The sequence below is a fragment of the Pseudomonas sp. Irchel s3h14 genome (assembly GCF_900187425.1).
Classification (GTDB): Bacteria; Pseudomonadota; Gammaproteobacteria; order Pseudomonadales; family Pseudomonadaceae; genus Aquipseudomonas.
This window is the reverse complement of record NZ_FYDJ01000028.1, coordinates 1-54517: the sequence shown is the minus strand read 5'-3', so window position 1 is coordinate 54517 and position 54517 is coordinate 1. Positions and strand designations below refer to the sequence as shown.

At 59.8% G+C, this 54517-nt stretch carries 43 protein-coding genes, 1 tRNA gene and 2 pseudogenes; 28 read left to right on the top strand and 18 right to left on the bottom strand.

Going from position 1 to position 54517, the window contains the following annotated elements; genetic code table 11:
* Positions 1-335: 335 nt before the first annotated feature.
* From CKW16_RS29185 to CKW16_RS29175, 3 genes are all read right to left on the bottom strand, one after another.
* Positions 336-812: a hemerythrin domain-containing protein gene (locus CKW16_RS29185; protein ID WP_095132823.1), complete on the bottom strand. Its 477-nt coding sequence runs from the start codon at positions 810-812 to the stop codon at positions 336-338.
* A gap of 201 nt (positions 813-1013) precedes the next feature.
* The gene (locus tag CKW16_RS29180; protein WP_095132821.1) at positions 1014-2357 is read right to left on the bottom strand and encodes a sodium:proton antiporter; all 1344 of its coding nucleotides are present in this window, start codon (positions 2355-2357) and stop codon (positions 1014-1016) included.
* 187 nt (positions 2358-2544) lie between these two features.
* Positions 2545-3699, bottom strand: a complete 1155-nt coding sequence (locus CKW16_RS29175) for a MalY/PatB family protein (RefSeq protein WP_095132819.1) — start codon at positions 3697-3699, stop codon at positions 2545-2547.
* A gap of 242 nt (positions 3700-3941) precedes the next feature.
* On the opposite strand from CKW16_RS29175, the gene fdnG reads away from it, so the two are divergent.
* The 7 genes from fdnG (at position 3942) to CKW16_RS29135 (ending at position 13031) form a co-directional block, all read left to right on the top strand.
* A complete protein-coding gene (fdnG, locus tag CKW16_RS29165) occupies positions 3942-7007 on the top strand; it encodes a formate dehydrogenase-N subunit alpha (RefSeq protein WP_141232788.1) in 3066 nt (1021 codons plus the stop codon).
* A complete protein-coding gene (gene fdxH / locus CKW16_RS29160; RefSeq protein ID WP_095132813.1) occupies positions 7008-7943 on the top strand; it encodes a formate dehydrogenase subunit beta in 936 nt (311 codons plus the stop codon).
* The gene (locus CKW16_RS29155) at positions 7940-8593 is read left to right on the top strand and encodes a formate dehydrogenase subunit gamma (RefSeq protein WP_095132811.1); all 654 of its coding nucleotides are present in this window, start codon (positions 7940-7942) and stop codon (positions 8591-8593) included. The genes fdxH and CKW16_RS29155 overlap by 4 nt, the downstream gene beginning before the upstream one ends.
* Before the next feature lie 4 nt (positions 8594-8597).
* Positions 8598-9524: a formate dehydrogenase accessory protein FdhE gene (gene fdhE, locus CKW16_RS29150; protein WP_095132809.1), complete on the top strand. Its 927-nt coding sequence runs from the start codon at positions 8598-8600 to the stop codon at positions 9522-9524.
* 76 nt (positions 9525-9600) lie between these two features.
* Positions 9601-11025: an L-seryl-tRNA(Sec) selenium transferase gene (gene selA / locus CKW16_RS29145; RefSeq protein WP_095132807.1), complete on the top strand. Its 1425-nt coding sequence runs from the start codon at positions 9601-9603 to the stop codon at positions 11023-11025.
* Complete coding sequence (selB, locus tag CKW16_RS29140) at positions 11022-12929, top strand: selenocysteine-specific translation elongation factor (RefSeq protein WP_095132805.1); 1908 nt, start codon at positions 11022-11024, stop codon at positions 12927-12929. The genes selA and selB overlap by 4 nt, the downstream gene beginning before the upstream one ends.
* Before the next feature lie 6 nt (positions 12930-12935).
* Positions 12936-13031 (top strand) — tRNA-Sec (locus CKW16_RS29135).
* 9 nt (positions 13032-13040) lie between these two features.
* Here the strand turns inward: CKW16_RS29135 and CKW16_RS29130 are convergent.
* The gene (locus tag CKW16_RS29130; protein ID WP_095132803.1) at positions 13041-13529 is read right to left on the bottom strand and encodes an RES family NAD+ phosphorylase; all 489 of its coding nucleotides are present in this window, start codon (positions 13527-13529) and stop codon (positions 13041-13043) included.
* On the bottom strand, positions 13526-14035 hold the full coding sequence (locus CKW16_RS29125) for an antitoxin Xre/MbcA/ParS toxin-binding domain-containing protein (RefSeq protein WP_095132801.1): 510 nt from the start codon (positions 14033-14035) through the stop codon (positions 13526-13528). Before CKW16_RS29125 ends, CKW16_RS29130 begins: the two co-directional genes overlap by 4 nt.
* A gap of 286 nt (positions 14036-14321) precedes the next feature.
* Between CKW16_RS29125 and CKW16_RS32995 the strand changes: the two are divergent.
* Positions 14322-14459: pseudogene (locus CKW16_RS32995) on the top strand (DUF6124 family protein); the annotation flags it as partial.
* Positions 14460-14660: 201 nt separating this feature from the next.
* On the opposite strand, the gene phaC reads toward CKW16_RS32995, so the two are convergent.
* The 3 genes from phaC to phbB all read right to left on the bottom strand — a co-directional run bounded on the left by phaC (position 14661) and on the right by phbB (position 18443).
* Positions 14661-16364, bottom strand: a complete 1704-nt coding sequence (gene phaC, locus CKW16_RS29120; RefSeq protein WP_095132799.1) for a class I poly(R)-hydroxyalkanoic acid synthase — start codon at positions 16362-16364, stop codon at positions 14661-14663.
* Positions 16365-16460: 96 nt separating this feature from the next.
* Positions 16461-17639 carry an acetyl-CoA C-acetyltransferase gene (locus tag CKW16_RS29115; RefSeq protein ID WP_095132797.1) on the bottom strand — a complete coding sequence of 393 codons (1179 nt, stop codon included), beginning with the start codon at positions 17637-17639 and terminating at the stop codon, positions 16461-16463.
* Between the two features lie 57 nt (positions 17640-17696).
* Positions 17697-18443: an acetoacetyl-CoA reductase gene (gene phbB / locus CKW16_RS29110; RefSeq protein WP_095132795.1), complete on the bottom strand. Its 747-nt coding sequence runs from the start codon at positions 18441-18443 to the stop codon at positions 17697-17699.
* Positions 18444-18701: 258 nt separating this feature from the next.
* On the opposite strand from phbB, the gene CKW16_RS29105 reads away from it, so the two are divergent.
* The gene (locus tag CKW16_RS29105; protein ID WP_095132793.1) at positions 18702-19706 is read left to right on the top strand and encodes an AraC family transcriptional regulator; all 1005 of its coding nucleotides are present in this window, start codon (positions 18702-18704) and stop codon (positions 19704-19706) included.
* Positions 19707-19763: 57 nt separating this feature from the next.
* On the opposite strand, the gene CKW16_RS29100 is transcribed toward CKW16_RS29105, so the two are convergent.
* Positions 19764-22193 (bottom strand): DUF3141 domain-containing protein, encoded by a 2430-nt coding sequence (locus CKW16_RS29100; protein ID WP_095132791.1) that lies wholly within the window; start codon positions 22191-22193, stop codon positions 19764-19766.
* 255 nt (positions 22194-22448) lie between these two features.
* Here CKW16_RS29100 and phaP point away from each other — a divergent pair, with 255 nt between their 5' ends.
* The gene (gene phaP, locus CKW16_RS29095) at positions 22449-23018 is read left to right on the top strand and encodes a TIGR01841 family phasin (RefSeq protein WP_095132789.1); all 570 of its coding nucleotides are present in this window, start codon (positions 22449-22451) and stop codon (positions 23016-23018) included.
* Between the two features lie 35 nt (positions 23019-23053).
* On the opposite strand, the gene phaR is transcribed toward phaP, so the two are convergent.
* The 6 genes from phaR to CKW16_RS29065 form a co-directional block, all read right to left on the bottom strand.
* Positions 23054-23602, bottom strand: a complete 549-nt coding sequence (gene phaR / locus CKW16_RS29090; protein ID WP_095132787.1) for a polyhydroxyalkanoate synthesis repressor PhaR — start codon at positions 23600-23602, stop codon at positions 23054-23056.
* 170 nt (positions 23603-23772) lie between these two features.
* Positions 23773-25041 (bottom strand): OprD family porin, encoded by a 1269-nt coding sequence (locus CKW16_RS29085; RefSeq protein WP_095132785.1) that lies wholly within the window; start codon positions 25039-25041, stop codon positions 23773-23775.
* A gap of 129 nt (positions 25042-25170) precedes the next feature.
* The gene (locus CKW16_RS29080; RefSeq protein ID WP_095132783.1) at positions 25171-26943 is read right to left on the bottom strand and encodes an acyl-CoA dehydrogenase C-terminal domain-containing protein; all 1773 of its coding nucleotides are present in this window, start codon (positions 26941-26943) and stop codon (positions 25171-25173) included.
* A gap of 64 nt (positions 26944-27007) precedes the next feature.
* Entirely contained in the window at positions 27008-28678 is a 1671-nt protein-coding gene (locus CKW16_RS29075) for a cation acetate symporter (RefSeq protein ID WP_095132781.1), read from the bottom strand.
* Positions 28678-29004 (bottom strand): DUF485 domain-containing protein, encoded by a 327-nt coding sequence (locus tag CKW16_RS29070; protein ID WP_008146418.1) that lies wholly within the window; start codon positions 29002-29004, stop codon positions 28678-28680. Before CKW16_RS29070 ends, CKW16_RS29075 begins: the two co-directional genes overlap by 1 nt.
* Before the next feature lie 130 nt (positions 29005-29134).
* Positions 29135-30757, bottom strand: coding sequence for an acyl-CoA synthetase (locus CKW16_RS29065; protein WP_095132779.1), 1623 nt, complete (start codon positions 30755-30757; stop codon positions 29135-29137).
* Between the two features lie 231 nt (positions 30758-30988).
* On the opposite strand from CKW16_RS29065, the gene CKW16_RS29060 reads away from it, so the two are divergent.
* From CKW16_RS29060 to CKW16_RS29035, 6 genes are all read left to right on the top strand, one after another.
* Positions 30989-33265, top strand: a complete 2277-nt coding sequence (locus CKW16_RS29060; RefSeq protein WP_095132777.1) for a PAS domain S-box protein — start codon at positions 30989-30991, stop codon at positions 33263-33265.
* A gap of 4 nt (positions 33266-33269) precedes the next feature.
* Positions 33270-33905: a response regulator transcription factor gene (locus CKW16_RS29055; protein ID WP_095132775.1), complete on the top strand. Its 636-nt coding sequence runs from the start codon at positions 33270-33272 to the stop codon at positions 33903-33905.
* A gap of 78 nt (positions 33906-33983) precedes the next feature.
* The gene (locus CKW16_RS29050; protein ID WP_095132773.1) at positions 33984-35084 is read left to right on the top strand and encodes an AI-2E family transporter; all 1101 of its coding nucleotides are present in this window, start codon (positions 33984-33986) and stop codon (positions 35082-35084) included.
* A gap of 66 nt (positions 35085-35150) precedes the next feature.
* Positions 35151-35882 (top strand): hypothetical protein, encoded by a 732-nt coding sequence (locus CKW16_RS29045; RefSeq protein WP_095132832.1) that lies wholly within the window; start codon positions 35151-35153, stop codon positions 35880-35882.
* Positions 35883-35895: 13 nt separating this feature from the next.
* Positions 35896-36360: a MaoC family dehydratase gene (locus CKW16_RS29040; protein ID WP_095132771.1), complete on the top strand. Its 465-nt coding sequence runs from the start codon at positions 35896-35898 to the stop codon at positions 36358-36360.
* Between the two features lie 100 nt (positions 36361-36460).
* On the top strand, positions 36461-37645 hold the full coding sequence (locus CKW16_RS29035) for a patatin-like phospholipase family protein (RefSeq protein ID WP_095132769.1): 1185 nt from the start codon (positions 36461-36463) through the stop codon (positions 37643-37645).
* A 278-nt stretch (positions 37646-37923) separates the two neighbouring features.
* Here the strand turns inward: CKW16_RS29035 and CKW16_RS29030 are convergent, their stop codons facing one another.
* Complete coding sequence (locus tag CKW16_RS29030) at positions 37924-38571, bottom strand: MliC family protein (RefSeq protein ID WP_095132829.1); 648 nt, start codon at positions 38569-38571, stop codon at positions 37924-37926.
* 299 nt (positions 38572-38870) lie between these two features.
* On the opposite strand from CKW16_RS29030, the gene CKW16_RS32370 reads away from it, so the two are divergent.
* The 6 genes from CKW16_RS32370 to otnI all read left to right on the top strand — a co-directional run bounded on the left by CKW16_RS32370 (position 38871) and on the right by otnI (position 44445).
* Positions 38871-39038 (top strand): hypothetical protein, encoded by a 168-nt coding sequence (locus CKW16_RS32370; protein WP_176471616.1) that lies wholly within the window; start codon positions 38871-38873, stop codon positions 39036-39038.
* Positions 39031-39936 (top strand): L-threonate dehydrogenase, encoded by a 906-nt coding sequence (gene ltnD, locus CKW16_RS29025; RefSeq protein ID WP_095132767.1) that lies wholly within the window; start codon positions 39031-39033, stop codon positions 39934-39936. Before CKW16_RS32370 ends, ltnD begins: the two co-directional genes overlap by 8 nt.
* 27 nt (positions 39937-39963) lie before the next feature.
* Positions 39964-41262 (top strand): 3-oxo-tetronate kinase, encoded by a 1299-nt coding sequence (gene otnK / locus CKW16_RS29020; RefSeq protein ID WP_095132765.1) that lies wholly within the window; start codon positions 39964-39966, stop codon positions 41260-41262.
* An 8-nt stretch (positions 41263-41270) separates the two neighbouring features.
* Positions 41271-41909 carry an aldolase gene (locus CKW16_RS29015; protein WP_056742280.1) on the top strand — a complete coding sequence of 213 codons (639 nt, stop codon included), beginning with the start codon at positions 41271-41273 and terminating at the stop codon, positions 41907-41909.
* Positions 41910-42098: 189 nt separating this feature from the next.
* A complete protein-coding gene (locus CKW16_RS29010; protein WP_095132761.1) occupies positions 42099-43559 on the top strand; it encodes an SLC13 family permease in 1461 nt (486 codons plus the stop codon).
* Positions 43560-43662: 103 nt separating this feature from the next.
* Positions 43663-44445 carry a 2-oxo-tetronate isomerase gene (gene otnI / locus CKW16_RS29005; protein WP_095132759.1) on the top strand — a complete coding sequence of 261 codons (783 nt, stop codon included), beginning with the start codon at positions 43663-43665 and terminating at the stop codon, positions 44443-44445.
* Positions 44446-44449: 4 nt separating this feature from the next.
* Here otnI and CKW16_RS29000 read toward each other — a convergent pair whose 3' ends face one another.
* A complete protein-coding gene (locus CKW16_RS29000; RefSeq protein ID WP_095132757.1) occupies positions 44450-45268 on the bottom strand; it encodes a DeoR/GlpR family DNA-binding transcription regulator in 819 nt (272 codons plus the stop codon).
* A 239-nt stretch (positions 45269-45507) separates the two neighbouring features.
* Here CKW16_RS29000 and nspC point away from each other — a divergent pair, with 239 nt between their 5' ends.
* The 6 genes from nspC to CKW16_RS28970 all read left to right on the top strand — a co-directional run bounded on the left by nspC (position 45508) and on the right by CKW16_RS28970 (position 53910).
* Positions 45508-46605: a carboxynorspermidine decarboxylase gene (gene nspC / locus CKW16_RS28995; protein WP_095132755.1), complete on the top strand. Its 1098-nt coding sequence runs from the start codon at positions 45508-45510 to the stop codon at positions 46603-46605.
* 27 nt (positions 46606-46632) lie between these two features.
* On the top strand, positions 46633-47868 hold the full coding sequence (locus tag CKW16_RS28990; RefSeq protein ID WP_095132753.1) for a saccharopine dehydrogenase family protein: 1236 nt from the start codon (positions 46633-46635) through the stop codon (positions 47866-47868).
* Positions 47869-48167: 299 nt separating this feature from the next.
* Entirely contained in the window at positions 48168-49949 is a 1782-nt protein-coding gene (locus CKW16_RS28985; protein ID WP_095132752.1) for a type I secretion system permease/ATPase, read from the top strand.
* Positions 49930-51243, top strand: a complete 1314-nt coding sequence (locus CKW16_RS28980; RefSeq protein WP_095132750.1) for an HlyD family type I secretion periplasmic adaptor subunit — start codon at positions 49930-49932, stop codon at positions 51241-51243. The genes CKW16_RS28985 and CKW16_RS28980 overlap by 20 nt, the downstream gene beginning before the upstream one ends.
* Positions 51244-51281: 38 nt before the next feature.
* Positions 51282-52625 (top strand): TolC family protein, encoded by a 1344-nt coding sequence (locus tag CKW16_RS28975; RefSeq protein ID WP_095132827.1) that lies wholly within the window; start codon positions 51282-51284, stop codon positions 52623-52625.
* Positions 52626-53166: 541 nt separating this feature from the next.
* Positions 53167-53910 carry a response regulator transcription factor gene (locus tag CKW16_RS28970; protein WP_095132748.1) on the top strand — a complete coding sequence of 248 codons (744 nt, stop codon included), beginning with the start codon at positions 53167-53169 and terminating at the stop codon, positions 53908-53910.
* Positions 53911-54015: 105 nt separating this feature from the next.
* On the opposite strand, the pseudogene CKW16_RS28965 reads toward CKW16_RS28970, so the two are convergent.
* Positions 54016-54517, bottom strand: a pseudogene (locus CKW16_RS28965) (hypothetical protein); the annotation flags it as partial.

Here is a 54517-nt window from a genome sequence, read left to right as displayed (position 1 = left end):
TGGCTTTTGATCTTGATCTGCTTGCCCCTTTCCCAGAGGCCGAACGCAGGCGTTGCGCAGGGGGCACCGCGGCAAGGATGCCGCGGTAGCCGCCCCCGGCCATGGATGGCCGATGGCGGCGGGCCCCCGGAGCAATGCCGGAGTGAGGGCATGCCGAGCCTGGGCGAGGCACCGAATGGCGGGGCAAGAGCCCTTGGTTACTTGGGGCTGTTCCAAGTGACTCGCTGTAAAAGCGAAACCGCCAGCAGCCATCACCGCAGAAACGGATATGTACCCAACCTTAAATGAACAGCATTGCGGCATATGCCGGGCCTTTTGTTGTCCCATCACCTGCATCAAGCCGCCAGATTGGCTGCACTCATCTCTTTCTTGTACTGGGCTTTCAAGCTTTCCATTTGCGCCCCCAGCTCTTCCAGTGTGGTTTTGCCCAACAGCTTCTTGGCCTGAGGGAACATCTCGGTTTCCTCTTCTTCGATGTGGTGTTCCAGCAGTTCCTTGACCACTTTCACGCGACCGGCGAATTCCGGGGTGGACGGATCAGTGACTTTCAGGTCTGGCAGCACCAGGGAATCAACGGTGCGATGTTCTTCCTTGGCTTCGTAATACATGACGTCCTGCTCCTTACCCCCGGCTTTCTTGTACGCCGGGTACAAGACTTCTTCTTCGAGACGGGTATGGATGGCGATCTCCATTTCCAGCTTGGCCAGCAACTCGCCGCGCTTTTTAACACCACGCTCGGTGGATTCGCTTAACTGGGTCAGGATGCCTTTTACGCGTTCATGGTCGGCTTTCAACAAGTCTATGGCGTTCATGGTCGAGTCTCTCCAACAAGTCAGGGGTGAGCGCGAACGGTCTAAAGCCGAAAGTCGCTCATTGTCCTGGAGCATTTGTCGTGCCGATTTGCCGGTGCAATAACTTGTTTATAAAACAATAAGTTGAAGTGATTGATGGCGAACTGAGGTCATGCAGCCTGCATGAGTCCGAACATTGACTCATGCAGTTCGCGGTGAGCATCAGCTATCTTTATTCTTGCGTTGTTCATATCGCGCGAGGAGGGGTTGAGTGCTGATCCCGTGGAACAGAATGCTCAATGCGACGACAGACAGCGTGAGGTTGATGCACAGCGTTGCCACCGACTGGTTCAGGCCGTGGTTCAACGAATAAAACAGGTAATACAGACTGCCGATGCCGCGTATGCCGAACCAGCCAATCAGCATTCGCTGGTGCCCGTTGAGCAAACCACCCCAAGGCATGGCGACGACGCTCAGTGGTCTTATCAGACAAAACAAAACGCCGGCGATCGGCAATGCGCGCCAGTCCCAGTGAGCCATCAGCACCACACCGAGCAGCGTCACCAGAAAGACCTCCATGGCGCGTTCCACCAGACTGCCAAAGGCGAGCATGTCGCCCATCATGATGCCCGCGGCGACCTGAGCATCTTCAAGGCTTGCGGTATCACCATGAACCGCATGTTGCGGCTCGACGTTCTGATGTCCCACGACGGGCTGAACCAGATGCTCGGCGGGAAGCGCGTCGTCGCCCGTGGATTTGACTTCTACGTGGCGTAAACCCAGGCCGGCAGCGAACACCGACAGAAAGCCGTAACCGTGAATCGACTCGGCCCCGACATACGCCAGGGCAATCAAGGCGAGGGCGAGGTAATCATTCGGGGAAAGGGTGCTGTCGTCATTTTTGATGCGCATTAACAAGGTCAGGCGACCAATGCCGCGTCCCATCCAGTAGCCGGTGAGCAAACCGGCCGGGACTGCCCACAACAGACTGCGCAGCACCCAGTCGCTCAGCCAGCCGGGGTTGCCGTCGTGTTGCACCAGCAGCAGGCCGAGGATGACAAACGGGAAGGCGATTCCGTCATTGAGCCCGGCCTCACCCGACAGCCCGAAGCGCACGCTGTCGTCATCCCGGGCGTCGTTGACTTGCACCAGGGCGGCGAGCACCGGGTCGGTGGGCGCCAGAATCGAACCGATCAACACGGACGCGCCCCAGGACAACTCGAAACCGTAATGCAGCAACAGGCTGACACCGGCAATGGTCAACACCATGACCGGGCCGGCCAGACCGTAGGCAATGCGCCAGTTTTTGTCTCTGAGCGGCAAGCGCAACTTCAAACCGCAGACAAACAACGAAAACAGCACAGCGACTTCCGTCAGGTGCTCCATCCAGGTGGACGCATCATCGGTGTCCAGTTTCAACAGCCCGAACCCCGCGGGCCCGATGGCTACACCCAGCACCAGGCACACCGCCGACGTAGTCACCGGCATCCATCGCAGGTACGACGAGGTCAGTGCCAGCGTCATCAGCACGGCACCCAGCACCGCCACCCACAAAATGAAACTCATGCTCGGTACTCGTCGGGTGCGTGCCGTGATGTAGAGCCTTTGGCGATCAACCGACGGTCGCGCGCAGGTATTCAGGCGTTAATACGTTGAACCATAGCAGGATCATTGAGGTAGGCGACGACATCCGCGCCTTCACGGGCGAAGGCGATCTCGTTCCCGCGCTCTGCGTGGGAACGATCATCACAGGTCAGGCGTTGCGATTGAGCAAACTGCGCTCCATCCGCGCAATGCCTTCTTCCAGCAACGACCGTGGGCAGCCGAAGTTCAGGCGCACGAACTGTTTGCTGTCATCGCCGAAATCCAGACCCGCGCTCAACCCGACCTTGGCTTGTTCAAGGAAAAACTGCTGAGGGTTATCCAGTCCCAGCGCCGAACAATCGAGCCACGCCAGATACGTGCCTTGCGGAATATTCATGGTTACACCCGGCAGGCGCGTGTTGACCGCTTCCACCAGATAATCCCGATTGCTTTGCAGATACGCCTTCAACCCGGCCAGCCAAGGGCCGCCTTCGCTGTAGGCGACGCGCGTCGCTTCCATGCCCAACGGGTTGACGCTGTCGACCATGCCGCAGCGGGCGTGGTTGACCCGCGCACGCAACACTGAGTCCTGAATGATCATGAACGATGTTTTCAGCCCGGCAATGTTGTAGGCCTTGCTCGCCGACATCAGTGTGATGGTGCGCTTGGCGATTTCCGGGCTCAGGGAAGCCGTCGGAATGTGCACGCGCCCGTCGAAACACAGCTCGGCATGAATCTCGTCAGAGATGATCCAGGCGTCCTGTTCCAGGCAGATGTCGGCAACCGCTTGCAGTTCTTCCCGCGGGAAGACTTTGCCCACCGGGTTGTGCGGGTTGCTCAGCAGCAGCGCACCGCCACCGGTCAGCGCCTGATTCAGGGCATCGAGTGGCGTGGCGTAAGTGCCGTCCGCCAACGCGTCGAATTCGAGTTCAACCTTATTCAAACCCCAGTGACCCGGCGCATGACGCAGCGGCGGGTAGTTCGGGACCTGAACCACGACGTTCTGCTGCGGCTGGACCAGCGCATTCAGCGCCATGTTGAACCCCGACTCCACGCCCGGCAGGAAAATCAGTTCCTCAGGCAATACTCGCCAGGCGTACTTGTTCCACAGATCGGCGACGATGGCATCGCGCAAGTCATCCTGGGCCACGCTGTAGCCGAGCATCGGGTGTTCCAGACGTTTTTGCAGGGCCTGGATGATCACCGGCGGTGCGGAGAAGTCCATGTCGGCCACCCACATAGGCAACACGTCGGCCGGGTAACGGCTCCATTTGGTACTGCCGGTGTTGTGGCGGTCGAACACCTGATCAAAATCGAAAGTCATGCTCAGTCTCATAAAGGGCAGGGTAAATCCGACGGTCATGATAAACGCCAAGCCCCTGTGGGAGCGAGCACCCACAAGGTTGTGTGTGATGCTGGACCCAGGTATTGCCCGATGGTCGGTTTTCACACAGTCAGTTCTAACATTGTCTACAGTTTTAAGTGTCGGCAGCCAGACTGCCGCAACCGTGATTGTCCAGAAAAACCCGGCAAAACTACCGGGTCTCCACCTGACAGGAGTGCACGATGGACCTCAACCGTCGTCAGTTCTTCAAGGTCGCTGGTATCGGCCTTGCGGGCTCGAGCCTCGGCGCGCTGGGCATGGCCCCCGCGACTGCCTTCGCCGAGCAGGTGCGCCACTTCAAGCTTGCCCACACCCATGAAACCCGCAACACCTGCCCGTACTGCTCGGTAGGCTGCGGCTTGATCATGTACAGCCAGGGCGATGCCGCCAAGAATGTCGCGCAAAACATCATCCACATCGAAGGCGATTCCGACCACCCGGTCAATCGCGGCACCCTGTGCCCCAAAGGCGCAGGCCTGCTGGACTTCATTCACAGCCCCGGCCGCCTGCAATACCCACAGGTGCGCAAACCCGGCACCACCGAGTGGACGCGTATCTCCTGGGATGAGGCGCTCGATCGCGTCGCCGACCTGATGAAGGCCGACCGCGACGCCAACTTCATCGAGAAGAATGCCCAGGGCCAAACGGTGAACCGCTGGCTGACCACCGGTTTCCTCGCGGCCTCGGCGGCGTCCAACGAAGCGGGTTACATCACCCATAAGGTGGTTCGCAGTCTCGGCATGCTGGGGTTCGATAACCAGGCGCGTGTCTGACACGGCCCGACGGTGGCAAGTCTTGCCCCGACGTACGGCCGTGGTGCCATGACCAATACCTGGACCGATATCGGTAACGCGAATCTGATCCTGGTAATGGGCGGCAACGCAGCAGAAGCGCACCCGTGCGGCTTCAAATGGGTGACCGAAGCCAAGGCGCACAACAAGGCACGTCTGATCGTGGTCGATCCGCGTTTTACCCGGACCGCCTCGGTGGCCGACTATTACGCGCCGATTCGCACCGGCACCGACATCGCCTTCATGGGCGGGCTGATCAACTACCTGCTGACCGAAGACAAGATCCAGCACGAGTACGTACGCGCTTATACCGACGTGTCGTTCATCGTCAGAGCCGGTTATGGCTTCGAGGACGGGATCTTCAGCGGCTACGACGCGGCCAAACGCAGCTACACGGACAAGTCCGGCTGGGGTTATGAACTCGGTGATGACGGCTTCGTCAAGGTCGACCCGACCCTGCAAGACCCGCGCTGCGTCTATCAATTGATGAAGCAGCATTACAGCCGCTACAACATCGAACTGGCGAGCCAGATTTGCGGCATGCCGGTGGATGCCATGCAAAAAATCTGGGAAGAGATCGCCACCTGCTCGCAACCGGGCAAGACCATGACGATTCTCTACGCGCTGGGCTGGACGCAGCACTCAATCGGTTCGCAGATCATTCGCAGCGCGGCCATGGTGCAATTGCTGCTGGGCAACGTCGGCATGCCGGGCGGGGGCGTCAATGCCTTGCGCGGGCACTCCAATATTCAGGGGCTGACCGACCTCGGCTTGCTGTCCAATTCGCTGCCGGGCTATCTGACCTTGCCGCAGGATGCGGAGCAGGATTACAACGCTTACATCGTCAAACGGACGCAAAAACCGTTGCGTCCGGGGCAGTTATCCTATTGGCAGAACTACGGCAAGTTCCACGTCAGCCTGATGAAAGCCTGGTACGGCGCGAATGCCACGCTCGAAAACCGCTGGGCTTATGACTATCTGCCGAAACTCGACATCCCGAACTACGACATCCTCAAAGTGTTCGACCTGATGGGCCAGGGCAAGGTCAATGGCTACATGTGCCAGGGCTTCAACCCCATTGCCGCGCTACCCGACAAGAACCGAGTGATGGCGGCGCTGGCCAAGCTGAAGTGGCTGGTGGTGATGGACCCGCTGTCCACCGAAACCTCGGAGTTCTGGCGCAATGTCGGGCCGTACAACGATGTCGAAACCGCTGGCATCCAGACCGAAGTGATTCGCCTGCCCACCACCTGTTTCGCCGAAGAAGACGGCTCGCTGGTCAACAGCAGCCGCTGGCTGCAATGGCACTGGAAAGGCGCGGATGGCCCTGGTGAAGCGCGCACCGATGTGCGGATCATGAGCGAGCTGTTTATCCGTCTGCGCCAGCGTTACCAGGCCAACGGCGGCGCTTATGCCGAGCCGATTCTCAAACTGTCCTGGCCGTACAAAGTTGCCGAAGAGCCTTCGCCGGAAGAACTGGCCAAGGAAATCAACGGCTATGCCACCACGGACTTCACCGACGCTACCGGCGTGGCGATCAAGGGCAACGCGCAACTGGCCGGTTTTGGTCTGCTCAAGGACGACGGCAGTACGGCTTCCGGGTGCTGGATTTTCTGTGGCAGCTGGACTGAGGCGGGCAACCAGATGGCCCGGCGCGACAACAGCGATCCATATGGCATGAAGCAACACCAGGGCTGGGCCTGGGCCTGGCCGGCGAACCGGCGGATTCTTTACAACCGCGCTTCGTGCGACCCGCAAGGCAAGCCGTGGGACGAGAAAAAACGCCTGGTGTGGTGGAACGGCAAAGTCTGGGCTGGCACCGATGTGCCGGACTTCAAGGCCGACTCGCCACCGGAAGCCGGGATGAATCCGTTCATCATGAACCCCGAAGGCGTGGCGCGATTCTTTGCCGTCGACAAGATGAACGAAGGGCCTTTCCCTGAGCATTACGAGCCGTTCGAAACGCCGATCGGCATCAATCCGCTGCACCCGGAAAACAAGAAAGCCACCAGCAACCCGGCGGCGCGGATCTTCGATTCGGTATGGGATTCCTTAGGCGTGGCCAAGGACTATCCGTATGCAGCGACCAGCTACCGGCTGACCGAGCATTTCCACTTCTGGAGCAAGCATTGCAAGCTCAACGCGATTTCCCAACCCGAGCAGTTCGTCGAGATCGGTGAAGTGCTGGCCAAGGAGAAAGGCATCGTGGCGGGCGACCGGGTCCGTGTCAGTTGCAAGCGCGGGCATATAGAAGCGGTGGCGGTGGTGACCAAGCGGATTCGACCGCTGCAGGTCAACAATCAGGTGGTGCACCAGATCGGTATCCCGCTGCACTGGGGTTTTACCGGGCTCACGCGCCACGGTTACCTGACCAATACCCTGGTGCCGTTCCTCGGCGATGGCAACACTCAGACCCCGGAATCCAAGTCATTCCTGGTCAATGTGGAGAAAGTCTAAATGGCCAGCCAAGACATCATCGCCCGTTCGGCCACCACGACCGTCCCGTCCTCGGTACGCAATCAAGAGGAAGTGGCCAAGCTGATCGACACCACCAAATGCATTGGCTGCAAGGCTTGTCAGGTCGCCTGCTCGGAATGGAACGAGTTGCGCGACGAGGTCGGCCACAACCTCGGCACCTACGACAACCCTCAAGACCTGAGCGCAGATACCTGGACCTTGATGCGCTTCACCGAGCATGAAACCGACGCCGGCAATCTGGAGTGGCTGATTCGCAAGGACGGCTGCATGCACTGCGCAGAACCCGGTTGCCTGGCGGCCTGCCCGAGTCCGGGAGCGATCATCAAGCACGCCAACGGCATCGTCGATTTCGACCAGGACCATTGCATCGGCTGCGGGTATTGCATCACCGGATGCCCGTTCAATATCCCGCGCATCTCGCAAAAGGATCACAAGGCCTACAAATGCACGTTGTGCTCGGACCGGGTGGCGGTGGGGCTCGAACCGGCCTGCGTCAAAACCTGCCCGACGGGCGCGATTGTGTTCGGCACCAAGGACGATATGAAAGACCATGCGGCCGAAAGGATCGTCGACCTCAAGAGCCGTGGCTTCGAACACGCGGGTCTGTACGACCCGAGTGGCGTCGGCGGTACTCACGTGATGTATGTGCTGCACCATGCCGACACGCCCAGGTTGTATGCCGGGTTGCCGGATCACCCGGCGATCAGTCCGCTGGTCGACCTGTGGAAAGGCGTGAGCAAACCCTTGGGGTTGCTGGCCATGGGCTTGGCGGTGCTGGCCGGGTTCTTCCACTACGTGCGCATCGGGCCGCAGCTGGTCGAGGAGGACGAACACCCGACTATCCCCGATCCCGCCGTGCATGAAATCGATCCATCGGTACATACCTATGATCCGAAGGGGCAGGACAGGCCATGAACGACAAACCGATCCTTCGCTACACATCAAACCAGCGCACTAACCATTGGCTGGTAGCGATTCTGTTTCTGATGGCGGCACTGTCGGGGCTGGCGTTATTCCATCCGGCGCTGTTCTGGCTCAGCAACCTGTTTGGCGGCGGCCCGTGGACGCGCATCCTGCATCCGTTCATGGGCGTGGTGATGTTTGTGCTGTTCCTGGGATTGGTGATTCAATTCTTTCGGGCGAACTTCTTTATCACCAACGATCGGCTATGGCTGAGGCGAGTCGGGCGGGTGATCAAGAATGAGGAGGAGGGCGTGCCGCCCATCGGCAAGTACAACCCCGGGCAAAAGCTGCTGTTCTGGACCTTGCTGATTTGCATGCTGGTGTTGTTGTTCAGCGGGCTGGTGATCTGGCGCGCGTATTTCAGCGAGTACTTCGGCATCACCAGCATTCGTTGGGCCATGCTGCTGCATGCGTTGGCGGGTTTCATCCTGGTGCTGAGCATCATCGTGCACATCTACGCCGGCATCTGGATCAAGGGTTCGGTCAGCGCCATGGTGCATGGCGGGGTGAGCCGCGCCTGGGCGAAAAAACACCATGGACTCTGGTACCGCGAAGTGACCCGCGACGAACACCCCGACCGGCCGATCAGCAAAAAAGGATAGCCCCTTGGCGACGATTCTTGAGCCTGGCGAGATCGAAGCGGCGGCGAGCTCGCCGCCGTTTCTGCACCTGCCACCGAAAAACCTGTTCACCTTGCGCGCCTTGCGCCTGGAGCGTCTGGTCGACGGCCATCCACTGGCCGATTACCTGCGGCTGGTGACCGGCCTGTGCCACGTGCAGCAGTGTGTGATGGACGATCCGCCCGTGGCCACCATGCCCGATGCCGAACGCCTGCGAGTGTGCCAGCAACACGGCTTGCCGCCGTTCGCCGCTGACAGTCTGGTGCGCGAAGACGATTGGCTGCCGTTCCTCGAAGCGCTGTTGCAGCGTTACCAGCCACCGCCGCAACCAGCGGTGGAAAAAGCCGTGGCGACCTTGCGCAACGCCCACGTCGGGCAACTCAAGCCCTGGGCGATTGCGCTGGTCAGCGGCCAGTTCGCCTTGCTGCCCGCCGCCGTGGTGCCGTTTCTCGGCGCAGCGTTGCAGGTGGCCTGGAGTCATTGGTTACTGAGTACAGCGGACCTTGCGCTGAAGCCCGGCGACAGTCTCAGCCAATGCCCGGCCTGCGGTTCGCCGGCCATGGCCGGCGTGATTCGCCATCGCGGCAAGTACAACGGCTTGCGGTATCTGGTGTGTTCGTTGTGTGCCTGCGAATGGCATGTGGTGCGGGTCAAATGCGTGTATTGCGAACAAAGCAAAGGCCTTGAATACGTCAGCCTCGATGACGACCGCCACGCTGCCAATCAGGCACCGACACGCGCGGAAGTCTGTCCTGGCTGCCATAGCTATCTGAAGCTGCTTTACCTGGAAAACGACGCCGAGGCCGAAGCGCTCTCGACGGACCTGACCAGCCTGCTGCTGGACATGCGCCTGGAACAGGAAGGCTACCAGCGTCCGGCGCCTAATCTTCTGCTGGCCCCCGGAGGTGGCTGAGCTATCCCTTTGAGCACTCCCTTTAAACTCAACAGCTACACTCAGGCGCGACGGTCAACGTTTGCGGGAGCGCCTGATGTCTTCCAGATCCGCCAGCCAAACTCTGCGGCTGCCTTCCATCGACAGTTTGCTACGCCATCCCGCCTGCCAGCCATTGGCTGAGCGTTACGGGCGTGATGCGCTGCTGGCGAATTTGCGCCAATTGCTTGATGACTTGCGTGAACCGGTGCTTTCGGGGCAACTCGACGCCATTGAAATCGCACCCGAAGCGTTAGCCGGCAGGGCAGGTGAACGCTTGGCCATTCAGCATCGCAGCAACGTGCGCCGGGTGTTCAATCTCACCGGCACGGTGCTGCACACCAATCTGGGGCGAGCGTTGTTGCCGGAGGAAGCCATCGACGCCGTGCAACTCGCGGCACGCTACCCGCTCAATCTGGAATTCGACCTGCACAGCGGCAAACGCGGCGACCGTGATGATCTGATCGAAGGCCTGATCCGCGAGCTGACCGGCGCCGAGGCGGTGACGGTGGTCAACAACAACGCCGCCGCCGTATTGCTGGCGCTCAACAGCCTGGGCGCGCGTAAGGAAGGCATCATTTCCCGGGGCGAACTGATCGAAATCGGCGGCGCGTTCCGCATTCCCGACATCATGGCCAGAGCCGGGGTCAGGCTCCACGAAGTCGGCACCACCAATCGCACGCATGCCCGCGATTACGAAGCCGCGATCAGCCCACGCAGCGGGTTGGTGATGCGCGTACATGCGAGCAACTACAACATCGAAGGCTTCACCGCACGGGTGCCGACCGCCGAGTTGGCGCAACTCGCGCATAAACACGGCTTGCCGTTGCTTGAAGACCTCGGCAGCGGCAGCCTGCTGGACCTGACGCGCTGGGGCTTGCCCGCCGAACCGACGGTGCGCCAGGCGCTGAGCGATGGCGCCGACATCGTCACCTTCAGCGGCGACAAGTTACTGGGTGGCCCCCAGGCCGGGTTGATCGTCGGCCGCAAAGACCTGATCGCGAAGATCAAGAAGAACCCGCTCAAGCGCGCCTTGCGGGTCGACAAACTGACCCTGGCTGCCCTCGAAGCGGTGTTGGGCCTGTACCGCGATCCTGATCGACTGGCTGAGCGGCTGCCGAGTTTGCGCCTGCTGACCCGGCCCCAGGCGGACATCCTCGCCCAGGCTGAGCGTCTGCAACCCTTGCTGGCCAAAGTCTTGGGCGACGGCTGGAGCGTCAGTGCAGTACCGGCGCTGAGCATGATCGGCAGCGGCAGCCAACCGGTGGCGCGCTTGCCGAGTGCGGCTTTATGCCTGCGACCGCACGCGTCCAAACGTCTTCGTGGACGGCAGCTGCATGGTTTGGAAACGTCCCTGCGAGCGTTGCCGATTCCGGTGCTCGGGCGCATTGATGACGATGCGTTGTGGCTGGATCTGCGGCAACTGGACGATGAGCCGGCGTGGTTGGCGCAACTCGATCAAATTGCAGGAGCCATAGAGTGATCGTCGGCACCGCCGGGCACATCGACCACGGCAAGACTGCCTTGCTCCAGGCCCTGACCGGCCAGGTCGGCGACCGTCGCCGGGAAGAACGTGAACGCGGCATGACCATCGACCTCGGTTACCTTTACGCGGCGCTGGAACCGCAAGCGCCCCTGACCGGTTTTATCGATGTGCCCGGTCATGAGCGCTTCACCCACAACATGCTGGCGGGTGCCCAGGGCATTGATCTGGTGTTGCTGGTGGTCGCGGCCGACGACGGCGTCATGCCGCAGACCCGCGAACACCTGGCCATCGTTGAACTGCTGGGAATCCCTCGGGCTGTGGTGGCGATCAGCAAATGCGACCGCGTCGAACCGTCCAGAGTGCAAGCCGTTCGCGATCAGATCCAGACATTGCTGGCCCCGGGGCCTTATGCAACCGCGCCGCTGATTGCGCTGTCGAGTGTGACCGGGGAGGGCATCGAGGCCCTGCGACAAGCCTTGCTCGCGGCGCAGCGTGAAGTCGTTCAATGCAGCACCACCGGCGGTTTTCGCCTGGCGATTGATCGTGCCTTCAGTGTGGCCGGCGTCGGCATCGTGGTGACCGGCACTGCGTTGTCCGGCGTGGTGGCGGTGGGCGATACGCTGATGCTTGGCCCGCAGGGCAAACCCGTGCGTGTGCGCGGCCTACATGCACAGAATCGGGCTGCCGAAGTCGCAATGGCCGGACAGCGAGTGGCGTTGAACCTGAGTGCCGAACGCTTGGCCCTGGAGCAGATTCATCGCGGTCACTGGTTGCTGGCCGAGTGGTTGTATGCGCCGACCCAGCGAGTGGATGTCGACCTGCAATTGTTAGCCAGCGAACCCAAAGCCTTCGAGCACTTTCAACCCGTGCACGTTCACGTGGGAACTCAAGATGTGACCGGGCGGGTGGCGTTGCTGGAAGGCACTCGCCTGGCGCCGGGTGAACGGATGTTCGCGCAACTGCTGCTGAATATGCCGGTGCAGGCCGTGAAGGGCGATCCGTTGATCCTGCGTGACCAGAGCGCCCAACGCACCCTCGGCGGCGCGCGGGTGCTCGACCCGTTTGCGCCGACCCGACAACGCCGAAGTCCCGAGCGGCTGGCGCAGCTACATGCTCTTGCCACACGCAAAGAGTTGGAAGACAGCCTGCCGGCGTTATTGGCCAATAGCGACACCGGGCTCGATCCCCAGCGTTTGGAGCGTCAGTTCAACCGCCCCCGCAACACGTGGGTTTTGCCTGATGAGGTGCGCCTGATCGACACCCGCCAAGGTCCATTGCTGTTCAGTGCGGCCCGCTGGGAAGCGCTGAAAGCCCCGTTGCTGGAACACCTCGCACGTTTTCATCAACTGGAACCGGATCAAATGGGCCCGGACCGGGATCGCCTCCGACGGTTCACCGGCACAGCGCTGGACCGTCCGACGTTCATCAGTCTGCTCGACGAATTACTCGCCAGTGGCGCGATTGCCGCCAGCGGGCCATGGTTGCATTTGCCCGATCATCAGGTGCGTTTGAGCGAAGACGACGAAGCCCTGTGGCAACACTTGCAACCGTTGTTCGAACAGGCTGGTTTTGATCCGCCGTGGGTGCGCAACCTTGACCATGACGAGGCGGCCGTGCGCTTGCTGCTATGCAAAATGGCGAGGCTGGGATTGGTGCATCAAGTCGTCCGTGACCTGTTCTACACCGACACGATGATCCGCCGATTGGCGGCTATGCTTGTGCAACTGGCCGCGCAAAACCCGGTGATTCAGGTTAGGGCGTTTCGTGATGCGGTGGGCCTGGGTCGCAAGCGCAGCATCCAGATCCTCGAATACTTCGACCGGATCGGCCTGACGCGACGGTTTGGCGACAAGCGCCATATCCGCCTCGACAATGCCTTGGCCCAACGCACCGAGCACTGACTTCAAGGAAGGCAATCGCGCCCGGTGGCGCGGCCGGGCTTCAAACCCGGTTGGGGACGGCATCCGTTCCCGGGCAGGTTCGACTCCGGCTGCCTTCCGCCATTTTTCCTTTCACTTGAGCAACCGGGTATCCAGCCCAAAGCGTTCCTGAGAAACAAGTTTGAACTGATCCGCGGCCAAGTCGCAGCTCACCAACAGATTCCACGAATGACGGGTGACTGCAGACGGGATGAGCAGAAAGGGATGTTCGGCCAGCAGATCATCAGCAAACAGCTGCTGATTGGGCGAGAGTTGAGACGGGATAAGCCAATTGGGGTTTGGCACATCTTCGGGCTGAACAACCTTGATGGAATTCGAATCCAGCACTTCGAAGCACGTCAACACGTGAGGCACCATATCCAGCGTATCGAAGCCTGCGTGGGCTGCGACTTCCAGAATGGCAGTGGACGGATCGGCCGAAGCGTAAATAACCCGGCGGCCGGGAGGGTTCCATCGACCACCGGATTGCTGCGCACCCATGCCACTGTCCCAGGTGTCCTTGAAGACCTCGCGGTCAAGGCGCCAAGCGTGCCACTTCCCATCCCAGGGCAAAGGATTCATTGATAAACCCCGTGTTCAATCCGGGTCAAATAGTCTTCGACTACCTGGAAGCCAAGCGAGTTGTCGATCAGCTCCAGCGGGATGTTTCCGTCCAGGTATTTGCAGGGTTTCTTCAACCAATCCTCAGCCAACTGCTGATTGCCAAACACGTTGATGGCGTGCTCCAGAGCCTGCGCATACTGGAAGGCGACTGTACTTTGTTGCTGGTTTAGCCGCACTGGTTTGGTCTCCTTCGCCAAGCGCTGGACAGTCCTGAGGGACTTCCCTGTAATGCGCTGAACCAGGCCGTGCGCCATGTAAAGATCGGATATAGAAAGCATGTCCCTGACGTCGCTCAGGTCAAAGCCTTCCTTTGTGTATCGGATGATCAACATGCGCGTATCACCTTCGCGGCCATGTAACAGCACCTCAGTCGGCTTTCGGGTGACACTTTTTGTCTCCGTCGCTACGACTGTTTTTCCTGTGGATTTGACGGCAGGCTTGTCTGCTTGATTCGCGGCGGGCATACCGATTACCTCCATACGACATTTGACGCAATCATAGCGCCAAATGTCGCAACCTGCGCAATTGAGTTTGTCGGCGAAAGTAATGCTCCCGCACGTTACGTGCTCACAGCATGAAACCAAGCCTGCCGGGCGCCAGGCGCTCTCTCTTGCCTGACTGGAGCCACCACGTTAAACGTCGCGCGTCCGACGGCCAACCGGAAAAACATGTGGGACAAATCCTCGATTTTTTGATTTTCGACGCCGCTTGTGGGACCTGCGCCGACGCCAAATCCACACAGTCAAGATCGCGTGTTTAATGACCATGGATTTGGCGGATCGTATAGAGGGGACAAGTCGTAATACCCTGCTGGGTACTTCACAAGTCATCATGCTGGCCGAGTGGGTGGTGAACCGAGCACTGGATCGACTCGACCCATCTGAGTAGTCACGATCCTCTGTGGCCGTTCGGCTCTGTAGCAGCTGTCGAGCCTGCGAGACTGCGTCCGGCTGCGTAGCAGCCGTAAGGTCAGACAATGCGGTGCGTCAGACTCACCGCGTACTCAGGGTTTACGACTGCTACGCAGCCGAACGCAGCCTCGCAGGCTCGACAGCTGCTACAGCGCCAGCCGCCGTGCAGGGTGGTCGATCACTGCATCACATAACGCCCCGGCGCCGACTCGATCGCCGGGTATTGCGCGTTACCGGTATGCAGTACCGAGGGCTGGCGTTCGCCGGCCTGTTCAGCCAGCCAGACGAACCAGTCATTCCACCAGCTACCGGAATGTTGCTGGGCGTTCTTGAACCAGGTTTCCGGGTTTTTGGTGACCCGGTTGTTGGTCCAGTAATGGCGTTTTTCCTTGGCCGGCGGGTTGATCACTCCGGCGATATGCCCTGACGCGCCCAGTACAAAGCGCTTGGTCCCGGAGAGCAATTCGGTGCTGGCGTAAGCGCTTCTCCACGGCACGATGTGATCGTCATGGGTGGCGAGGATGTACGCCGGAGCATCGATGGCGCGCAGGTCCAGCTTGACTCCGCAACAGTCCAGCTCACCGGATTTCAGGTCGTTCTGCAGATAGGTGTGGCGCAAATACCAGCAGTACATCGGGCCCGGGAGGTTGGTGCTGTCGTTGTTCCAGAACAGCAGGTCGAGGGGAATCGGTTTCTGGCCCTTGAGGTATTTGTCGACGTTGTAGTTCCACCACAAGTCGTTGGGGCGCAGCAGCGAGAAGGTATTGCCCATGTCCTCGCCCTTGAACAGGCCGATGGGGCCATCCTGGCCGCCGATGGTGCGCTCGCGGTAGACCACCAATTGTTCGTCGACGAAGATGTCGATAGGGCCGGTATCGAGGTAGTCGAGGAAGGTGGTCAACAGGCTCACGCTGCCAATCTCGCGGTCGCCGCGCGCCGCCAGGACGGCCAGCGCCGAGCTCAACAAGGTGCCGCCGATGCAGAAGCCGACGCAATTGGGCCGCTGCTCGCCGCTGATTTCACGGGTCACTTGCAGGCCTTTGATGATGCCGGTTTCGATCAGGTCATCCCAGGTGGTACCCGCGTGTTCCTGGTCGAAGTTGCGCCACGACATCAGAAACACCGGGTGCCCTTGTTTCAACAGATGGGCAACCATCGAGTTGTCCGGGCGCAGGTCGAGAATGTAGTACTTGTTGATTGACGGCGGCACGACAAACACCGGGCGCCGGTACTGGGTTTCGCTTTGCGGGTAATACTGAATCAGCTGGAAGAGTTCGTTCTCGAACACCACTTCGCCCGGGGTGTTGGCGAGATCGACACCGACTTTGAAGGCACCGGCGTCGCACTGGCGCATCTTGCCTTCTTGCAGGTCGCTGGCCAGGTGCAGCAAGCCTGTGAGGAGGCTGCTTCCCTGGGTATCGACGACACGTTGCAGCGCATCGGGATTACTGGCCAGAAAGTTGCTGGGCGCGCCGGCGGCGATGGCCTGTTCCACCAGATAGAGCAGACGTTGGCGCGGCTTTTTGTCCGGGATCGCTAACGTGTCCAGCAGCTTCAGCAGAAACCCTGCGTTGAGCAGGTAAAACGCTGCGAGCGAGCCGAACAGTGGCTGGCTCCAGTTGCCGCTGGCAAAACGTCGATCGTCGAAGCTGAATGGCTGACCGGTCAGCAGTTGCTGGCCGAGTTCGCACCATTGCTGTTGGTAATCCGATTGAAGGCTGTCCAGGGTGCCGCGCGGAAGGTCAAACCACTCGTTGTATTCCTGGCCGGTAAACCACGGATTGCTACTGACCCAGAGACGTAATTGTTGCACTGCAAAGGAGGCAATGAACGGAACCTGGCCTGACCAGAAGGTGTTGAAGGTATGCGCGTTATTGTCCATGGAACTCCTTGCCCACATCCGTAAACCGGGCCGAAAAAAACCGCGGCGCCGGACTTCGGCGCCGCGTCAGCAACTAAAGCAAACACTCCTGTGTTTCTAGCGCTCGATGACCAGGCTGACGCCTTGGCCGCCACCGATGCACAACGTGGCCAGGCCTTTTTTGCCGTCGCGACGAATCAGCTCGTGTAACAGCGACACCAGAATTCGCGCGCCCGATGCACCGATCGGATGACCGAGGGCAATCGCGCCGCCGTTGACGTTGACTTTGCTGGTGTCCCAACCCAGTTCCTTGCCGACTGCCAGTGATTGCGCGGCGAACGCTTCATTGGCTTCGATCAGGTCGAGGTCGTCCAGGCTCCAGCCGGCTTTGGTCAATGCCAAACGAGTGGCCGGCACCGGGCCGATGCCCATGATCGACGGGTCGACGCCAGCGCTGGCGTAAGCCTTGATGCGTGCCAGAACCGGCAAGCCGAGGGCCAGGGCCTTGGCGGCACTGGCCAGTAACAGTACGGCGGCGCCGTCGTTGAGGGTCGACGAGTTACCGGCGGTCACGCTGCCGTTTTTCTGGAACGCAGGTTTGAGGTTGCCCAGCGCCTGCAGTGTGCTATCTGGACGCGGTTGTTCATCGGTGTCGAAGACCAGCGGCTCACCCTTGCGCTGAGGGATCAGGATCGGGGTGATTTCACGCTTGAAGTAGCCCGCTTCGATGGCAGCAGCGGCTTTCTGTTGCGAGGCCGCGGCGAAAGCGTCCTGGTCTTCGCGACTGAGCTCGTACTTCTCTGCCAGGTTCTCGGCGGTAATGCCCATGTGGTAGTCGTTGAAGGCGTCCCACAAACCGTCCTGAATCACGCTGTCTTGCAGTTGCGCATGACCCAGACGCAAACCGGTGCGGGCCTTGGGCAGCACATACGGCGCCAGGCTCATGTTTTCCTGACCGCCGGCAATCACCAGTTCGGCGTCGCCGCAACGGATGGCCTGGACCGCTAGCTGAACCGCCTTGAGGCCCGAGCCGCAGACCTTGTTCAGGGTCAGGGCAGGGGTGGTATGGGGGAGGCCGGCCTTGATCGCCGTCTGGCGTGCCGGGTTTTGTCCCGAGCCCGCGGTGAGTACCTGTCCGAGGATCACTTCATCGATCTGCGAGCCGTCCAGACCGGTCTCTTCCAGCAAACGGCGAATGACCGCCGCGCCCAGCTCGGTGGCTGGAATCGCGGACAAGGCACCTTGAAAACTGCCAATGGCGGTACGAGTTGCGGCAACGATTACGACTTCGTTCATGCGTGACCTCATTAAGATTTTGTCGAGTGCAAGCAGGGCATTCATGCCCTGACAGGTCTACTGCATGTTCATGCCGCCGTTGACCGAGAAGTCGGCCCCGGTGCTATAGGCCGATTCATCGGAAGCCAGCCAGGCCACGATGGAAGCGATTTCTTCAGGTTGGCCGAGACGCCCGACCGGTGTGGCCGCGATCATGGTGTCGAGAATGTCCGGGCGGATGGCCGCGGTCATGCTGGTCTGGATGTACCCTGGGGAAACGGTGTTGACGGTCACGCCCTTGCCGGACACTTCCCGGGCCAGGGCCATGGTGAAACCATGGATGCCGGCCTTGGCCGCGCTGTAGTTGGTCTGGCCGAACTGGCCGCGCTGACCGTTGATCGAGGAGATGTTGATGACCCGTCCCCAACCCTTGGCCAGCATCCCTTCAATCACCTGTTTGGTGGTGTTGAACAGGCCGCTCAGGTTGGTGCCGATGACCGCGTTCCAGTCTTCGGGCGTCAGTTTGCGAAAGGACGCATCACGCGTGATCCCGGCGTTGTTGACCAAGACATCGATCGGGCCGAATTGCTCACGTGCCATCTCGAACGCTTTGCGCGTTGATTCCCAATCGGTGATGTCGCCATAGATGCATTCGAATTGATAACCCGCCTCCAGTTGGCTCGCCATCCATTCTTTCTTGCGGGCGGAATCTGAGCTGCAGCCCACGATGACCTTGAATCCTTCCTTGTACAGGCGTTGGCTTATCGCAGTGCCAATCCCACCCATACCACCCGTGACCAACGCAATACGACCAAGTGACTTCATACACTTTCTTCCTTTTTGTGTTTTGCGTTGCAAGATGGGGGGATTGTTCGGCATAGGCGGGGTGTGCGGAAGTGTTGAGAGGTGACGGTCTGGTGTCCAACGGTGCCATGCAGATTTTTTCGGACCACTGGCAAAAAATGACGAGTGCCTATACTGGGATCAATATTTGAGACTTATTAGTCAGTTAGTATTCGATTCAACGCAGGTTAGTCATGGCTCCGGACAGGATGTTCGGCTCCGCAGGTCATTGAGGACGGCATGTATAGAATCAGTTCAGGTTATGCCAGCGTGCTGGTGAATACGCTCTCGGCACAAGGGCTGGATGTTGCCAGTCTGTGTCGGGAGGCTGGGATGGACATGGAGACCGTTAACAACCTGGGAGCGTACTGCGAACGAGGGGCTATTTATCGGCTATGGGAACTGGGAGCCCAGGCCGCTGGCGATCCAGACATCGGTTTGAAGGCCTATGGAAACTTCCATCCCGGTAACCTTCAGATCGTCGGCTACACCATGATGTCCAGTTTGAATCTGAAAAAAGCACTTGAACGCCTGGTGCGTTTCAGCCCTTTGATCAGCACCGGATTCAGCCTCTTCTTTTTGCCGGAGCAACAGCATTATCGATTGGCGGCGCTTGATCATCAGCAAAAGGGGTCGGTCAAACCCCGGCAGTACTCGGATGCAGGCATGGCTTCATTGCTGGGTTTTTGCCGTTGGCTGGCGGGAGGCAACTTACCGCAACCGTTGAGTGTGGAGTTCGCCTATCCAGAACCTGAAGACACGTCCGAGCATCAAAGGCTGTTTGGCTGCGACCTGCATTTTGGGACTGCCTATGACAGCATCCTGTTTGACGGGCAGGAGCTTCTGCGTCCGCTGAGCATGGCTAACGAAGAACTGGCGGTACTGCATGACAGTTTTGCCGAAGCTCAATTGGTTTCGCTGTTTGGCTGCACCATCGTCGGCAGAATTCGGGCACTGATTACCAAGCGCTTGAGTCAGGGCCAGGGGGTGTGCGATATGGAGTCAATCGCGGCCGCATTGAACATCAGCAAGCGAACGCTGCAACGCACCCTGGAAAAAGACGGGACGCAATTCAAGGACGTGCAGAATGCCGTGCGCCGGCAATTGGCCGATTTCTACCTGCGCAATTCTCGCTTCAACATGAAGCATGTCGCGTATCTCCTTGGTTTTCATGACCACAGCAGTTTCAACAAAGCCTGTAGCCGCTGGTTTGGCATGACACCCGGAAAGTATCGGGCCGATTAATCGCTTGGAATCGTGGAAGCCGCGCCGGTATGACGCGGTTCTCCTCAGCGTTAAACGTTATTTCACCGGAGGTTTTTTCACGCCTTTCTTGCCCTTGGCAGGTTTGCGCACTGGACTCGCAACCTTGGCGACGGAGTCAGGGGTCACAGCGGGTATTTTCTGCTTGATCGGTTCTGGGATTATTGCCGGGACTTTCTCTTCGATGGCATCGGCCTCACCGAGTGGTTGGGTCAGGCTGAAACCTGGCAGCGGCACGTCGAGCAGCGTGTGCAGCTCACACCAGAATGGGTTGTCTGCGCCGCTGGTCAGCAGTTCCGGCAGCAAATTGGCGACGGCCGCCAGCACTTGCTGGCGTTCTTCGACCTCGGCAAGCATCACGGGCAGGCTGTGCAGGCTTTCTTGCGGATGGGTGGCGACCAGCAGTTTTTGCAGGCGCAGGGTTTCGCGCAAATCAAGCGGCTCGGCACTGTAATCCTGGAGCAGCACCTGCATTTGCAGGATCAATTTTTCGACGCTTTCCTTGCCCGGCTCGTCGCTGTCGCGGCCCAGCAGGAACAGGATCCGTATCAAGGCTTCCATCAGGCCGCCAAGGGGCAGGGCATCCTGCAGGCGCTCGATCAAAACCTTGTCGTGCTGCTCGGCATGTTCCTGAAGATTACGCCCGGGTGCATTGCCGGCGAGGCTGTTGAGTACGCCATACACACCGTAGAAACACATTTCCTGAGCCGCATCGCGCAGATCCCTATAGCCGTTCAAGGCGTCCTGCACCTGGTTGGAAAACAGTTCCTGCCAGACCAGCAACGGGTTGTTCTGGCTGGCGGGGTGACGATCCTTGCTCACGTGAGCGGCACTGCCTGCCAGCCACCAGAGCGCCGGGTTCAAACTGCTCCAGGCCACTTGTTGCTGATGGAAAGGATGTGCCCGGCGCAGCAGTTCAGCGCTCGGTTCGTTGATCAGCTGGCGCAACCATGGGCGTATGAATTCGTCGTACACACTGTTGTTGACGTCGGACGCGCGCTGGACCAGCGCAAATTCGCGATCGTCATCACGGAGCGTCTGAACTTCGCCATGGATGTCGGCGATACGCCGGCGTTCGAAACGCACGGCATATGGCGTCGCCGAGTGCTCCGGCAGGTCTTCGATCAGCATTTCATACAGCCCGGCCGACAGCGCATTGATCGCATCGACCGCACCGAGCAATTCACGGTGCTCACGCCGCGCCACTTCACCGGACACGAAGATGCCCAGGTGACCGATGCTCGCGTGCCGCAGGTAAACGATGGTACGTCCGGCATTTTGCAACGCGAGATCGCTGGGATAGACGTCGGTGATCCAGTCCAGTGCCTGCTGCGGGGAGGTGATGTTGTCGCCATACGAGCAGAACACCACCACCGGCACTTCGATCAGTTTGAGATCAAGCCCGCTGCTCTTGCGCCCCAGGCCACCGGACAGCCGATTGCCGATGAACAGGTCGTCGACAATCATCTCGATCTCTTCGCCATTGAGCAGGGTCGGGCTGCCCCACCAGCGTTCGAAGTCCAGAAAGCGTGCGGCCTCGCTGTCGACTTCGCTGAACAGGTGGTAGTACTTGCCCCACCAGGTGTTGGCCGGGTCCAGGTTTTCGAAATTGCTGACCAGCCAGGTGCCGTCGAAACGGTCATTACCGAGGTCGCTACCGAGGCGCGCCATCCAGCCACCACCCAACAAACCACCGGTGTAGCGCATCGGATTGCGACCATTGACGCCGGCCCAGTACGACAACGGCGCACCGTTGACGATGATCAGCCCCGGCAGCTCCGGACGGGTGGCCGCGAGGCCCATTAACGCCCAGCCCGCCTGGCAGTTGCCGATTACCACGGGTTTGGTGCTGTCGGGGTGTCGGGCGCTGACGACTTCGATGAACTTCGCTTGGGCTTCTGTGATATCGGCAAGGGTTTGCCCAGGGCGTGGCGAGTGACTGAAGGAGACGAAGTAGGTGGGGTGGCCGGCCCTCAGGCTTTCGCCGATGACCGAATCCTGTTTGAAACCGCCGATCCCTGAGCCGTGGCCGCCGCGTGGGTCAATGATGATCACCGGCTGTTTTTTGCTGTCAATCTGTTGTCCGGGGCCGCCGAGGATTTGCAACAGCGAGTAATTGACCGGGCGGGGCAGGTCTTCACCGGCGACCAGCGTTTCATGATTGAACTTGAGCAGCAGCGGATACCCTGCGCGTTCGTGGGCCAGGGTGTTGTCGCCGCGCTGACGCAAGGTGTCCCAGAACAACACGCTGCGTTGGCCGAGGTCCGTGAAGTATTCCTGCCAGTCAGCAGGCGTTGGCTGCCGGAGTTGACCAAGGCTTAAAGGCGCGAAGGTTTTTGCCTGGCGCTTCTGCACGGCGTCGAGGACGTTGCGGGTATTGAGGCGTTGCAGATGATTCAGGTGTTCGAACAAGCCGGCGGGTTCGGAGGACTCTTCATCTTGCAGCGCAATATTTAATTCCTGACCCATCGTGATCTCCTGACGCAGTGCATGGGAACCGGCCCATCAGGCCCCTTTAGTTAAAGAGGGCTAGCCTGGCCGTTCGATGAGCAGGAGTTTACAGCGAATAAGGAGGGCTTTAGCAAAGGGTATTTTGCACCGCACAAAAATAGACGTTGCCAAATGGTTTTGTGCATTGCAATATCAAGGCTAACGCGATGACTGGCCGGATCGCTATCGCGTCCTCAGGTCCATCAGGGCCTTCCAGTACCAGGAGATTCAAGCATGTCTTTTTTCAATTCGGAAAAACTGCAATCCGCTCAGAAAGCCAACCTCGATCTTTTGCAGCAAATCAGCGGCAAAGTCTTCGCCAGCGTTGAACAGCTCAGCCAGTTGCAGTTCAAGGCACTGCGCGACTCCACCGAAGAGCACTTCGAAGGTGTTCGCAAGCTGCTGGCCGTTCGTGACCCACAAGGTTTCGCCGATCTGCAGGCTTCTTTCACCCAGCCGAGCGCACAGACCGAACGTCTGGCCGAGTTCAATCGTCAGGTTCAAGCGCTGATCGTCGGTACTCAGTCGGACATCGCCAAACTGACCTCGAGTCAGGTCGAAGCGGGCACCCAACAGGTGCAAGAGTTCGTTGAAGCGATCAGCAAGAATGCACCGGCCGGCTCCGAGCCTGTTGTAGCAGCGTTCAAGTCGGGTTTGGCGAATGCCGGTACAGTGTTTGAAAGCGCACAGAAAGCCGTAAAACAGGCTGCCGATGTGGCTCAGAGCAGTTTTGACGCAGCGACTGCAGCGGCCACCAAAGCGGCTCCAGAAGCAAGCGCCAAGGCTACCAGCGGTAACAAGTAAGTCACGTCAAGCAAGTGGCACCAATGGCGATGGGTTTATTCCCCATTGCCATTTTTTTTCGGCCCGTTATCGGTGCCGGGTTTACCGCCAAACATGCCAAACAGGTTCTGGGTATTGAGATACAACGCCTTCGACTGATCGACATATTGGCGCATCAGGTCCTGCATCACCGGAGCCTGTTGATGCATGAAGTCGCTCCAGGCCTCGGACGACTGCGCGCCGGTCTGGGACTGGATGTCGATCACGGTCTGAATGCTCTTGTCCAGGTAACTGCCGAGTACACCCTGATAAGGGCCGTAGAACTGGATAATCCCCATCAGCATTTCGCTGGTGAAGATCGGCTCACCGCCGCTTTCGGCTTCCAGAATCACTTGCAGCAGGATGCTGCGCGTCAGATCCTCGCCGCTCTTGGCATCGACCACCTGAAAGGCAACTTTGTCGACCACCAACTGGCGTATGTCCGCCAGCGTCAAATGACTGCTGGTGTGGGTGTCATACAGTCGGCGATTGGGGTACTTCTTGATCAGGCGGGGGGTGGTATCAGTCATGCGGGGCGTCTCGCGGCGGGCCTGGTTTGCAGGCATCTTAACCTACTCTGGCCACTGCCGCGGGTGATCGTTCCCACGCTCCGCGTACCGATAGTTCCCACGCTCTGCGTGGGAATTCATCCTCGGACGCTCTGCGTCCGCTCTTGGGACGCGGAGCGTCCCGGGCTGCATTCCCACGCAGAGCGTGGGAACGATCATTGCGGTGCTTACCAGATCGGCAAGGTGTAGCTGACGATCAGGCGGTTTTCATCCAGGTCGCTGCCGAAGTTGGTCGAGCGAACCGTCGCATTACGCCATTTCACCCCGACATTCTTCAACGGCCCGCTCTGCACGACATAACCAATGTCGGTATCACGTTCCCATTCCTTGCCTTCCGGACGATTGCCGCCCAGATCGATATTGTCGCCAGTAATGTAGCGGGTCATGAAGGTCAGGCCCGGAACACCGATGGCCGCAAAGTTGTAGTCGTATCGCGCCTGCCAGGACTTTTCGTCCTTGCTGGCAAAGTCGCCGATCTGCACGAAGTTCACCAGGAAGGCGTCGGTGCCGTTGACGTAGGCGTAGCCGGTGTCGCCGCTCATGCCCTGATAACCCAGGCCCAACGCATGCCCGCCGAGGTTGTAGGTGAACATCGCGCCAATGGCATTGTTATCGACATTACTGCCGCCATCGTCCGTGGAGCGGGCGAAGCGCAGATCCGTCTTCAGCGACTGGCCCGTCGTCACCGGCAATACGTAGGTCAGGTTGACCAGGTGCTGGCTGTAGAAGTTGTCGAGATGGCCGTAGCTGTAGCCGGTGGCGAGGTTGCTGGTCCATTTGTAGTTCAGGCTGGCGAAATCGAAGCTGTCGCTGTCGAGATGACGTGTGGTGATGCCCTTGGCGCCGGTGCGGGTGATGCCCATGTCCTCGTAGTCCGAGGAGTCGCGCTGATTGACCTGCGTCAGTCGCCCGGCATCCACGGTCAGGCCTTCGAGTTCCAGCGAGGTCAACTGACCGCCCTTGAAGGTTTGTGGCAACAGCCGTGAATCGTTGGCCAGGACCGTCGGCAGTTTCGGCAGCAGCGTGCCGAGTTTCAGTGTGCTTTTTGATGCACGCACTTTGGCGGTCAGGCCCAGTTCGCCGTACTCGTCCTGAGCACCTTTGCTCGTGTCGCGGTGGCGTTTGAGCAGGCCGGAGCCTGCGCGATCAGGGCTGGAATCGAGCTTGACGCCCAGCAGTCCGATGGCATCGAAACCGACACCGATCAAACCGTCGGTGAATCCCGACTCATAGCGCAGCAGGAAACCCTGCGCCCATTCCTCTTGTTTGGATTGGGGAGCGTTGTCCTGGCGATAGTCACGGTTGAAATAGAAGTTGCGCAGCTCAAGGCTGGCCTTGCTGTCTTTGACAAAGTCAGCAGCGGCGGGGGCCGAGAGGCTGATGACGCCGCCGGCCAGCAACAGTCGGGTAGCGAGGATGCGGGTGTTGCGGTCCATGGTGAAGCCCCTTTGTTTTTATTATGGAAAGACAGGTCCCGCGGCCCTCGCCAGGTGGGCGAGGGCTTATCAATAAAAAAACGCGAACGCCAAAAAGATAGGAGCGTGACGCCGCGTGCGGTTCAATCGTTAGAACTGTTCGGCGCTCAGGCCAAACAACGAGGCACTGCCCGCGCGGATGGATTGCTCCAGGCTCAAAATGCGCGGCAGCAAGCGGCGGATATAGAAGTCGGCGGTAGCGATTTTCGCGCCATAAAACCCTTCGTCTTCGTGCAGCTTTTGCTTGGCAACCTGTGCCATGCGCGCCCAAAGCCAGGCGTAGGCGACGTAACCGAACAGATGCAAATACTCCACCGACGCGGCGCCGACTTCGTTTCGGTTGGTCGCGGCCTGATCCTGCAGCCAGTCGCTCAGGTCTTCCAGACGCTGTACGGCATCTAACAGTTGAGCGGAGTAGGGCGCGTCAGGCTGATGGGTGAAATGACGGATTTCAGCGGTGAACTGGCGCAGCGCAACGCCCTTGTCTGCGAGCACTTTGCGTCCGAGCAGGTCCAGGGCCTGAATGCCGTTGGTGCCTTCGTAGATCTGTGCGATGCGCACGTCACGGACCAATTGTTCCTGGCCCCATTCGCGGATGTAGCCATGGCCGCCGAACACTTGCTGGCCATTGATGCAGCTTTCCAGGCCGGTGTCGGTGAAGAAAGCCTTGGCTACCGGCGTGAGCAGCGCGACCAGGGTTTGCGCGCTGTCGCGTTCTTTGGCGTCATCGGAAAACTTCGCCAGGTCCAGTTGCTGCCCGACATAGCTGGCGAACGCGCGGCCGCCCTCGGTCATGGCTTTCATGCTCAGCAGCATGCGGCGCACGTCGGGGTGAACGATGATCGGGTCGGCCACTTTGTCCGGGGCAATGGCACCGGTCGGCGCGCGGCTCTGCACACGTTCGCGTGCATAGGCGACGGCGCTCTGATAGGACGCTTCGGCGCAGCCAATGCCCTGGATGCCGATGGACAGGCGTTCGTAATTCATCATGGTGAACATCGCCGCCAAACCTTTGTTGGCTTCGCCGACCAGCCAACCGCTGGCGCCGTCGAAGTTCATCACGCAGGTGGCCGAGGCCTTGATGCCCATCTTGTGTTCGATCGAACCGCAACTCACGGCGTTGGCATCGCCGAGGGAACCGTCGGCATTGACCAGCACTTTGGGCACGACGAACAGCGAGATGCCTTTCGGCCCCGCCGGTGCGTCCGGCAATTTGGCCAGCACCAGATGGACAATGTTTTCGGTCAGGTCCTGATCGCCACCGGTGATGAAGATCTTGCTGCCGGTGATGCTGAAGCTGCCGTCGGCCTGAGGTTCGGCGCGGGTGCGGATAATCCCCAGATCGGTGCCGGCGTGGGCTTCGGTCAGGCACATGGAGCCGGCCCAGCGGCCTTCGTACATCGGCGGCAGGTAGAGGTTTTTCAGGGTGTCGCTGGCGTGGGCATCCAGTGCCAGGCAGGCACCGGAACTCAACGCTGAATAGAGTGCAAAGCTTGAGTTGGCGCCGTAGAGCATTTCTTCGAACTGCACGGCGAGCATCTTCGGCATGCCCATGCCGCCGAAGTCGGCGTTACCGGAAAGACCCACCCAGCCGCCTTCGATGTAGGTGGCATAAGCCTGTTTGAAACCGATTGGCGTGCTGACCTGGCCATCGACCCACTGGGCGCCTTCCTCGTCGCCGCTGCGATTCAATGGCGCAATCAGGTGCGAGGTGACTTTGGCCGCCTCCTCAAGAATGGCGTCAGCGGTGGCGGCGTCGACACTGTCAGCCAGGGCTGGCAGGCGTGCCCACAGGGCCGGGGCGTCGAACACTTCATGCAAGACAAAGCGCATGTCGCGCAGCGGGGCGTTGAATTCGGGCATAACGTGAACCTCAAAAGGTTGTGCGATGGGCACGGCGCCGCTTGAGCAGGCCGTGCCCTTTCTATCAATGGGCGGAAGCGCTGGCGGCGCCGAGGCCGGTCTGGGCGCGAACGAACTGGTCGGCGTAAGCGTCACGCTCTTTGTCGGCCCGCACGCTGCGGTCGAGTTTCGACACCGCGACGATCACGAAGAACGCCAGCGGCATGGAGAACAGCGCCGGGTGGTCGTACGGGAAGATCGCGTGAGCATGGCCGAGCACAGTGACCCAGACGGCTGGCGAGAGGATCACCAGCACCAGTGCGCAGATCAGGCCGGCGAAACCACCGATGATCGCGCCTTTGGTGGTCAGGCCTTTCCAGTACATGGCCATGATCAGCACCGGGAAGTTGGTCGATGCGGCGATGCCGAAGGTCAGGCCCACCAGGAACGCGACGTTCATCTTCTCGAACAGAATGCCCAGCAGAATCGCGATGATGCCAAGGCCAACAGTGGCCATGCGGGTCACGCGCATTTCCTGCTTCTGGGTGGCTTTGCCTTTCTTGAATACTGTGGCGTAGAGGTCGTGGGATATCGCCGAGGCACCGGCCAGCGCCAGCCCGGAGACCACCGCAAGAATGGTGGCGAAGGCCACGGCCGAGAGGAAACCGAAGAACAGGTTGCCACCGACTGCTTTGGCCAGGTGCATGGCAACCATGTTGCCGCCACCAATCAAGGCGCCGCCGACTTCACCATTAACGTAGTACTGCGGGTCAGTGCCGATGATCACCATCGCGGCAAAGCCCAGGGTGCAGACAACAAGGAAGAAGAAACCGATGAAGCCTGTGGCGTAGAACACCGACTTGCGCGCTTCCTTGGCGTTAGGCACGGTGAAGAAGCGCATCAGAATGTGCGGCAGACCGGCAATCCCGAACACCAGGCCCAGCGACATCGAAGCGGTGTTGATCGGGTCGGCGAGCATTGAGCCAGGGCCCATGATGTTCCAGCCGCTGGCGTGGGCTTCGACGGCTTTGCTGGCCAGGGTTTCGTAGCTGAAGCCGAATTGCGACATGGCCATCAACGCCAGGGTCGTGCCGCCGGCAAGCAGCAACACAGCCTTGATGATTTGCACCCAGGTGGTGGCGATCATGCCGCCGAAGATCACGTACACCAGCATCAGCGCGCCGACGATCACCACCGCAACCGGGTAGTCGAGGCCGAACAGCAACTTGATCAACTGACCGGCACCGACCATCTGCACAATCAGGTAGCAGCACACCACCGTCAACGAACCGAAGGCGGCGAAAATCCGCACTTTGTTCTGGTCCAGTCGATAGGACACGATGTCGGCAAAGGTGTAGCGCCCCAGGTTGCGCAAGCGCTCGGCCATCAGGAAGGTGATGATCGGCCAGCCGACGAAGAAGCCGATGGTATAGATGAAGCCGTCGTAGCCCTTGGCAAACACCAGGCTGGACAGCCCCAGCAGCGTGGCGGCGGACATGTAGTCACCGGCAATCGCCAGACCGTTCTGGAATCCGGTGATGCCACCGCCCGCGGTGTAGAAGTCCGACGTGGATTTGGTTTGCCACGCGGCCCACCAGGTGATGGCCAGCGTGCCCAGCACGAAGACGAAGAACATGCCGATCGCATGCAGGTTGAGCGGTTGTTTTTCCACCGCACCCAGCGCGGGCGCAGCCAGTACAACGGAGGCCGGCAAGAGCCCGGCAGCGGCGAGGAGAAGTTTACGGAGCAGGTTCATTACTTGCTCTCCTCGAGAATGGCGGCGCCCAGTGCATCGAAACGCGTGTTGGCGCTGTAGACGTACCAACCGGTCAGTAGCCAGGAAAAAATGATGATCGCCGCGCCAACCGGCATGCCCAGGGTCAACATCCGATGCTCGGCGAGCGGCGCATGCAGCCACTGCGGTGCAAACGCCACCACTAGCATGAACGCGTAGTAAGTGCCCAGCACCGCAGCGCTGAGTGACCAGGCCAGACGCGAACGGCTGCTCACCAATTGAAGGAATTTCGGATTGGACCGAATGCGTTCACAGCGTTGGGTATCGGTTGAATGGATGTCGATCATGGTGGCTCCACCTTGTTGTTGTTATCGGTGCTTTTGGTATTAGGGGCAGGGCAGAGCCGAATCCGGCCTGCACGAGCCCGAAGCGGCCGGTAAAAACACCGGCCGCTTGACGGGTACAACGTCGATTCGGTTAGAGCGCTTTGGCCCTGTCGCGCAGAACGTACTTCTGGATCTTGCCGGTTGAAGTCTTCGGCAGCAGGGTGAAAATCACCGTGCGCGGGACTTTGAAACCGGCCAGGTGTTCGCGGCAGAAGCTGATGATGTTGGCCTCGCGAACGTCCTGGTGATCAGCCTTCAACGTGATAAAGGCGCAGGGCGTTTCGCCCCACTTCTCATCGGGGCGGGCGACGACGGCCGCTTCCATGACGGCTGGATGGCGATAGAGCACACCTTCCAGTTCGATGGTGGAAATGTTCTCGCCGCCGGAAATGATGATGTCTTTGAGTCGGTCCTTGATCTCGACGTAACCGTTCGGGTGACACACCGCCAGGTCGCCAGTGTGGAACCAGCCGCCTTCGAACGCTTCGGCCGTGGCGGTCGGGTTCTTCAGGTAGCCCTTCATCACGGTGTTACCGCGCATGAAGATCTCACCGATGGTCTGACCATCCCGCGGGGTCGGCTCCAGTGTCTTCGAATCGCCAACCATCACGCCTTCGAGTGTCGGGTAGCGCACGCCCTGACGGGATTTGATTTGTGCCCGTTCGTCCAGCGGCAACTCATCCCATTCGGCATGCCAGGCGCAGAGCGTCACCGGGCCGTAGGTTTCGGTCAGGCCATACACGTGGGTGACCTTGATGCCCATTTCTTCCACGGCACCGATCACTTTGGCCGGTGGCGCGGCACCGGCGACCATCGCGTTGACCGGGTGATCGATCGCCGCTTTAGCCGATTCCGGCATGTTGACCAAGGCATTGAGGACGATCGGCGCAGCGCACAGATGGGTGACCTGATGCTCGCGGATCAGCGTGAGGATTTTCTGTGGATCGACACGGCGCAGGAACACATGCACACCGGCCATGGCGGTGATGATCCACGGGTAGCACCAACCGTTGCAATGGAACATCGGCAGGGTCCAGAGGTACACCGGGTGGTTGCCCATGGCCCAGGTCATCTGGTTGCCCAACGAGTTCAGATAAGCACCGCGATGGTGGTAAACCACGCCTTTGGGGTTGCCGGTGGTGCCTGAGGTGTAATTCAGCGAGATGGCTTGCCATTCGTTCGCCGGCCACTGCCAGGCGAAGGCCGGGTCGCCTTCGGCCAACAGCGCTTCATAGTCCAGATCGCTGACCGCCTGACCTTCGCCGTATTCCGGATCATTGACGTCGATGACCAGCGGCGGGTGATCGAGCATGCCGATCGCCGCGTGAATCACATCATGGAATTCGCGGTCGGTAATCAGCACCTTGGCTTCGCCATGCTGCAGCATGAAGGCGATGGCTTCGGCATCCAGACGCACGTTGAGCGGGTTGAGCACCGCGCCAATCATTGGCACGCCGAAATGCACTTCAAGCATCTCGGGAATGTTGGGCAGCATCACCGCCACCGTGTCGTTCTTGCCGATGCCGCGACCGGCCAGTGCCGAAGCCAGACGGCGGCAGCGGGTGTAGGTTTGCGCCCAGGTGCGGCGAATAGAACCATGGATGACGGCGGGGTAGTCCGGATAAACGCTGGCGGTGCGCTCGATGAAGCTGAGCGGAGACAAGGCAATATGATTGACAGCCGCAGGGCCTAGCCCTTGTTCATAGATCGACATGTACGGGTACTCGGTGGCTGATTGTTAGCTCTATAGGTGACCCTTGCAGCGTCGCCGCTGAGGGCACCTTTTATGTCCGGTTTGCTTTATATAACATCCAGCCACTGATATGGAAGTACAACCTACGTCATATAGGATATGTACTATATTTGATTCTGGCCGGTCTAAATCAATACAGTCACACCGCCAAGGCCGGTATATCCTTGGCTTCCCCAACGAAGCGGACCTGTGATGACCCTGACTCCCGTTCGATTGCACAGCTGGTTGCGCCTGCAGCGCGAGGGTGTGTCTCTGGCCGCCCGGGCCGATGCGTTGTGCCGTGCGTTGCAGGAGTGTCCCGAGGTGCGCCGGGCGGTTTATCTGAGTTGGCAAGCCAATGCGCGGATTTACAGCCATGAGGGCGCCGCCCAGCATTTTCCACCGGGTTTGGGTGACCCGTCGCTGGCCAGCGATCAGTTGCTGTTTGATCGGCTGGTCGAGGCGGGGCGCCTGGATCTGGCGCAAGTGCGGCAACTCGATTGCTGGTTGTCCGGTCGATTGCGTCGGGCCGCTATCAGCCATGGCCAGGTGTTTGATCTGGCCTTGCAACCGGGGCAGCCGGGGTTATTGCTGGTGGAAGTGTGCGAGGGCGTGAGTCTTGATTGGCTGGGTTGGGTGCAGGACTTGCTGACGACCTTGCTGAGCAGCGTCAACGGCATGCTGCGCGGCTCACCGCTGTTGGGTCACGATCCACAGCCGAGTCTGTTGCTCGATGCCCAAGGCCGACCGCTGGAATTCAATGCCGCGCTGTTGGCACTGCTCGCCGAAAAACCGCTGGCTGATGTGCTGGGTTTTCTGCCGGTCAATCACCGGGTGCTGGTCCGTGCCTGCCTCGACCAGCAACGCGCCATCGATGGGGTCGAAGCCCAGTTCGAAGCGCAGATCCTGATCTGGACGTTTATCCCCGATCCCCAGGACAACCGCGTGCTCGCCCGTTGCCGCGATGCCACGGCACAAGTGCTGGCCGAGCGTGAAGCCGCCACCGCACGCCGTTTGTACCGGCTGATCATCGAAAACACCACCGACCTGATTTCCCGACACACTCCGGACGGGCGCTTTCTGGATGCCTCGCCCGCGTCTTGGACATTGCTCGGCTACTGGCCGGAAGAGTTGCGCGGGCAAATGGCCCAGGGTTTGTTCCATGGTCAGGACCTGGCCAGCCTGGTGCAGCGCGCACGGGATGCCCTGGAGCAGGATGGTTATCACACGATGACCTATCGCATTCGTCATCGAGACGGGCATTACCTGTGGTTCGAAACCGCGAGCCGGGCGATTCGTGAGACCTACACCGGGACGGTGGTCGAAGTGGTCAGCGTGTCCCGGGACATCACCGCCCGGGTGCAAGCCGAGGAGAACAAGCGGCGCCTGGCGGAGGTGGTCGAGGCCAACACCGATCCGGTGTTGTTCATCGACCCCGAGGGGCAGGTCACTTACCTCAATCCAGCGGCGCGGCGGATCCTCGGGATCGACGAACAACAACCGATGCCAGCCCTGGCGCAATTGTTCGCCAGCGCCGACCTGGCACGTCTGCAACGTGATGGCTGGAGCAGCGCCGAACGCGACGGTGTCTGGAGCACCGATGCGCGATTGCAGCCACCGGGAGGCGGCACTTCAGTGCCGGTATCGCTGGTGTTGCTGGCGCACCGTTCGGCCGGTGGCGAGCGCTATTACTCCTTGGTGGCGCGGGACATGACCGAACGTGAACTGCGAGAGGTGCAACAGCGCCGCCATCAGGACGAGCTGGCGCACACCGCGCGGTTGGTCACCCTGGGTGAATTGGCCTCGGGCATCGCTCACGAAATCAACCAGCCGTTGGCGGCGGTGGTCAATTACGCCAATGCCAGCCAGCGCTATTTACAGACCCTGGATTCCAATCCCCAGGCTGCCGCCCGAGTGGCGCAAGGGCTGGAACGCATTACCCATCACGCCACGCATGCCTCGGAAGTGATCAGACGTTTGCGCGCGTTTCTGCGCAAGGGACAACGTCGGATGCAGGCCTTGAATTTCACTGACGTCGCCCGCGAGGCCGTGCGTTTGTGTGCCTGGGAGGCAAGTAATTGCCAAGTGACAATCGAGGATCGCCTGCCGGATAATCTGCCGCCGATTTATGCCGACCGAGTGCTGCTGGAGCAGGTGCTGCTCAATCTGTTGCGCAATGCCATCGATGCCAACCGCGAACAACATCCGGGGCAGCCGTCACTGATTGTGATGGCCGCAGGGCAGGGCGGTGGTACAACCGTGGAAATCAGTGTGCAAGACCAGGGACCGGGTGTCAGCGAGCCCGAACTGGAGCAGATTTTTACCCCGTTCTATACCAGCAAACCCGATGGCCTGGGACTTGGCTTGTCCATGAGCCGCAGCATCATCGAAGGTTTCGGTGGCGAATTGCAGGCCCGACGCCAACCTGTCGGGCTGCTGATGTGCTGCCGCTTGCCGCTGGCCGGCCCAACAAAACAACAACAGGAATAACGTAATGGCAGGTGTGGCGGAGCACGTGGTGTATGTGGTCGACGACGATCAAGGCATGCTCGATTCAACGGTCTGGTTGTTGGAATCGGTAGGGCTCAAGGCTTTGCCGTTTACCAGTGGCGTGGAGTTTCTCAATGCTTGTGATGCCACGCTCGATGCCTGCGTGCTGCTCGATGTTCGCATGCCCGGCATGGGCGGCTTGAACGTGCAGGAAGAAATGCGCACGCGTGAGCTGAACTTGCCGATCATCTTCGTCAGCGGGCATGCGGACGTGCCGATCGTGGTTCGCGCTTTCAAGGCAGGCGCCCATGACTTCATCGAGAAGCCCTATAACGAGCAATTGCTGCTGGACAGCGTGCAACAGGCGCTCAGCAACTGCGCGGCAAACCGCTCGGGCAATCAGGGCCACGAAGCCTTGCAGGCACGTTTGCTGACACTGACCCCACGGGAGCGCGATGTCTTGCTGCCGCTGGTCCAGGGTTACACCACCCGTGAAATCGCTGAGCAACTGGGCGTGAGCGCAAAAACCGTCGACCTGTATCGCTCGCGGGTGATGAAACGCATGCAGGCCAATACCTTGCCGGACCTGGTGGGCATGGCCATCGCCGCTGAACTGGTGGATCCGCTGAAGTTGCGGTGATTGCTCGCGTTTTCTAATCAGCGTCTATGCTGGGCTAACCGATCTCTTACCTTTGCAGCGATCTGCAAGGAGACAGCAATGGTGCCCACATCCAGTTCCGAGAAGGCGTTCACACGTAGTCTGCTCGATGTTTTGATCCGTGCCGGACTGATTGCCGTACTGGTGCTGTTCTGCTTTGAGATCTTCAGCCCGTTCCGCGACCTCATGCTGTGGTCGCTGATCCTGGCGATCACCCTTTATCCATTGCAAGAGCGGCTCAAGGGGTCGCTGGGTCAGAAAGACGGCCACATTGCGACGCTGATTGTGCTGATCGCTATCGTAGTGCTCATGGTGCCGATCTATCTGTTGGTCACCTCGATTGCCGATTCGGTCGCGCATGCCATGACCACCGTCAAGGACGGCAGCTTCCATATTCCGCCACCCGCTGACTCAGTCGCTGACTGGCCGTTAGTGGGCAAGCCGGTCTCTGCTTTATGGCTGCAGGCCTCAACCGATCTTCCCGACCTGGCAGAGAAGTACCTGCCACAGATAAAACATTTCAGCGTGAGTTTCCTGGGCAAACTGGCCGGCGTCGGCATGGGGTTCCTCACCTTTATCTTTGCATTGATCATCGCCGGCATCTTCATGGCCTACGGCGAGGCCGGCAGCCGCAGCGCGGTACAGATCGCGACCCGCGTCAGCGACCCGGGCAAGGGGCCGAAAATCGCCGAACTGTGTACCGCAACGATCCGTGCGGTCGCGCTGGGGGTGGTCGGCATCGCCTTCATCCAGATGCTGCTGGTGGGCATCGGGTTCGTGCTCATGGGTGTCCCCGGTGCCGGTCTGCTGGCCTTGGCGGTGCTGCTGCTCGGCATCATGCAATTGCCGGCAACCCTGATTACGCTGCCCGTGATTGCCTTTGTATTCGCCACCGAGGGGGCCAGCACGTGGACCATCATCTTCGCCATCTATGTGTTCGTTGCCGGCCTAGTGGATAACGTACTCAAGCCCTTACTGCTGGGGCGCGGTGTCGATGTGCCGATGCCGGTGGTGCTGATCGGTGCACTGGGTGGCATGGTCACCAGCGGCATCCTCGGTCTGTTCATCGGTCCGGTAGTGCTTGCGGTCGGCTATCAGTTGTTCTGGCAATGGGTGGAGGATCAGCCGCAGAACAGACCGGACGTCCCGCCGACGTTATGACTGACCGGGCATGCGCTAGCATGAAAGATGTTCAGGCCATTCGCCCTGACGAGCAGGGCTGCCACCATGACGACACAGAGTCATCAACTGCTGGACCAGGTGCTGACCGCCCATGGTGGTCTGGAACGCTGGAACCACTTCAGTAAAGTTCGCGCCACGCTCGTGACCGGCGGCTCGCTATGGGGCATGAAAGGGCTGACGCAGGACAGCACCCCCCGCCAGATGACCGTTTGGCTGCACGAACAGCGAGCTTCGGTGACGCCATTCGGTGGGCTTGATCAACGGACGGCCTACACGCCGGACCGCATCGCCATCGAAACCACCGAGGGCAAGGTGATTGCCGAGCGATCAGCGCCCCGGGAATCCTTTCGCGGCCACGGGGAAACAACCCCTTGGGACCCACTTCAGCGAGCGTACTTCAACGGTTACGCGCTCTGGTCCTACCTGACCATGCCTTTCCTGTTCACCTTGCCGGGTGTCCTGACCGAGGAAGTCGAGCCCTGGCAAGAGGGAACACAGCGCTGGCAACGATTACGGGTGACCTTTCCCGAGAACATCGCCACCCACTGCGCGGTGCAGGATTTCTACTTCGGCGAGGACTTCCTGCTTCGTCGACACGACTACAACGTGGACGTGAGTGGCGGCCTGCCTGCCGCGCAGTATGTTCATGACTACGTTGAAGCAGACGGGCTGCGCATGCCCGGCAAACGGCGAGCCTATCGGCGCGGCGCAGACGGGCAGCCAGACAAGGATGTCTTGTTGGTGGCTATCGACCTCAGCGACATCAGCTACGCCTAAAGAGGGTTGAATCATGACCATCCATTCCTGGGAAAAACTCTACCTCGATGACCTGAGCCTGGGTCAGCAGTTCGAAAGCGACAGCCTGCGTGTCCATCGAGCGTCGATGCTGGCCTTTGCTCAGGAGTTCGACCCGCAACCGTTTCACCTCGATCCTGAAGCCGCCGAGCTGAGCCTGTTCCGTGGCCTGGCAGCCAGTGGCTGGAACACCGCCGCCCTGACCATGAAGCTGCTGGTGGAAAGCGTGCCATTGGCAGACGGGATCATCGGCCTGGGCATCGAGTTGAGCTGGCCGACGCCGACCTACCCGGACGATCTGTTGCGTCTGCAATGCACCGTGCAGGCCATCGATCCATCCAGCACCAAGCCAGACCGGGGTGTGTTGACCCTGTTCATGGAAACACTCAATCAAAACGACAAGGTCGTGCAGCGAGCCACCGGCAAACTGCTGGTCTTCAGAAGACCGGCGCCTGATTGAGAAACCAGTCATGGGTGTGTGGAGCGTGCGTGATCGGCAAGGCGTCTTGCCGTTGCATTGAGCGCGTTCTTTGTCGATTGCAGGGGCCGGAGGCGGCGTTGTGAAAACATTCCTGCTCAGACCTAGCGCCTCAACGCTGAACATGTTGCGTCAAGCGTGCCTGCAACGCCGAGATGCGGTGCCGCCAACGTTAACCGAAAAAGCGCTCATCCCTGGCATTCCGGATGCCCGTTACTGGCTGGACCAGGATCTGACGCCGTTCATTCGGGATGTGAGTCAGGCCAACCTTCGAGAGGCCGAGGCGCTCGCCAGCGCAGGGATGCCCAATGACACCCTGCCGCTGGCAAGCATGTTGGCGGTTTCGGGGGGCGGCGATGCAGGCACATTCGCGGGGGGCATCATTGCGGGATGGACCCTGCATGGGTCTCGACCGGTGTTCAAAGTCGTCACCGGCATCAGCGCTGGCGCCCTGGTCGCCCCGTTCGCCTACCTGGGGCCCCAGTACGACGGTGTCATTCTGGGTATCTGCAATGCAGTCGGTCCAAAAGACATTTTCCATGCGCGCAATGTGCTGACCCGTCTTGCCAGCGACGGTATCGCGCACAGCAAGCCACTGTCGCGGCTGATTGCACAGCACATCACTGCCGAGGTTCTTGCGGCGATCGCGTCGGAATACGCCAAAGGACGACTGCTGATGATCGGCACCACCGACCTTGATTCAGGGCGCCCGGTCACCTGGAACATGGGCGCTATTGCCTCCAGCCAGGCACCGGGCGCGCTCGACCTGTTTCGCAACATCATGGTCGCGTCGATGAGTATTCCCGGCGCCGTTTCACCGGTCATGATCGATGTGGAGGTTGACGGCCAACAGTTTCAGGAAATGCACGTGGACGGAGGCGTCCTGACTCAGGTGTTCCTTTACCCACCAGGCACTGTGATGGCGCTGAACCGCGTGACCGGGGCGCGCTTGCGTGATGAACGGCATTTCTATGTCATTCGCAACGGCAAACTGGAGTTGCAGTGGTCCGGAACCAAGCGCCGCACCTTGAGCATCGGCGGTCGCGCCATCAGCGCATTGATCCAGACTCAGGGGATCAGCGATCTGGATCGCATTTACCGAATTGCACAGCAGGATGGCGCTGACTTCAATCTGGCGTACATCGGCTCGGATTTTGATACTTCTCGCGCTCATAAATTCGATGGCGAGTACATGAAGCGCTTGTTCGATTACGCCTTTCAACTCAGCGCGAAAGGCTATCCGTGGCATAAATCACCGAATACATGAGAGAGGGCCGGCGCTCTGCCTAATGCCAGTCAATTAAGCAATTTCAGTTGCAGCGCATACTTTGTAGCAGCTGGCGAAGCCTGCGTTCGGCTGCGAAGCAGTCGTGAAACCTGCCTGCGAGGTAGTCCTGAAGAACCGCACTGCCTGATTTCACGACTGCTTCGTCCGATCGCGGCCCGAGCCGAACGCAGCCTCGCGGGCTCGGCAGCTGCTACAAAAGTGTCTCGGCTGAAATATCGGAACAGCGGCGCTGGATTTTCCGGCCTTGCGCCAAAAAATCAGCTGACCGGCTCGGCCGTACAACTCATCGCCCCTGAGCCTGGCTTCTGGAAAATGACCCCGTTGCCGTCTTGCCAGAAGCGGTAGTTCCCTTGGGAATCCTTGCCAATGTATTGGGTTCCCGAATCACTCGGCACCTGGTTCAGGGTGATCGAGGTATTCGTCCATTTCAGGTACACGACACCTGGCTGCGTGTTGAAGAAGGTAGCGGCGATCAGCGCGTTAATCCCTGTGCAACGAAAAGCCAGGGGGCCTTCGGTGAGCCTGTCTGGATCCTTGGTTCTCACAATGGCCGAGCCTTGGCGTAGCTGGTGCGCGCGCTCGGCATAACTTCGGATTGTGCACGCCTTGGGTTCAGACGTGGACGCACACTGATTACGCGAGTCGATCCAGAACTCCTGGTCGATCAAGACTTTGTCTGGCCGCGGTACTGAACGTTCATCCGTGAGCGCCAGGCGATAAAGACGCGTCAGTTCGATATCCATCTGCGCCAGTTGCCGATCGCGACAGATAAGCTTTTCGACGGATGCCCTTGCCGTGGCGCAGTCGAAGCTGGTCTTGAACGACGCAGCATTTGCGCAGGGGCTCGTCGCCGCGCAAACGCTGGCAGCGAGCAGACAGGTGAAAAGGGTCGTGACCGTTTTCATGTTGGCTTCACCCAGATCATGACGTGATCCCCGGATTGCCATGGAACCTATCGGTCTATTGAACATTCATTCGTTCGCATTGGGTGTATCGCAGTGTAAGTCAGTGCTCAAAACTTGCCACTCCCGGCGGCAAGCGGGTGTCTCCCGCACGGAGAGCAGCATCTCTCTTTTTTGCGTGGCGGAAGCGATGTTAAAAAATGTTAGATTAAAAAAATACTTCACATAATCTGATCATTGGTAGATGATCTCCGTCAGCCGGTATGACAACCTGATAACACGACAAAAACAGGATTGCCTTGATGTTCGACGAGATCCCGACTCATGTGCTGAATGGCAGTGCCCCTCAGCGGGTTTATCCGCTCGGCGCTGATCCTGTCTACCGCAGCCCTCTCTACAACGCGGCCAATGTCTGCGCCTTGCAGGCGCGCAAGCAGTCGCTGCTTTCCACTGGAGTACCCCATGAATAACAAGAATGTCGGTGTTGTCGGTCTGGGCGCGATGGGCCTGGGCATTGCTCGCTCGTTGTTGCGCAGCGGTTTCAATGTGCATGCCTGTGATGTGCGGGCTGCGGTGACTGAACAGTTTGCGGGGGAGGGCGGTGTGGCTTGCTCTTCGCCGTCGCACATGGCCGCTGAGTGCGACGTGATCGTGACCGTGGTGGTCAACGCCGAGCAGACCGAAACCGTATTGTTTGGTGAGGGTGGTGCCGTGGCCGCACTGCGGCCGGGCAGTCTGGTGATCGGTTGCGCGACCGTAGCCCCGACTTACGCGGTGGATCTGGGCCAGCGCCTGGCTGCGCTGGGCCTGCTGTATCTGGATGCACCGATTTCCGGTGGCGCCGCCAAGGCTGCCGCTGGCGAGATGACCATGATGACCTCGGGGCCGGCCGACGCCTATACCAAGGCTGAGTCAATCCTGGCGGGCATGGCCGGCAAGGTTTATCGCCTGGGTGACGTCCATGGCCTGGGCTCCAAGGTCAAGATCATCAATCAGCTGCTCGCCGGGGTGCATATTGCCGCCTCTGCCGAAGCCATGGCGCTGGGCCTGCGTGAAGGGGTCGATGCCGATGCACTGTATGAGGTGATCACCCATAGCGCCGGTAATTCCTGGATGTTCGAAAACCGCGTACCGCACATTCTCAAGGCTGACTACACACCGTTGTCCGCGGTGGATATTTTCGTCAAGGACTTGGGCCTGGTGCTGGATACCGCCCGGGCCAGCAAATTCCCGCTGCCGCTGTCGGCCACCGCTCACCAGATGTTCATGCAGGCGTCCAGTGCCGGCTTCGGCCGTGAGGACGATTCGGCGGTGATCAAGATTTTCCCGGGCATCGAATTGCCGACTGCCAAGCCCCAGTCCGTTTGAAGCCCGAGCCCGTTTGAGGAACACTCCATGACTACCTCCACCGCACGCCCGCTGCTGGGCTGCATCGCCGACGATTTCACCGGTGCCACGGATCTTGCCAACATGCTGGTGCGCGGCGGAATGCGTACCGTGCAAAGCATCGGGATCCCGAGCGCAGACGTAGCCGCCGGGCTTGATGCCGATGCGATCGTCATTGCCCTGAAGTCGCGCACCATTCCTGTCGCCGACGCGGTCGAACAGTCCCTCGCCGCGCTGGCGTGGCTGCGCGAACAAGGCTGCGAGCAGATCTTCTTCAAATATTGCTCGACGTTCGACTCCACCGCGGCCGGCAATATCGGCCAGGTCAGCGAAGCGCTGCTGGCCGCGCTGGGCAGCGACTTCACCCTGGCCTGTCCGGCGTTCCCGGAGAATGGCCGGACAGTCTTTCGCGGCCACTTGTTTGTGCAGGATCAACTGCTCAGCGAGTCGGGCATGCAGCATCACCCGCTGACGCCGATGACCGATGCCAACCTGGTTCGGGTCCTGCAATCGCAGACCGGTCTGAATGTCGGCCTGTTGCGCTACGACATCATTGCCCGCGGCACTGAGCACGTGCGTGCGCGAATCGCAGAGCTGAGGGCTCAAGGTGTCGGCATGGCAATCGCTGATGCCTTGTCGGACAGCGATCTGTACACCCTCGGTACCGCCTGTGCCGATCTGCCGTTGTTGACGGGTGGTTCGGGGCTGGCGCTGGGTTTGCCGGAAAATTTCCGTCGCGCCGGCAAGCTGCGCGACCTCGATGCCTCGAAGCTCCCGGTGGTATTCGGCGGGGAAGTGGTGTTGGCCGGCAGTGCTTCGATCGCCACCAATGGACAAGTGGCGGCCTGGCTCGAAGCCGGGCGGCCGGCCCTGCGGATTGATCCGTTGGCCTTGGCTGCGGGCGAACCGGTGGTGGCGCAAGCCTTGACCTTCGCCCGTGATAACGATCAAACCGTATTGATCTACGCCACCAGCTCACCGGATGAGGTCAAGTCGGTGCAACAGCAACTGGGTGTCGAGCAGGCTGGCAGTCTGGTGGAAAACGCCTTTGGCGAAATTGCCCAAGGTCTGCGCCAGAGCGGCGTACGCCGCTTCGTGATCGCCGGCGGAGAAACCTCGGGTGCTGTGGTTCAGGCGCTGGGCGTACAGCTGCTGCAGATCGGCGCGCAGATCGATCCGGGTGTGCCGGCGACCGTCAGCAGTACTGACGAACCTTTGGCGTTGGCACTCAAATCGGGCAACTTCGGTGGCCGCGACTTCTTCAGCAAAGCCTTGCACCAACTTGCCCAGGCCGGGGGTGCACAATGAGCTGCGCAGTGAGTAACGAAAGCGCCCTGCGTGAGGAAATCTGCGAGGTTGGCCGTAGCCTTTACCAGCGCGGTTACACCGTCGGCAGCGCCGGCAATATCAGCGCGCGCCTGGACGACGGCTGGTTGATCACACCGACCGATGTCTGCCTCGGGCGCCTCGATCCGGCGACTATCGCCAAGGTCAACCTGGCTGGCGAATGGGTGTCCGGTGACAAGCCTTCAAAGACCCTGGCGCTGCACCGCCAGGTCTACGACCGCAACCCGAGTGTCGGCGGCGTGGTGCATACCCATTCCACTCATCTGGTGGCGTTGACGCTGGCCGGTGTCTGGCAGGCGGACGACATCCTGCCACCGCTGACGCCGTATCAGGTCATGAAAGTCGGGCATATCCCGTTGATTGGCTACCAGCGACCCGGTTCGCCGAAGGTTGCCGAGCAAGTCGCGCAACTGGCGAATAGTGTTCGCGGCGTGATGCTCGAACGACTTGGCCCGGTGGTCTGGGAAAGTTCGGTCTCCAGGGCCAGTTACGCCCTGGAGGAGCTTGAGGAAACAGCGCGGCTCTGGCTGATGAGCGATCCCAAACCGGAACCTCTCGACCAGTCGGCTTTGGACGAGTTGCGAGAGACCTTCGGCGCGACCTGGTAAAGCGCTGGCTTAACACCACAAATCGATACAGCAGGCCCTGTACATGAGACGCGTAGCGACTCTCGACGGACCCGGCTTGCCTGAAAAAACAATAACAACAGGAAATCCAAGCATGACTCACTTTCACTGCGGTATTTTCAGATTCAGTGGCAGAACCGTTTCGTTTACCCGGCGTGGAGGGGTTCTGAAATGAGCCCTTTAGTCCTGATGATTACCGCAGGGGTGGGCATCGCGCTGTTGTTGTTCCTGGTGCTCAAGTACAAGTTCCAGCCCTTCGTAGCGTTGATGCTGGTGAGCATTCTGGTGGCGCTGGTGGCCGGGGTGAAACCGGCCGATCTGGTGGCAACCATCGAAGGCGGCATGGGCAAGACCCTGGGCCATATCGCGATCATCATTGCCTTGGGCGCGATGATCGGGCGGATCATCGAACTCTCCGGTGGTGCCGAGGCGCTGGCCAAGACCCTGATCACTCGTTTCGGCAACCGGCGTACACCGCTGGCACTGACGATTGCCGGGTTCATGGTCGGGGTGCCGGTGTTCTTCGAGGTCGGCGTGATCATCCTGATGCCGCTGGCCTATGGCATTGCGCGCAGTGCGCGTAAGCCGCTGTTGGTGTTCGCGCTGCCGATGTGCGCTGCGTTGCTGACCGTACACGCCTTCCTGCCGCCACACCCGGGTGCGGTGGCCGCTGCCAGCCAGTTGGGCGCCGACCTCGGTCGCGTGCTGATGTTCGGCCTGCCGCTGACTGCGTTCCTTTGCTATGTCGGCTATCGCGTGGCCGGGCGCATGACCCGTCGGGTGTTCCCGATGACCGACGATATTCGTGCCGAGGTCTATGGCCCGCATGTCACCAACGAGGATCTGGCCGCCTGGTCCAATGGCAACGACAAGAGCGCTGAGCGAGCGGCTGTGGCCGTGTCGCACATGGGCCTGGAAGAGTCCACCAGCAGCATCGTTTCCAAGTTGCCGCCGGCACCCCCTCCGGGGTTTGGTCTGATCGTCAGCCTGATCCTGCTGCCCATCATTCTGATTCTGCTGGGAACGCTGTCCACCTCGTTGCTGCCTGCCGAATCGACCCTGCGCGGCATCATGACCGTGCTCGGCGCACCGCTGGTGGCGCTGCTGATCGACACCTTGCTGTGTGCCTGGTTGCTGGGTTCGCGTCGGGGCTGGAGCCGTACTCAGGTGTCCGACGTGATCGGTTCGGCCTTGCCCGGTGTGGCCATGGTGATCCTGATTGCCGGTGCCGGAGGGGTGTTTGGCAAGGTGCTGGTGGATACCGGAATCGGCGCCGTGGTCTCCGACATGCTGCGCACCACCGGTCTGCCGGTGCTGGCGCTGGGCTTTCTGCTGACCATGCTGTTGCGCGCAGTGCAGGGCTCGACGACGGTGGCGCTGGTGACCACTGCCGGCATCATCAGCCCGCTGATTGCGACCCTCGATCTCACTGCGAATCACATGGCGCTGCTGTGCCTGGCCATGGGCGGTGGCGGGTTGGCGATGTCCCATATCAACGATGCCGGTTACTGGATCTTCACCAAGTTGTCCGGACTGAACGTGGCCGACGGCTTGCGCACCTGGACGGTGTTGACCACCTTGCTCGGCACCTTGGGTTTCTGTATTACCCTGCTGATCTGGCCATTTGTCTAACGAACTGTCGACCTGTAGGAGCACGGCTTGCCGGCGATGGCGTCCTTGAGATCGCCTTCGCCGGCAAGCCGTGCTCCTACAAAAGTCATCTATAGGAGCTACCATGCCTCGTTTTGCTGCCAACCTCAGCATGCTCTACCCGGAACATGCGTTTCTGGATCGCTTCGCCGCCGCGGCTGCCGATGGTTTCGAAGCGGTGGAATACCTGTTTCCCTACGACTACAGCGCTGAAGAACTCAAGCAACGCTTGAGCGACAACGGCCTGGTGCAGGCACTGTTCAACGCACCGCCCGGTGATTGGGCGGCGGGCGAGCGGGGCACGGTGTCGTTGCCGGGCCGTGAGAGTGAATTTCGTAGCGGTTTTGATCGTGCCCTGGAATACGCCGGCGTGCTGGGTAACTCGCGCATCCATGTCATGGCCGGCCTGCTTCCGTCCGAGAGTGATCGGGCACGGCATCACGCCATTTATCTGGAAAACCTGGCCTATGCCACCGCCCAGGCGGCCAAGGTCGGTATCACGGTGCTGCTGGAGCCGATCAATACACGAGACATGCCGGGCTTTTTCCTCAACCGGCAGGACCAGGCCCAGGCCATCTGCAAGGAAGTAGGCGCCAGTAACCTGAAGGTTCAGTTCGACTGTTATCACTGCCAAATCGTTGAAGGCGACCTGGCCACCAAACTGTGTCGGGACTTCGATGGTATCGGCCATATCCAGATCGCCGGCGTACCGGACCGGCATGAACCGGACCTGGGAGAAGTCAACTATCCCTATCTGTTCGAGTTAATCGACCAGTTGGGTTATGACGGCTGGGTAGGGTGCGAATATCGGCCACGTGGCAACACGTCTGCCGGCTTGCAGTGGCTGCGTGACTGGAAGGCGCGCTAACGCCTTACGCGTTGCTATCAGAAGGCAGCAACAGTTCGACTCCCTGCTTGCGAATGCCATCGGCCGCGGCCGGGGTCAACGCATCGTCGCTGAGAATAATGTCGAACTGCTCTAACCCGGCAATCTTGTACATGCTGAATGTGCCGTATTTCGAACTGCTGGCCACCAGCACCACTTGCGAGGCCGATTGCATCGCGGCTTGTTTCACCTCCACCTTCAGCGCCGAAGGCGTGGTGAGGCCGCGACGCAAATCCCATGAGCTGGTCGATATGAACGCGATGTCGGTGACGACCTGGCGCAAGGTGGCCACCGCCAGGCCACCGACGCACGATTGATTGGAGTGATCCAGCTGCCCGCCGGTATGAATCACCGTGACTTGGGGGGCTTCGATAAGCGCCTGGACAATGCCGAAGTCGTTAGTCACCACGGTCATGCCGGACAGCGCCTTGATGTAGGGGACGATTTCCAGCGTGCTGGTTCCCGCATCCAGGTAAATCGTCATATCGGCATGCAGTAGCCGGGCGGCGAGCTTGGCCATGGATTGCTTCTGTGGCAACTCGACCACCGCCTTGAGCTGATGGCTGGGCTCACTATGGAGCTGGCTGGCGATCCGCACCCCACCCGTTACCGAGTAAGCACGACCTTCCTGCTCCAGCAGCGCGATATCGCGACGTATGGTCATGTGCGAACAGTCGAACATTTCCATCAACTGATGAACGCTCAGCACCTGATGCTTGCGCAACTGTCGCAGCATCAATTCACGGCGCTGTTCAGGAATCATCGGTGCGCCGCTTTCGGCGGCGATGTCCTTTTGATTAGGCATTCGGGCTCCAGATTAAGGAAAGCTGACGGTCAAACATAGTAGCGAATCTGTGGCGGGAACAGTAGCGCGGCGATGTGACGGGGCCTGGGGACAAAGACCGTCACTCTGGCTTGCTGGGTGCCTGGGACTAAAATTGAGTCACGTTTCGCGTGGAGAGGGCTTCCTGCTCTTTCGATATGTAGCGAGTGAAGGCACAATGCGCATCCTTTTTTGGCTGGCCTTGCCGGAGGCGCCTCGAAATGATCAAAACGCCGTACTACCTCATCGATAAACAAAAGCTGCTGGCGAACATGCAGAAGATCGCCTATGTGCGCGAACAATCCGGGGCCAAGGCGCTCCTGGCACTCAAGTGCTTCGCCACCTGGTCGGTGTTCGACCTGATGCAGCAATACATGGACGGCACCACGTCGTCGTCGCTCTACGAGCTCAAACTCGGTCGACAGAAGTTCGCTGGCGAGACCCATGCCTACAGCGTGGCCTGGGCCGACGACGAGATCGAGGAGATGCTCGACAACTGCGACAAGATCATCTTCAACTCCATCGGTCAGTTGCAACGCTACACTGAAGCTTCAGCAGGCAAGGTGCGCGGTCTGCGGGTCAATCCGCAGGTGAGCAGCTCGGATTACCTGCTGGCCGACCCCGCGCGGCCGTTCAGCCGTCTGGGCGAGTGGGATCCGGTGAAGATCGAACAGGTCATTGAGCAGATCTCGGGCTTCATGTTCCACAACAACTGCGAGAACGGTGATTTCGGCCTGTTCGACCAGATGCTGTGCACCATCGAAGAACGCTTCGGCGACTTGCTGCACAAGGTCGAGTGGGTCAGCCTCGGTGGCGGTATCCATTTCACGGGTGAAGGCTACGCAATCGATGAGTTCTGCGCGCGTCTCAAGAGCTTCTCGCAAAAATACGGCGTGCAGGTCTACCTGGAGCCGGGCGAAGCGGCCATCACGCAGAGCGCGTCGCTGGAAGTCACCGTGCTCGACACCCTCTACAACGGCAAGCACCTGGCGGTTGTGGACAGCTCCATCGAAGCGCATATGCTCGACCTGCTGATCTATCGCCTGAATGCCAAGCTGGCGCCCAGCGATGGCGAGCACACGTACATGGTGTGCGGCAAATCCTGCCTGGCCGGAGACATTTTCGGTGAGTATCAATTTGATCGTCCGCTGGCGATCGGGGATCGGCTGTCGTTCATCGACGCAGCGGGTTACACCATGGTCAAGAAGAACTGGTTCAACGGCCTGAAAATGCCGTCCATCGTAGTGAAACAACTCGACGGTACTGTCGAGGTGGTTCGTGAGTTTGGTTACAACGACTACATGTCCAGCCTTTCGTAAGCTGGCAGAGAAGGAGAGAGAGAAAAATTGAAGAAGAACGTGCTTATCATTGGTGCAGGAGGTGTCGCCAAGGTGGTGGCCCACAAGTGCGCGCAGCACAACGATGAACTCGGTCGTATTGCTATCGCGTCGCGCAACATCTCCAAGTGCCAGGCCATCATCGACAGCGTCAAGGCCAAGGGCAGCCTCAAAGTGCCCGCCGATATCCAGGCCTTCGCGCTGAATGCTATGGATGTCGAAGCGACCAAGGCGCTGATCCGCGAAACCGGATCGCAGATCGTCATCAACGTCGGTTCCGCCTTCCTCAACATGTCGGTGCTGCGCGCCTGCATCGATACCGGCGTGGCCTATCTGGACACCGCCATTCACGAAGAGCCGGGCAAAATCTGCGAGACGCCGCCGTGGTATGGCAACTACGAGTGGAATCACCTCGAAGAGTGCAAAGAGAAGAACATTACCGCCATTCTCGGCGTGGGCTTCGACCCGGGTGTGGTCAACGCCTATGCAGCACTGGCGCAACAACAGTATTTCGACCGCATTGATTCGATCGACATTCTCGACGTCAACGCCGGTTCCCATGGCAAGTATTTCGCCACCAATTTCGACCCGGAAATCAACTTCCGCGAATTCACCGGACAAGTGTGGAGCTGGCAGAACAGTCAGTGGACCAGCAACACGATGTTCGAAGTCAAACGCACCGACGACCTGCCGGTCGTAGGCGCGCAGAACCTGTACCTGACCGGCCACGATGAAGTGCACTCGCTGTCGAAGAACCTCGACGTGCCCAACGTGCGTTTCTGGATGAGCTTCGGCGAGCACTACATCAACGTGTTCACCGTGCTCAGGAACCTCGGCTTGCTCTCCGAGCAACCGGTCAAGACCGCCGAAGGCCTGGAAGTCGTGCCGCTGAAAGTGGTCAAGGCCGTGCTGCCTGATCCGAGCTCGCTGGCGCCCGGCTACACCGGCAAGACCTGCATCGGCGATCTGGTCAAGGGCACCAAGGATGGCCAGCCGCGCGAGGTGTTCATCTACAACGTGGCTGATCATGAAGACGCTTACGCGGAAACTGACAGCCAGGGCATTTCCTATACCGCAGGCGTGCCGCCCGTGGCAGCAGCCCTGCTGGTCGCCCGCGGCGTGTGGGACGTGCAGCGCATGGCCAACGTCGAAGAGCTTGCGGCTGAGCCGTTCCTCAAGGCGCTGGATGTGATGGGCCTGCCGACCCGCATCAAGGACGAAAATGGAGATCGTCCCTGGAGCTGAAACGCTTGAGGCTTGCCACATACAGGTGAACCTCGTTTCCCGCTCCAAATATAGATCTACAGAGCTCCATTGAATTCTGTAAATCATTGAAATCAGGACCTTCGGGTCCTTTTTTCGTTCCGGCGGGAACCACTGAAATTCATCTTGGCCTCGACGTCGTCGGTATCTTGCGCGTTCTTCACCGCCGGGTTGTTGGAGGGGTAATACTCGTTGCCTGAGGCGATCCGGCCGATTGCTGCACGCAGTCGTTCGGCATGATCTAAGCTCCTCAATGTACGGCTTCTCGAGCAGGGGTTTCAATGCGAAGCACACCTGAAAACAGCCTGCAAAATGCGTTGAAAGCCTGTAGAGACAGCTTCATTTCTGTGGGTTGTTTCAGCCTTTTCATCAACGCACTAATGCTCGTTCCTATCTTCTACATGCTTCAGGTGTATGGGAGAGTGCTGAGCAGTAGAAGTCTGACGACCCTGGTAATGCTGACGCTGATCATGACCTTGCTGGTGGTCACGCTCGGCTCACTGGAGTGGGTTCGTTCACGGATCATGGTCCGGGTCAGTACCCGGCTGGATGTGTTGCTCAGTCGCCAGGTCTATAAGGCCAGTTTCAAACGGGCTCTGGACAGTGGCGGCATGGATGCCTCGGCCCAGTCGCTCAACGACTTGACGGGCTTGAGACAGTTTCTCTCCGGTAATGGATTGTTCGCCTTTTTCGATGCGCCCTGGTTGCCGATCTATATCGCGGTGATGTTCCTGTTTCACCCCTGGTTTGGCTGGGTAGCGACGGGCAGTGCGCTGGTGTTGCTGTTACTCGCGTTTATCAATGAGAAGCTGACGGGGCCGGCACTGGCCCAGGCCAACAAGGAGCATATTGGCGCGACGCTCTACACCACGAAAAATCTGCGCAACGCTGAAGTCATCGAGTCCATGGGCATGCTTGAAACCCTGATGGACCGTTGGGGGCGTCGGCAAAGGAACGTCCTGTTGCTGCAGTCCCGGGCGAGCGATAGAGGGGCCATAATCAGTACGCTTTCCAAGTCCTTCCGGATCCTTGTGCAATCACTGGTCCTTGGACTGGGGGCGTACCTGGCCGTGGAGCAGCAGGTGGGGGTAGGCCTGGTGTTTGCCGGGTCCGTGCTGCTGGGGCGCGCATTGGCCCCCATCGATCTGATCATCGGCAGCTGGAAGGGCTTTATTGCGGCCCGCTCGCAGTACAACCGTCTCAACGACATCCTCGACAAACAACTGGCTCAGCCCGAGCGTATGTCATTGCCTGCGCCTCAGGGGCACGTGCAGGTGGAGAATCTGATAGTCACGGCACCTGGTTCGAAAACCCCGATCATCAAAAACATCAGCTTCAGCGTACCTGCCGGCTGCGTGGTGGGAATCATTGGCCCAAGTGCCGCGGGCAAGTCAACCCTGGCCAGGGCACTGATGGGGGTATGGGTACCGCAGCATGGGGTGGTCCGCCTGGATGGTGCCGACATCAGCGCATGGGACAAACATGAGCTTGGGCCACATATCGGTTACTTGCCCCAGGACATTGAATTATTCGAAGGCAGCATCAGCGAGAACATTGCACGCTTCGCCGAGGTCGACTCCGAGAAAGTCATTCTGGCCGCCAGGACTGCTGGCGTTCACGAAATGATTTTGCTGTTGCCCGATGGCTACGACACCGTCATTGGCAGCGAGGGCGTCATGCTGTCGGGAGGGCAGCGCCAGCGCATAGGACTGGCCCGCGCTTTGTATGGCCACCCGCGGCTGATTATTCTCGACGAGCCCAATTCCAATCTCGACGAAGTCGGTGATCGCGCCCTGGCAGCAGCCATGCAGCAGCTCAAGCGGACTGGCGCGACCCTGTTTGTGATTACCCACCGAACCAACATCGTGTCGCAACTTGACCGGCTGATGGTGATGACCGACGGCGTTATCAATCTCTATGGGCCACGCGAGCAAGTGCTGGCCAAACTCAACGCGCAGCAGCAGGTACAAAAGCACACCGCGCAAGCCGGCGCCAACATGGCTTCGGTCGCTACCAGCAAGGACGATGCCGATGGACCCTACGATGCCCAGTCGTCAAATTGATAGCTTCGCCGACCTGCCGGTATCCGATCGAAAAATCCGTCGCCTGGGTTTTGGCATTGTCGGGGTGATCTTCGGCCTGTTCGGCACCTGGGCGGCGCTCGCGCCGCTGGACGGTGCCGCTTACGCGCCTGGCGTGGTCACCGTGCAGGCTTACCGCAAAACGGTCCAGCATCTGGAAGGGGGCATCGTCAAAGCGGTATTCGTCCATGACGGTGACATCGTCAAGCGGGATGATCCGCTGATCATTCTCGATGATGCCCAGCTGCGCTTCGAATACGAGATGACCCGAAGCCAGCTCGTCGCGGCCAGAGCCATGGAGGCAAGACTCAGGGCGGAGCGCGACGCGCTGTCGGCGATCGGCTTTGGGGAGATAGCCGACCCCTCCAGTCTGCGAGGTGTGGAAGCGCGCCAAGGCGAGACCCAGGTATTCAATGCCCGGCAGGGCTCGAGACTGGGCCAGATTTCGGTGCTGCAGGAGCGCATTGGCCAGTTGCGTCAACAAATCAAGGGACTGGAATCGATGATCGCTGCCAAGGCTCATCTGGAGAAATCCTACAGCGGTGAAATCGTTGAATTGACCGACCTGCTTAAGCAAGGGTTCGTTGACAAACAACGTCTGATCGAGCAGGAACGCAAGCTGGGAATGCTCAGGTCGGAAGTGGCCGATCACCGTTCCACTATCAACAGGACTCGTCTGCAGATCAACGAAACACAGCTGCAGATTCTGCAAATCGACAAGGATTTCAATGCCGAGGTCGTCAAGCAACTGGCCGAGGTGCAGACCAGGATGTACGACCTGCAGGAGAAAACCTCGGCCCTGGAAGACCGGCTCAGTCGTATCGTCATCCGCGCACCCGACGCGGGCATGGTGATTGGCATGACTGTGCACACCATTGGTGGCGTCGTGCGCCCGGCAACGCCGCTGCTGGACATTGTTCCATCGGTTTCCGAGCTGGTCATAGAGGCCCAGGTGGATCCGATGGATATTGATCGCATCGCCATCGGCAAGCGTGCCGATATCCGTTTCGCCGCGTTCAACAGCTCGACCACTCCGGTAATCGAAGGCGAGGTCAGCAGCGTATCGGCTGACCGGCTGACCCATGAAAAGACCGGGGCTGCTTATTATCTGGCGCGGATCCGGGTCACCGAAGCCGGTGCGCAGACCTTGGGAGAGCGCAAGTTGCTGCCGGGGATGCCGGCGGACGTGTTGATCATCACCGGGCAACGCACGCTGTTGCAGTACTTGGTGCAGCCGGCCCGCGATGCCCTGTCTCAATCGATGATCGAGGAATAACCGTGCGCACGTCGGCAGTTCTGCGGGGTGGTCTGTTGATGCTTGCAGCGGGTGCCGCGCTGGCGCAAACCCCTGCAGCAACACCGACCGGGGTCAGTGCCTCGACGTTTTCCACCGACCTCATGCAGTTGTATCGCGAGGCGCGGCTGGAGGATCCGCGGGTATTGGCCTCCTATGCGCAAGCGCAGGCGGGCCAGGAACATCAGCGCGAGGCCATGGGGGCGCTGTTGCCGCAAGTATCGCTGAACGCCGGCCAGAACCGGATTCACCAGGAAAACGACCTGGTGCAGCAGAGTTACGATAGCGAAAACTACAGCCTGGTGCTGCGTCAGTACCTCTACAACAAGGTCGCATGGGAGAACTACCAGAAATTCAAAAGCCTGGCCAGGCAGTCCGAATCGGAAGCGCTGGAAGCCCAGGCCGAAGCCACCATCGAATTGGCCCGGCGTTACTTCACCGCGTTGGCGGCCGAGGATGAGCTGGAGTTGGTGAGGGCGGAGCGTCGAACCACGCAAAAGAGTCTGGACCGAGTCAATGCGTTGTACGAAAAGCAGTTGGCATTGATTACCGACCAGCTCGACCTCAAGGCCCGGGTCGATTTGCTCGCGGCACTGGAACTGGATGCCCGCAACCAGGCCAGTATCAGTCGCGAGGCACTGGCGGAGATCGTCGGCCGGCCGGTCAAGGAGAAGCTCAACCGGATTCGCGATGACGTGCAACTACGGGTTTCGGCGCAGAGCCTTGAAACCTGGGTGCGCGAGGGTATAGCGCTAAACCCGGCGCTCAAGGCCACCGAAAGCGGTGTAGAAGCGGCGGGCGCTGCGTTGCGCAGCGGCAAGGGCGGGCACTATCCGACCCTGAGCCTTACGCTGAGCGCGCAGCAGACCAACGAGGGCTACAACAATGCCCTGGCGCCGCGCACCGACAGTTATGTCGCCGGTATTGGCGTGCAGGTGCCGCTGTACAGCGGCGGCTCGACCTCGGCGCGGGTTCGTGGGCTCTACCAGGATCAGATTACCGCCGAGCAGGAACTGGAAGCGATCCGGCGCCGGGTGGTCAAAGAGATCACTAGCGCTTACCTGACCGCCAACTCGAGCGGAGAAAAGATCAGTGCGAGCCGAAATGCCCTGGCTTCGGCACAGTTGTCGAGAGTGGCAGCAGAGAAAGCGCTGGATTACGGAATGGTCAATGCCGTCGATGTACTGACCAGCGTACGCAACGAATTCCGCGCTCGGCGTGACCTGCTCAAGACGCAATACGAATTCGTCACCAATGTCCTCACGCTCAATCGCTGGGCGGGAAAGCCGCCTGCCGAGAGTGTCGAAAGTGTTAATGCCTGGTTGAGCTCCGGCAGCTTCAGCCAAAGCCTCACAACCCCCTGATCCTGCCGCATACCGACTGTGTATCCCCGCCCCAACTGAACACCCGGCGAGGCAGGTTTCGCCGAAAAATTGACGCCAGAGTTTATTCTGTGATGGCTTCACGCCATTTGTCGGTTAGTTGACGATTTTGATCGGAGTCAGTTTTGGTCGCAGGTCGCCCGTGGCGAGCCTAAGACCTTGATTTCTTGGGGTTGAGGGCACCTCTTGGGAACATCGACCGGGCTACCCGCATGAGGCTTGAGCCGATGACTGACGGATGGGCGGGCTGGCATCGCGCTGGGCTGGCCTAGACTCAGTTCAGCGGCTCGAGGGAGCTCATCCACATGCGCAAGCTATTGATTGCTGTTCTTATTTATGTTGTCTCGATGGCTTGCCCGGGTTTTGGAAACGTCCGCAACTCCAGCCGGTGACGCTAGTGTCCCTCAGGGCGGTCGGCGCTCGCATCTGTCCTTCGATCGCGATGGCCAGGTGCGCGAGCTGCTGATCCAGGAAGTCCAATGGATGGAGGCCATAGTTCATTTTCAAGGGAGTCAGGAACGTAATGACGACCCACAGAAAACCAATACGCGTGATGCTGATCGATTGTCGTCCCCTCGTTCTCATTGGGCTTCACGACTTGATCAATGCCAGGAAGCCTCAGATGGAAGTGAGCGGCCAGGCCACCACCTATACGAATGCGCTGGATCTTGCCGATCAGTTGCGTCCCAATGTGATTTTTTTCAGTTTCTTTCCAGATGCGCTGAACCCGCTGGAGGTCGTCGCGGAACTCACCCGCAGCGCCGAAATGAAAGTGCTGGTGCTCAAGGGCCTGTACGAATCCGTTCCCGTTGCCCAGGCAATAGAGGCGGGCGCACGCGGCATCGTGCTGGCGGAAGACCCGACGGAATCGATCATCCAGGCCATCATCACGGTCCACCACCGCGACACCGGACTGGATAGAGCCTGGGCCGGTGGGCTGTCCGGCTATGCCGCGACCGGGAATATACACTTGAAATGCAATCTGGAGCAGGCGAAACAGGCACGGCTGACGCTGCGCGAGAGGGAGCTGATTCGCGCCATCGTGGGGGATCCGTCTGCCAAATACATCAGCATCGCCGGGCGCCTGGGCATCAGCGAGCACACCGTGCACAACCACCTCAGCAACATCTATCAAAAGCTAAATCTCATCAACCGCATCGACTTGCTGATGTATGCGCTGAAGCACGGGCTCTCCAACAACGAAAAACCACCCGAGTCGACTTGGGTGGAACTGGATGTGATTTCACGTCAAAACAAGACGCTCTGACACGCGTTGGCGCGCCTGGGCCGTCACCGTGTCGAAACTGCAAAAAACAATGCGAGGGTGGTTTGCGCCACCCTCGCATCCTTTTTTTACTACGCGCGCGATGCCTCAGACGCCGCCAAAAACAATGTCGCCAGCCAGAACATCGACCCCGACCAAGGTGATGGTCGTTGTTTGTCCGCCATCCTCGGCAATCGTCACGATGCTGTCTGCGCCGGAGATGTCGATCGATTGGACAACGGCGTTCTGGTCGCCGTTGAGCACCAGCGTGTCTCGCAGGCCTGGGGCCGCATCGAAGCCGGTGACCTGGTACAGGTTCTCATCGACTGACAAATCAATGTTGAAGGCATCGCGCTCACCGCCCGTGCCCACCAGCGTGAAGTCGAAGAGCGCGTTGGTCAGGTCGTTGGCGAACAGGTTGGCGTCAAACGTACTCGTCGCCGAGTCCCCATCCTTGTCCGTCAGCGTCGCGCTGAACGTCAACTGGAGATCGCTGGCCAGGCTCTCGGTCTCCTGAATGAACTCGATCGTCGGGACCTTGATCACGCCCAGGCCCATCGTGAGCTGAACCGCGTCAATGAGCTTCGAGTCCACTCTCTCGATGAGGAAG

What these genes read in the sequence shown, in the direction of transcription:
- phbB (WP_095132795.1), bottom strand. Translation starts at nt 18,443, where the DNA reads ATGAAGTCACTTGGTCGTATTGCGTTGGTCACGGGTGGTATGGGTGGG.
- CKW16_RS28985 (WP_095132752.1), top strand. Translation starts at nt 48,168, where the DNA reads ATGCGAAGCACACCTGAAAACAGCCTGCAAAATGCGTTGAAAGCCTGT.
- CKW16_RS29115 (WP_095132797.1), bottom strand. Translation starts at nt 17,639, where the DNA reads ATGAACGAAGTCGTAATCGTTGCCGCAACTCGTACCGCCATTGGCAGT.
- CKW16_RS29055 (WP_095132775.1), top strand. Translation starts at nt 33,270, where the DNA reads ATGGCAGGTGTGGCGGAGCACGTGGTGTATGTGGTCGACGACGATCAA.
- CKW16_RS29030 (WP_095132829.1), bottom strand. Translation starts at nt 38,571, where the DNA reads ATGAAAACGGTCACGACCCTTTTCACCTGTCTGCTCGCTGCCAGCGTT.
- nspC (WP_095132755.1), top strand. Translation starts at nt 45,508, where the DNA reads ATGATCAAAACGCCGTACTACCTCATCGATAAACAAAAGCTGCTGGCG.
- CKW16_RS29130 (WP_095132803.1), bottom strand. Translation starts at nt 13,529, where the DNA reads ATGAATCCTTTGCCCTGGGATGGGAAGTGGCACGCTTGGCGCCTTGAC.
- CKW16_RS29040 (WP_095132771.1), top strand. Translation starts at nt 35,896, where the DNA reads ATGACCATCCATTCCTGGGAAAAACTCTACCTCGATGACCTGAGCCTG.
- CKW16_RS29080 (WP_095132783.1), bottom strand. Translation starts at nt 26,943, where the DNA reads ATGCCCGAATTCAACGCCCCGCTGCGCGACATGCGCTTTGTCTTGCAT.
- ltnD (WP_095132767.1), top strand. Translation starts at nt 39,031, where the DNA reads ATGAATAACAAGAATGTCGGTGTTGTCGGTCTGGGCGCGATGGGCCTG.
- CKW16_RS29070 (WP_008146418.1), bottom strand. Translation starts at nt 29,004, where the DNA reads ATGATCGACATCCATTCAACCGATACCCAACGCTGTGAACGCATTCGG.
- CKW16_RS29045 (WP_095132832.1), top strand. Translation starts at nt 35,151, where the DNA reads ATGACGACACAGAGTCATCAACTGCTGGACCAGGTGCTGACCGCCCAT.
- CKW16_RS29060 (WP_095132777.1), top strand. Translation starts at nt 30,989, where the DNA reads ATGACCCTGACTCCCGTTCGATTGCACAGCTGGTTGCGCCTGCAGCGC.
- fdxH (WP_095132813.1), top strand. Translation starts at nt 7,008, where the DNA reads ATGGCCAGCCAAGACATCATCGCCCGTTCGGCCACCACGACCGTCCCG.
- CKW16_RS29075 (WP_095132781.1), bottom strand. Translation starts at nt 28,678, where the DNA reads ATGAACCTGCTCCGTAAACTTCTCCTCGCCGCTGCCGGGCTCTTGCCG.
- CKW16_RS29185 (WP_095132823.1), bottom strand. Translation starts at nt 812, where the DNA reads ATGAACGCCATAGACTTGTTGAAAGCCGACCATGAACGCGTAAAAGGC.
- CKW16_RS29000 (WP_095132757.1), bottom strand. Translation starts at nt 45,268, where the DNA reads ATGCCTAATCAAAAGGACATCGCCGCCGAAAGCGGCGCACCGATGATT.
- CKW16_RS29085 (WP_095132785.1), bottom strand. Translation starts at nt 25,041, where the DNA reads ATGGACCGCAACACCCGCATCCTCGCTACCCGACTGTTGCTGGCCGGC.
- CKW16_RS29100 (WP_095132791.1), bottom strand. Translation starts at nt 22,193, where the DNA reads ATGGGTCAGGAATTAAATATTGCGCTGCAAGATGAAGAGTCCTCCGAA.
- CKW16_RS29125 (WP_095132801.1), bottom strand. Translation starts at nt 14,035, where the DNA reads ATGCCCGCCGCGAATCAAGCAGACAAGCCTGCCGTCAAATCCACAGGA.
- CKW16_RS29050 (WP_095132773.1), top strand. Translation starts at nt 33,984, where the DNA reads ATGGTGCCCACATCCAGTTCCGAGAAGGCGTTCACACGTAGTCTGCTC.
- CKW16_RS29180 (WP_095132821.1), bottom strand. Translation starts at nt 2,357, where the DNA reads ATGAGTTTCATTTTGTGGGTGGCGGTGCTGGGTGCCGTGCTGATGACG.
- phaR (WP_095132787.1), bottom strand. Translation starts at nt 23,602, where the DNA reads ATGCCTGCAAACCAGGCCCGCCGCGAGACGCCCCGCATGACTGATACC.
- CKW16_RS28975 (WP_095132827.1), top strand. Translation starts at nt 51,282, where the DNA reads ATGCTTGCAGCGGGTGCCGCGCTGGCGCAAACCCCTGCAGCAACACCG.
- CKW16_RS32370 (WP_176471616.1), top strand. Translation starts at nt 38,871, where the DNA reads ATGTTCGACGAGATCCCGACTCATGTGCTGAATGGCAGTGCCCCTCAG.
- CKW16_RS29155 (WP_095132811.1), top strand. Translation starts at nt 7,940, where the DNA reads ATGAACGACAAACCGATCCTTCGCTACACATCAAACCAGCGCACTAAC.
- CKW16_RS29010 (WP_095132761.1), top strand. Translation starts at nt 42,099, where the DNA reads ATGAGCCCTTTAGTCCTGATGATTACCGCAGGGGTGGGCATCGCGCTG.
- CKW16_RS29105 (WP_095132793.1), top strand. Translation starts at nt 18,702, where the DNA reads ATGTATAGAATCAGTTCAGGTTATGCCAGCGTGCTGGTGAATACGCTC.
- CKW16_RS29175 (WP_095132819.1), bottom strand. Translation starts at nt 3,699, where the DNA reads ATGACTTTCGATTTTGATCAGGTGTTCGACCGCCACAACACCGGCAGT.
- otnI (WP_095132759.1), top strand. Translation starts at nt 43,663, where the DNA reads ATGCCTCGTTTTGCTGCCAACCTCAGCATGCTCTACCCGGAACATGCG.
- CKW16_RS28970 (WP_095132748.1), top strand. Translation starts at nt 53,167, where the DNA reads ATGACGACCCACAGAAAACCAATACGCGTGATGCTGATCGATTGTCGT.
- CKW16_RS29065 (WP_095132779.1), bottom strand. Translation starts at nt 30,757, where the DNA reads ATGTCGATCTATGAACAAGGGCTAGGCCCTGCGGCTGTCAATCATATT.
- otnK (WP_095132765.1), top strand. Translation starts at nt 39,964, where the DNA reads ATGACTACCTCCACCGCACGCCCGCTGCTGGGCTGCATCGCCGACGAT.
- selA (WP_095132807.1), top strand. Translation starts at nt 9,601, where the DNA reads ATGTCTTCCAGATCCGCCAGCCAAACTCTGCGGCTGCCTTCCATCGAC.
- phaC (WP_095132799.1), bottom strand. Translation starts at nt 16,364, where the DNA reads ATGGACAATAACGCGCATACCTTCAACACCTTCTGGTCAGGCCAGGTT.
- phaP (WP_095132789.1), top strand. Translation starts at nt 22,449, where the DNA reads ATGTCTTTTTTCAATTCGGAAAAACTGCAATCCGCTCAGAAAGCCAAC.
- CKW16_RS28980 (WP_095132750.1), top strand. Translation starts at nt 49,930, where the DNA reads ATGCCCAGTCGTCAAATTGATAGCTTCGCCGACCTGCCGGTATCCGAT.